The organism is Clostridium thailandense, assembly GCF_019207025.1.
GTDB lineage: Bacteria > Bacillota > Clostridia > Clostridiales > Clostridiaceae > Clostridium_AM > Clostridium_AM thailandense.
Genome location: NZ_JAEEGC010000044.1, coordinates 1 through 44,779, shown reverse-complemented (window position 1 = coordinate 44,779; position 44,779 = coordinate 1). Strand labels below are relative to the sequence as shown.

Here is a 44,779-nt window from a genome sequence, read left to right as displayed (position 1 = left end):
AAGTTTCTCATAATTCTCCACTTTTCCCTGACTCTACTGGAGATTCACGAATACAACGACAGAGTATTTTTTAGAGGACAATTGACAATTGACATAGGACAGTGAAGGTGAGTTTTCTTCCTTACGTCAGAAAACTAATTTATTTTTTTAGGCTTGTTTTGCTAATGCAAAGTATCGCTTATTTATATACTCAGGGAGTAGTTCTGCGAAACAAGAGAGCAGGAGTTTCTTTTAAATTAAAGATTTTTCGTAGTGCAGCGGAGAAAAATTCTCCTTCACTGTCCTCTGTCAATTGTTCTCTGTCCTCTAAAGAACATTTACTTATGTTAATTGTTACTAATAAGTATTTTTTATAACTTAACTGTCGGTCATAGACATCTATAATTACAGTAAATGCTTATCCTGTAAAATTAGCAAGCAGGAAAAAATTATAGGCAAAGAATCTTCAAGTTTATTTAAGTCAATTCCGCTTAAGGATGTTATCTTTTTTAATCGGTAAACAAACGTACTTCTATGAATATGTAGTTTCTCTGAACATCTGTTTAAACTTCTATTATATGTTAAATAATAATATAACGTTTCTACCAAATTTGAATGATGGGTCTTATCATATTCCCACAATACCTTAATCTCCCATTGAACATAGTACTCCAAATCATATTTTGATGAAAATTCATTACAAATATGCTGTACCATACATCTCCAATAGTACTGCAAAGGTACTTTGTTTGAAGCAAATTTAATTGCCTGACAAGCCTGTTCATACCTAATTCCAAGTTCTAAAAAATCATCGAACCAATTTGAGAGTCCGCACAGCATTTTACTTCGTATAAGAAAATTGTTTAACAGTTCTTCAGTCACTGTGTTTTTAAAAGAACTTTCATTAAAGATTACTATGAGGTTATTGTTATAAATAAATGATTTGCTTCCTGGAATGAGCCTCATTACACTTTTACAGTAAAATGGAATGTTTATTATAGCCTCAACATCACTTTTATAATCCATTACCCCAATACAAAACCGTTCATGCTGTTTCCAGCCATATAAAGAAAGTTTACATTCCAATACCTCATTTTCAATTTCTTTATTTTCTAATATATCTAAAATCCAAGCTTCATATATTGTTCCATATGTTATATCAAACATGGAGTCTCTTCCAATAATATTGCCGATACAATCCGATAGTTCACTAGCAAAATTTAGATATGCATCATTCATAGAAGTGTCAACTTCTAATATTCCGAGAATAGCAGCTTTGTAATCATTTACCCATATATTTGCTGTTAGCCCACGATAATTAAACATATCAATTTCATAAAACGTAGGTTTATGAAGCTTGTCTAAATAATTAAATTGCGGCGTATGCATAACTAATTTCATAATTTCAAAATCAACATACCTTTTTTCACTAATGCCATTCCAAAAAATATCATTTACTTTTGTCTCAATGTTTCTGCTGCACGCTAAAGTTGTCTGAGATGAATCCAAAATATATATGGGATTCTTAAATATTTTATAACTGACATCTAAAAGAGTCTGTAATGATTTGTTGCGTATAACAGCATCTAAAAGTTCACTTTTCCATTCAAAATATTCTTCAAAGATTTTTTCTATCTTTTTAAAGATTTCTGTTAAGGAACTCTTACATGAAATCCATATGAAGCTTTCTACATTATTTGTAAATGATATTTTCTCATTATTGTATACTATTGCACAGAACACTGGCATTTTCTTTCGATTCATTACATCATAATTACATAAATATAAGTAATTTTGCAGATATTCTTCTTCATCTTTATCTAAGAATATCACACCCTTTAAAGCAATTTCATTATTACTTTGAAGCTTTACAGAATATCCTTCGTTTTCTAATTTACATGCAATATAGGATAAAGTTATCATTTTATCCCTCCATTAACCATATTATGAGTACAGTATATATCCAATAATTAGACATTACAAGAATATTAATTGCTATTATAGACATCCACGGCCGAAAGTAGACTTACACTCCGGTATATGTTTCTAAGCTTCAGCACGATAAAAACTCTTTATCAATCTAAAACTTGGTATTTTGAAAATCTAAGAACATATGATAAACTCGTACCTCAAACATATCAGAAGTCCTAAGATTTTCTAAAATACCTCGCTAAGATTGATTAAAAAGTTTTTATATGTGCCTTCAACTAATGAAACTAAATATGGAGAGCAGCCTGGAATGCCTGGTTAACAGCTGTACCGATTGTACCAACTTTCTTACAGTCACCAACTATATAAACATTTGTTTCAGGAGCACAGTGACGAAGTTCTTCTACCGTATCTGTTTTTGGACGCATTCCCATAGCAAGCAGTATGGTATCTGCTTCATACAAAGCAACCTTTCCAGTTTCAAGGTTATCACAGATAATCTTATCATCACAGATTTCTTTAAGACGATTGAAATATCTTACAGGAATTCCTTTGGCCTTAAGTATATTCTGGAATTCCTTCGCACTTGTTCCTGAACTTTCTATCAACTTGGAGAAACTCTTTTCTGAACTTTCCATTTCAATAATGCTTACATCTTTTCCCTCATCATAGAATTCAATTGCAGCTTCAATCCCAACAGCACCGGCACCTATAATAACAATTTTATCCCCAACAAGACTTTTGTCAGCTTCAGCGTCTGGAGCCCAGTGTACATGCTTCTTATGAATTCCCGGAATACTGGAAGGAATGATAGGGTCCGAACCAACAGCAATGATAATTGCATCGTAATTCTCAGCATCAAGCATATCCTGTGTTGCTTCTGTATCAAATAAAATTTTTGCACCTGCAGCTTTGCACTGTGCCGCTGTATGTTTTAGCCATTTTAAGTAATCCTGGCAATCAACTTTAAAAGGAGGTATTGCAGCACCTTGTACATTACCACCAAGTGAACTGGATTTTTCATAAAGAGTTACCTTGTGTCCACGGTCAAGTAATGTCTGCATTGCCTGGATTCCAGCAGGGCCTCCTCCTATCACGGCAACTTTCTTCTTAACAAGGGCCTTTGGAACAACACCATCTCTAAGCTCACTTGTCATTCCTGAAATAGGGTTAACGGCACAATAAATTGGTTTTGGAATAAAAAGATGTCTTACACAAGTATCGCAGCGCAAACATGGACGTCTATCTTCAGGTCGGTTCTCTGCATACTTTCTAACCATATCAGGGTCTGCCATTAACGGACGACACATAGCAACAAAGTCAGCCCACCCATTAGCAATGATTTCTTCAGCATGTTCAATACTTGTAATAGAACCTACTGTAGTTACAAGAAGATCAGGATAAGCCTTCTTTATATCCCTTGCAAAATGAACATTAAAGCATCGATCCATCATAAAATTCTGGCACCAGTTACGGTAATATTTCATATTGAAGTCACTGTGAAGTCCTGCAGAAACGTGAAGAATGTCAATATGATCCTTCAATAATCCGATAAGTTCCAGTGTTTCTTCAAAATGCATACCTTCTTCTGCAATTTCATCAGCAGAAATACGAAATTCAATAACGAAGTCCTCCCCAACCTTTCTACGAATAGCATCACATACTTCAATAGCAAAACGTGCCCTATTCTCAGTTGAACCGCCGTATTCATCTGTTCTGTGATTGTAAAGGGGACTTGTAAACTGTGAAATAAGATTACCATGTCCACCATGAACAAGACAGATATCCATTCCAGCTCTTTTCATCCGTGCAGCAGCATCCGCATATTTTTCAACAGTTTCTGCTATTTTTTCATGAGTCATTTCAATTGCAGGAATGGGATCTCTTCCAAGAGCTGCAGCACGTGTAGACTCACTGGAAGAAATGTTTGGTGATGAACTGTAAGGAGGGTGTCCTACAGTTTCAAAAGCCGTATTTTCACCATTATGATTGATTTCAAAAGAAGCATGGCAGCTGTACTGTTTGCCCATATCAGCATATAAGGTTAACGGAAAAATACATCTGTCATCGCTGAGATCAAGCTGAAAAGCTTCATCTTTACATTCTGTAATATCAATAGAGCAGTTGCCTACATACAATGTACATACGCCACCACGCGCAAACATACGAAACCAGTCTACAAATTCCGGCGTAACCAGACCATCAGTACTGGCAAGATTAGGAGACGGTGGTGCAAGAACGATACGGTTTTTAAAGTCTATTCCTCTAATTTTAATAGGTGAGAATACATGAGTAAATTTTGATCTCATTTTATTCATCCTTTCTACTTAAAAATTTACGTCTCCGAGGATCCTACAAAAACTTGTCTAAGCTTAATTTAATCTATATGCTTCTGAAAAGGCTGTGGAGATTGCATTTGCAATTCTGCCAACTTGTGCAGTGTCCCCAATCTTAATTACCTTACCAAAATTGGCTTTTAACTCTTCTGCTAGGGTTTGGTCAGCATGCACTCCTAAAGAAAGTACTACATACTCAACCAAAAGTTTTTCTTTCTCCCCATCTTTCTTTTCTAATATAACTGCTTCATCAGTAATTTCTACTAATTTATGAGATGGACTAAAGCTAGTGTTCATTTTTTCTAATCTACCTTGAATATCAGTTAGGTTTTGCCAGCTTGCATCAGGTCCAATTGTATCTGCCATTTCAATAACATTTACATTGTTATTCATTGTACCTAATAGTTCAGCAGTCTCCAAACCTGTCATACCAGAACCAATGACTGCTACTTTTTTATTTGAAATTTTTACTTTACCAGATAAAATATCGGAACTTGTACAAACATTTTTACCTTCTACACCAGGAATAGCTTTTGGCACTATAGACTTAGAACCAGTAGCTACAAACACTGCATATGGATTTAATTCTTTAATAGCTTCTACTGATGCTGGTGTATTTAAATGAACTTCCACACCTAATTTTTTTAGTTGAACCTCGAAATATTCAATAAGCCAATTAATTTTTTCTTTGTGCGGAGGCTTATTTGCTAAACATAATTGTCCTCCAAGCTCTGAACCTTCTTCAAATAATACTACCTTAAATTTGCGCTCAGCAAGAACCCGTGCAGCTTCCAACCCTGATGGTCCACCGCCTACAACAGCTACCACACGACCATTTCCGTCTTGTCTGGCATTATTATAAAACCATTCACGAGCATTTCTTGCATTAATTGCACAAGCAAATGGTTCACCGTTCATACCATTAACCACCATAGAATCCATGCAATTCAAACAGGAAATGCACCTGCGAATTTCATCTACCCTGCCTTCAGCAGTTTTATTTACCCAGTCAGGATCAGCTAGTAATCCTCTAGCAATTGTTACACAATCCACTTTTCCTTCTGAAATAATTTTTTCGGCAAAATCAGGATTACGGATAGTGCCTACGCCAAATACAGGAACATTAACCTCCTTTTTAACAGCTTCAGCTAAATATATTTTCCAACCTTCTGGATAAGAAATAGGTTCCCAAGCTTTATTCATTGTTTCATAAATTCCAGCAGATACATTTATAGCATCTAATCCAAAAGGAACAAGGTACTTACATATTTCTACTGCTTCTTCTAATTGTAAGCCTTCTTCTTTAATTGGAAATACAGAATCTTTTAAAAATTCATCTGCAGAAATTCTCATAATTACTGGATACTCTCGCCCCACTCGCTCTCTAATCCCCTGAATAATTTCTTTAATAATACGAGCTCTATTTTCAGTGTTTCCTCCGTATTCATCAGTTCGTTTGTTTGTAAATGGTGATAGAAATTGATTTAACATATATCCATGTGCTGCGTGAAGTTCAACACCATCAATACCTGCTTTGTAGCATCTTTCTGCTGCATTTATAAAATCTTGTACAAGATTTTTCACTTCTTCATTTGTCATTTCACGACAATCTGCTTGAGTTAACATACTTTTAATACCACTTGGAGATATTGTAGCCTTCCCTCCAATCATTTCACATACAGTTTGACGCCCTGGATGGTGTAATTGAACAAAGATAGCACCATTATAATAATGTATTGAATTGGCAAGTTTCCTGAGCCCAGGAATACAGTCATCTGTAGCTGCAGAAGATTGACGAGGCATCATAATTCCAGTATCATTGTTTACTCTAGTAACCTCATTAATAATAAGACCTACTCCACCTTTAGCTCGTTCAGCATAATATGCGCACTCACATTCAGAGATTGTTGCATTTTCATTTGCTGTTCCTGACCCCATAGCTCCCATTACTACACGATTTCGTATTTTTAAACTTCCAATATTAATTGGAGACAATAAATTTTCATAACCCATAAATAAAAGCCCTCCTAATATGTTTTATTGATATGTGTCATAGATTTTCGCAAGTAATTCTGGAATCATTTCATCTGTTACAGCAACACCACCAAAATTACGTAAAGGTTCATTACGTACATAATCTGTACAATTTAAAATCTCTTCTCTTGTAATTCCCAGTTCTTTACAAGAAGGAACCTCTATAGATTTCATAAATTTACGAAGACCATCTGCAACGGTTTTGCCAATTACAACTGGATCCTCACTATTAATTTCAATGTCCATAATTTTACCTACTTTTTTAATCTTTTCAGGAAATTTTGAAGCTGTTAGTTCTATTACAACAGGTGTTACTAAGGCACAGCCTATACCATGTGGAATATGAAAATGAGCTCCAAAAGAATGGGCAATAGCATGGCCAACATGAACTGTAGAATCATTGAAGGATTTACCTGCAAAATTGCTTGCTAAAGCTAAATTATCTCTAGCTTCATAATTATTTGGATCTTTGTATGCAACAGGAAGCCATTTAACACTTCTTTCGATTGCATCATAAGCAAGTAAATCTGAGTGTGGATTTGGCTGCATACTTGTCAAGGACTCAATACAATGTGAAAAAGCATCCATACCTGTATAGGCTGTAATTTCCTTTGGTAAGCTTAACGTAAGTTCTGGGTCCAAAATTGAAAAAGATGGCACAGCAAAGCATCCAACTTTCTCATGCTTTTTAGTATCTGTGATGACAGCTACAAATGTACTTTCTGAACCAGTACCTGGTGTAGTTGGTATTAAAACAAATCTCACTGGTGGATTTTTCATAGGTGCATGATGAATCATATCACTAATTGAAATTTCGTTGGCAGCAAAACAAGCTATTCCCTTTGCTGTATCTAATACACTTCCGCCGCCTATACCAATGATACCATCCACCTGCTCTTTTTTTGCCATATTGCCGCCAGCTTCTACTGTGTAATCAGGTGCATCCATCTCTACACCGTTAAATATAACTGTTTCTATATTTGCTTTTTTTAAACTATCAATTGCCTTTTGAGAATGTCCTAATGCTTCAACTTGTTTGTCTGTTACAATCATTACTTTTTTAAAACCTAACTCTTTTGCAGTTTCTCCTGTTGAATTAATTGCACCAGCACCGTAAGCTACTGTGCATAGCTGTCCATATCTTCCTATCATAACTATCCCCTCCGATTAATCATTGTTTCTTTTTACCAATCTTAACAAGATTATAGCACCTAATATCTTCAATATCTTCGTCAAGCTTTTAGAAATTTCAATACAGCATTTGTAATCTTTTACAAAGCCAAATTAAATATTACTTATCCATATAATTGTCAACAATATTAACTTCTGCTATGATTAAATTAATAAGATAGTTAATATTTCAACAAAGAAGGGATAGTTATGGCTGTACAATTTTCTGAACTTACTGCTGATATGCAGATTAAAATAGCAAGCTTTACGAATAAGTTGTTAGAGCTTTGCCAAAAAGGGACAACTATTCAACAGCTTTTAGATGTAGGCTATGAAACTTTAGGTAATCCTTTACTACTAGTAGATATTTCTCTTTGCTTTATGGCTCATGCTGGAGGAAATACAATAAAAAATGAACCTTTGTGGGAATGGACTCTTTCAAAGGGTTATGTAACTGAACAATATGTCAATTCAATTATGGAAAACAATGTTGACGAAGATAACGGACAAACCGAAGATTCAAATTTAATTTTATGGGAATACGGACTATTAAATCATAGGCAGTTGGTAGGCAACGTTTTAAAAAACAGACAATCTATAGCATATTTAAAAATTTTAGAATATAATAAACCAATCACAGAGTATGATGAACATATATTGATCACTCTCTGCAAATTTCTTTCTTTAACAATTAAGAATTCCAATGAAAATTTTTCATCCATAAATCCTTTAGTAGATTCATTTATTACGGCCTTAATAAATCAAAAATTATATGATCATGATGCAATTAACGAACGAGCAAGAGCCTTTAATCTAAAACTTTATGATAATTTATATGTTATTACCATTGAGTTAAATAATACGAATAAAAATCAAGATAGAATATATTATTTGAAAAGAAAAATGCAAAATTATTTTAACAGAGACACAATAATTATTTATGATAAGTATATTGTGGTTTTATTTGATGTAAAAAGTGAGAATATATTTAATGCAAATGAATTGTCCTTATTTAATAAGCTATTAGAAAAATATAATTGTAGGGCAGGTATTAGTAAGACTTTTCATAATTTATATGACTTATCTGAGTATTACAAGCAAACTATCACCAGCTTATCAATTGGAAAACAGTTACATAGTTCACAACGAATTTTAAATTATGATGACTATATAGTTACACATATGATTTTAAGTTTTGGAGATAAAGCACATCTTAACCTTCTTATTCATCCAATTGTAAAGTTCTTAATTCGTATTGATAAAGAAAAGAATAGTGATTTTTTTGAAACATTATGTGCTTATTTAAAGCATAATCAAGATGTTACTCTAACTTCAAAAGCCCTCCACATCCATTATAATACTTTAAAATATAGAATTAATCGCATTACAGAATTAACAAACATTGACTTTGATGACAGTGAGCTGTTATTTGAAATACAATTATCAGAAAAAGTTTTAAAATTAATAAAACAAATAGGTAACGAAAAAATGTAGTAGTTTATTTTCTAACACAAAAATTGCTGGCAAAATATATTTGCCAGCAATATAAGCATTACTAAAAGGGTACATATTTTTCGAGGAAGAGTTTAAATTAATTTTTATATAATTAAGTGATTATCTATTAGTTACAATTATAGTCCTTTTCTTCAGGTCATTCTCAGATGGCTTGTAGTTAGAATTGTTTCCATCTGCATCTTTAATAGTTCTTAAAGATACTGTACTTTTAGCTCTTACAGCAATTTCAGCGGAATTCTTTAATGCGTTATCATAGTCTTTGTTTGTTGGATCAAAGTTGAATATTAAAGTATTTCCTTTTATCTCTGCTGAATCAGCTTTAATATCTGTTCCATTAGAGCCAGTGAATGCAAAGTCATCGGACTTAATCCCACTATTTACATCAAGTGGTGTATCAAAGGTTATATATACTTTTGTTCCATTTACATCTTTTTCTGCTGTCCAAAAATCTACAGAAGTATCGTCTGTACAAGTAGTCCTTGGTGCAGCTTCATAATCATAAATAGTATTTTGATTATTTCCTGTTTTATCATCTAAATTCGCTATGGATGTTCCAGTTTCATCAGTTGTTTGAGCAGCAGCTTTTATTCCAAGTAATGCTGATTGTCCTTGCGATTTTATTAGATCTATCTTTTTCGTGTTTGCATCATTATTAGTCTTTCCATTAGCAAAAGTTATGATAGGGGCAGCTTGTTTATCCGCAGCACTAGCTAACTCTCCATCTTTATAGGTAAGTGTTATTTTATCCCCTGAGATACTTGCACTACTTGGTGTTACTCCGCCTAGTGTGAAATCACTTGCCTGAATTGTGTCTATCGCTTTGTCAAACTGGACATCAACCTTCAAATCATCTCCAGCATAGTAAACTTTAACAGTGTTAACTTTAACCTTTGCTCCAACTTGCATTTCACCAATTATCCCTGTATATGCCACACTATCTAATTCATTTCCAGCTTCGTCTTTGACATTAGAAACTATTAAAGCAGTTACATCATTTGAAGTTCCAGTAGTAGTTTTACCCGTAGTTTTTACATTATAGCTTGATGGGAACTCAACTATAGCGCTTTTATCATCTCCACCTGCTGTTATTGAAGTATCTTCTGGTAGAGACTTAGTTTCTCCTTCTCCGTTTATAAACTTGTAGTTTCCTCTATTTGTAAGGGCGCTTGAGTCCATAGCCTCGTTAAAGTATACAACTACTTTATCTTTTTCACTTGAAGTACTTCTTATCTTTGCATAAGTTCCTGTTACTTTTGGAGCTATGCCATCACTACCATTTAAAGTAGTAGTATATTCATCCATTGTATTTGCTTTAGTTGCAGTATCAATAATATTCTTTATTGTCAATATATACCTAGAAGAATTTAATCTCCAGTCATCGTTTGAATCATCTGAATTATATTTATTTAACTTGATGTCAAAAGTATTGCCGTTATCACTGCTAGTTGTACCAGAACTATTAACTATAGCTTTAATATGACTGGTTATATCTATACCCTTGCTATCTAGTAGTTTGTAGTTTGATTTACTTGTAGCATAACTATAATCTACAACTTTACTATATTCTATGCGGATAGTTTCGCTATCTATTATATTAACACTATTAACAGTAGGTTTAGCATTGTCTACAGCGTTAGTGAAAGCTATTCTAGTATCCTCTGCAACCTTGTTTCCATAAGCATCTTTAACATTGTCACTTATATAAACTACATTTGAACCATTATTAAATAGATTTTCAGGCACATAAAATATTTTTACTAGATCAAAGAATGGCTCTGCATTAAAAGCAATAATTCCTGGGACCTCACTTAACTTTTTACCATTTAGTTCGTAATTTGATAGATCTGGTGCAGATTTCATATCCATTGATTTATCAAATAAAATAAAAATTTGTCCGCCTTCAGGGTGCGTTATTGACTTAACTACTGGTTCAGTATTATTTGTATCTACTTTAAAATCCATGCTTGATTCTTTAAATATAAATCCAGCTGCGTCATTCAACAATCCATTATTATCTCCGTCTAAAACCTTTAATGTATGATTTCCAGTTGGTATTGGTGTATTAAGGTAGAAAGATACTCTATTTCCCCAAATTCCGACTGGTTCATATGAAGAATCTTGCACTGTCATACCATCATTAAATGCAGTATAGGCTTCATCAATCCCATAGTCATCCAAATTTTTTCCATCAAGTTTAACTTTATTCTTTAATTCTTTTAGACTTTTAAAGTTAATAGCTTCTGAAAATTCTACTCTTAACTCGTTATTTCCATCCATAACTATATTTTTTAATGTAGGAACTGCAGTATCCGATAATGTTAAATCTTTACTAAGTCCTTCAACTGTTTTAGTTTTATCTGTATTTAAAATAGTGTTTCTAACTGTAAAAGTCAACTTATCATATTGCTTTCTTGGATGAGCAAGTGTTATATAAGAATTGTATGGATCTGCATAGTAAACACAGGCTGCATTTATATCTTTGGGAATATTACTCAATCCGCTGCAAGGAATTAATTTAGTTCCATTTATTTCATAGTTCGTTACGTCTACAGCTGAATTATGATCGACTGCTGTGTTAAATTCAACTTTTATCTGATTAAGGTTAATCATCTCTATAGATTTAATCGTAGCTTCTTCAGTAGGTGCAACCTGATCACTATTAGCTACTGCTGAATTTAGCGCATCTTCTGTTTCTTTAGATACAACTCCTGTTCCTCCAATAATATTTATGCCTGTTGTTTTAGCTGATTTTCCTTTAATATAGTCTAAGGACTTTCTTGTTGCTTCTGATGACGTTGTATCTAACAATACTAATGGTGCTGCTGCTTTTCCAGCTAAGGCTGCCGCTACTAAAGCATCTGCATAACCTTGCCCACTTGCATTAGCAACAAAAATCTGCCCATCTTTTAACTCTGATCCGAATTTTTCTAGTACATTCCTGTTTGTTTCGAATCTATCAATACCACCATCTACTCTTTCTACTGCATCTAGTTTATTGTACATAGTGTCGTTTATAACGTTTTTTGTTCCTAATATTGTTACCTTTGAATTGTTAGATTTTATAAATTCAATCACTGATTTCATTGACTCATCATCATTATTGCCTAACAATAGTATTTCTTCTTTAGCTGCTGCTATTGGTGCTGCAGATAAAGCATCAGAAAATCCTTCTCCACCTGCTAGCATTAGGGTATCTGCCTTTACTCCAAGCTTGACCAGTTGTTTTGCAACAGCCACATTAGTTTCATATCTGTTAGCTCCTTGCAATTCGATTAAGTTATAATTACTGTTCTTTAGTTCATCTCTTATCCATTGACTTATAGAAGCTTTCCCACCTACAACGTATACATTTTTGACTTTTAATGCTATCATAGCTGATTTTGTATCTGAATTTAATGTTTCAGCTGTTGTTAAAAGTATTGGTGCATTTAATTTTTTAGCTAATACAGATGCACTTACAGCATCTGCATATCCTTCACCAGAAACTAATATTACACTATCACTAGTGTTCCAATTAGTTATAGCAACTTTAGCTGCAGTTGCATATCTATCCGTCTCTCCCATTCTTATAACTTTACTCTGTTCAGCATGAACTGTATTTAATGCTAATGTACTTAATGCTAAAGGTATAAATAATAGACTCGCTAATCCCTTTTTACTTCTTTTGTTCATAACTATACACCTACCTGTGAATTTTGTGTCTTAGATGATTTTAAGTTAATCAATGTTTGAATAATAGAATAAGCCACAAGACATACAGCACCTAATACGAAAGGAAATCTCATAGATGTTATATTTAACATACGCTCAATAAAAGCAAAGAAGAAACTTGAAATGAAACCGCCTATACTCATAAATGCAATTGCTATAGAAATTGCTAGGGGTTGTGCTGATGGAGTAACTGGCATGCCAACATACATCAATATAGCTGTCATAATAAACCCAAAGCCCATTCCGACCATAGTTGATGAAACTGTGAATATAAAAACGCTGTTACCAAAGATCAATAATATATATCCTAAAGCATTTAGAATCATTCCTATGACGATAGTGTATTTTGTAGCAATGTGATATACCCGTCCAAATACTGCACCTGCCACCATTCCACCTACAGTAAACATAGTAAGCACTACTCCTGCACTAGCAGCAGTTCCTAAATTATTGGCAAGTATTAAGGATGACATACCTGTTAACATTGGGTATAATAACATTTCGTAAACCAAGAAAATTGTAGACCATACATATACCATACCAGGCATTTTCACTTTCTCCCCAACAACCTTTTCAACTTTTGCAGGCTCTGGCAATAAAAAGATAACTATTAGGAGGGGTATGACACAAAAAAGGTGAGCTAAGAAGGTATACTTCCAACCAATGGTACATAAAAACCCTCCAAGCAATTGGAATACAATACCGCCCATATTTTGAACAATGCCATTATAACCCATAAGATTTTCTATTTCTTTTCCTTCAAAAATATTCATAATAAGTGCCGCTGGAATTGGAGATCCCAAGCCACATCCAGCTCCCATCACTATTCTCATAAAAAGAATTCCGGAAAAGCTACTCATGAAGTAAGGTGCAGTACCACCAATTGTAACAAGAATTACACTAATAATTGCAAGTCCTCTAAATGTCATAACGTTTCCCGCTAATTTTCCTCCTATAATGGAAAATGGAACCGTAGCTAAAGCTGGCAGTGTAGCCACTAATACCACAATACTAAAATCTATTTGCGGGAAAGCCTGCCCTATACTTGCAAGTGCTGGTGAGGTTGTTCCTATTATCATTGCAATAAATGAGAATGAAAATATTGCAAGTATTGCTAATGACTTATTTTTACTCATCGTTCTATACCCCTTTCGCTCTTTCATTTAATTAAATTTTTATAAATTTCAAATGATCTAAAGGATAAATTAATAAACAGAACTTATGCATGTAAAATTAAGCTATTGGGCTAAAATTTTAAAATTTTTGATTTTTCAAGTAATCGTTATTGTCAAGTTCGACAACATATTTGCCTCTTTACATTTATTAGCTTTATATGATAAATTAGTAATAGAATTAAAATTATCAAACTTAACTTTAATAAATTTTTCTAAAAAATATTTTATTACATGTATTTTTTAATTGCCTTCCTATTGGATTTAAACCTAATAGAAAAATGGTAATTAAGTTTTAGTTGGGCAAAATAACTTTAGAAGAATACTGAGTGTGGAAGCTAGGTATTCCTCAAGTAACCCAAATTTATGCGTAACTTTTATCATATCTATTGCTTGCTAAACTTTAGTATGATAAGTTTCGCATTTTTCTTTTACATTATGAATTCATGCATAAGCCCCGTTTATAAATACCTTCCGTAGTCATTTTATTATCAATAAATATTATATCAACTAATGAAAGGTATCTTAATTTTTTATTTTCCTAAAGTTGCTAAAATAACAGCCTCTATATTCTCACGTTTTGCATTAGGTGGAACACTGCAGCCTGAATTCATAATGAAACCAGTATCACCGAATATTTCAATAATCTCCTTAGCATAGTTATAGCATTCTTCAGGTGTTCCTACTGATGTAAGTGCTGGTGGAACATTACCTGTAATACACATTTTATCTCCAAGTATCTCTTTCATCTTTACATTGCTAGTTATGTGATCGGGATCCCATATGCATTGAGCTTTTGGAAATTCTCTAAAGTAAGGAAGGAATCCTTCCCAATTACCATCCATATGAAACCAAGTCTTTACATTATTTGCCTGCATTGCAGGTACTACCTTTTGGTAATATGTGAAATAGAATTTTTCAAAAACCTTTGCGGATATAAAATCACAGCCTGCACGAGTTCCTCCTATGAATCCGTATACCCCTGGCATTGCTTTCATTGCCTTAACTGTATTCTCTACTTCTTCCTGTTCCATAACATCTAAAGCAGCTCTAACCTTATCTGGCATACGGTGTAAATCCCTAAAGAATTTTGGTAATTTACGTGCACCACTTAGAGTCTCAAAAGGTGGCATAGGCAGCAATCCTCCAGCCATTCCAACACTTGTTTTTCCAAGAGCAGCAACTTTCTTACCTACCTTACCCATATATTCCGGATCTGGTTTAGGCAATTTTTCTGGATCGAATCCAATTCTTTTAAAAAGCTCTTGCTTAAGCACATTCCAACCCTTATTTATAATAATGTCATAATCATCTTCTGTCATAGGTCCCTGCTCATCGATTTGCCAAAGCGCATCTTTAGCTAATTCACGTCCTGGAACCTTCATTTTTGCAAACCACATAGAAGCAAAGTTTTGCTGCATAAAATCCATTGGTACCCCAGTAGCTGCAGGAGGTGAATCCATTTCATTAAGTACAGGTAACTCGGCAGCTTTTATAAGATATTCATCTACTAATTCTTGCCTATCCCACCAATCAGATATTGTCATTGTAGGATCTATAAATTTAAAATACATCTGTCCAGAAAGCATAATTGGAATTCTATCTGGTTTCTCCATATTAAGTGCAGCCATCATTCTTTTATCACGTACTGTAGTCACTTCTTGTGGAGTCATATTATTTCACCTCCGCAAACTTTTTGCAGTAATCTACAGTACTTTGTGCATTTTTAGCTACTACATCTGCTTTTACATATTTGCCAGTAGCTTCATCAACAGGACCTCCTCCAATGAGAACCTTTACATTGTTTCTAAGTCCTTCATTTTCAATTGCCTGTATACATTCTTTCACGTTGTCGAAGCACGTAGTCAAAAGACATGATATACCAACCACTTTAGGCTTATACTGTTTGATTGCTTCAATAAATTTTGCTGTAGGAACGTCAACGCCTAAGTCTATGACTTCAAAGCCATTACTTCTCATTACAGTAGTTACAATATTTTTCCCTATATCGTGGATATCGTCATATATAGTTCCTAAAACAAATACTCCATATTTAGATTCTCCAGCTTCTCCCATTCCCCCAAGTAATTGTGAAGCTTCATTAAATACTTCCGCAGACATAATTAATTCAGATAAGAAATACTCTTTTTCCTCAAATCTCTTTCCTACGATTCCCATACCATCCTGCAAACTCTGTATAATATCCAGTGTAGGTACTCCCTGATCTAACAAGACTTTAACCTCTGAAAGTACAACATCCTCGTCAAGATTAGCCATTGCTTCAACTAATTTTTTACTCATGATAATTCCCCCTCTTAATCTAAATAATTTTTATTATTAATTTTTTAATAATATAAAATTGTTTCTGTTCCAATATCAGTATATTACGAATATTCCAATTATAAAACTTACACACTGTTGAATTTCGCTATATTTATTTACGCACAATGTAGTTAATATAATACATATTATGATTTATTTGCCATAGACAGTTTCTAACATAGCTCTTACATTTTCAGGCTTAGCATTTGCAGGAAGCATACAACCTGCAGCCATAATAAATCCTATAGGTCCTACTTCAGTCATTAATCTCATGCAATAATCATGTACTTCCTCCGATGTACCTAATGTCAATAATGAAGGTGATACATCACCCATTATGCACATATGACCATCCAAAACTTTTTTTGCTTTGAAAATATCTGTTGTACTATCTGGTGAAAAAATACATTTAGCCTTTGGAAGTTCAAGAAAATAATCCAGAAAACGATTCCATGACATATCTAAATGGAGATATGCAAAAGATCCTTCCTCGACTATAACATCAACAATTTTTTTAAAGTACGGCCAAAAGAGACGATCAAATAATTTTGTAGATAAAAAATCTCCTGCAGCACGCGCTCCTCCTACAAATACTGTAAGCGGCTTAGTAGCACGTATTTGCTGTCTTAAACCTTCTATAGTCTCTTCTAAAATCACATCAAAAGCTGCCTGTAATTTGTCAGGCATTTTATGCAGATCTCTCATGAACTTGGATATTGATCGAGCTCCACTTATGGTATCAAAAGGCGGCAAAGCTAATGCTGGTGTTAAAATTACATATCCCGCATCTGTAATTTTTTTGTTTATTTTAGGAGCTAATGGCATGAAATATTCAATATCCTTAGCAAGATTTCCTAATCTATTTTTAATAAAATCTCTTGAAAAATAATTCCAGCCTTTGTCTATAATAGTATCATAATCTTCTACTGTCATTAGTCCCTTTTCATCAAGCTGCCAAAGCATATCATCAGGAAGTTCTCTTCCTGGAAGCTTAGTTGGTGAGAGATATACAGTACCCATCAAAGCTGGGTAATCTGCACCGCCTTGGATACAATCTATATCTCCAAGCGACTGTACTCCTTTTAAAACAAGGTCATTCCCATACTCTACATCCTTTATTAAATCAGATAATTTTCCACCTGCGTGTCTAACACAAAAAGCAGCAGAATTCATCGAAATAGGTGGTCTATCATTCTTTTCTAAGGTTATTGCAGCCTTTATCCTGTTTAAATGTTCATTGTACAATTCCTGTCCAGTCTTCATAATAACACATCCTCCTTTTTATAATTCCATTGCAGCATCAAAGCCAGTTCTTGTTGCATTCCACAAAGTTCCACCTTTTGTATTACAATCTCCAATAGCATAAGTTTCTTCTACTAGGTCTCTAAATAATTCAACTTGTTCTTTATCAGCCCTCACCCCTAAAGATAGAATTACAGTATCACATGGAATAATTTTCTTATTTCCATTCTTATCTTCTATAACAGCTCCTTCCATTGTTACATCGGATAACTTAACTTCACAAATAAAGGTGACACCTGCTTTTTTAAGCAACTCCTTCAGTCCAATCATGCTAATTTGTATACCATCAGCACCTATCTTTTCTTCTGGAATTATATCTATAACTTTAACTTTCTTGCCCTCTTCTGCTAAGGAAAGAGCAGCTTCTAAGCCAGTAAACCCAGCTCCTACAATTACAACATCTTCACCTACTGGTATCTTCCTTAATTCTACATCTCCAACCCAAACAACTTTATCTGTACCACTTAAAGTAAACTTAGGAATGATAGGTTTTGCCCCAACTCCAATTAGAACGACATCAGGATTTTCTCCAAGTATATTTTCAGGAGTTGCTAATTTATTAAGCTTGACTTCTATTTTAGGGTCACTCATAACGGTTCTTACTGACCAATCAAGGTAATCTTTTAAATCCTTTTTAAATAATGCAGTGGTAGCCATTCTTAACGCTCCACCTAATTCACTGTTTTTCTCATAAATGACTACAGTATGACCTTTCTTTGAGGCTATTCTAGCAGCCTCAAGACTTGATGGTCCTCCACCAATTATGACTACTTTCTTACTGTGTCTAGCCCATGCAATCTCAGGAAATTGAGTTTCCCTACCTATTAATGGATTAACGGCACATCTTAATCGTATGAATTGTGTATGTGTTCTATTAATACAAGTGTTACAACGTACACATGGTCTCGTCTGATCACTTTTGCCTTTATAAGCATTACTTACGCAGTTTGTATCTGCTAAAATATTCCTTATCATGGCTACTACATCTACAGCGCCACTTGAAATGGCTTTTTCTGCAGTTTCTAAATCAAAGCTTCCAACTACGGATACTGGAATATTCAATTCTTTTTTAAACCTTTTAGCTGCCTCTAAATTCATTGCACGTGGAAAATATGTCGGTTGAAATATATATGGTAATAATACTTTTTCTTCAAGTAATCCTCTTGATACATGAATAATATCGATTTTGTCTTGAATTTTCTTTGCATATTCTAAAGTTTCTTCTATCTCAGAATTACCTTCTAATAATTCTTCTGCACTTATTCGATATTCAATTGCTATTCTATTTCCTACCTTTGCACGTATTGCTTCTAGTAGTTCTTGTCCAAATCTACATCTATTTTTAAAAGACCCACCATATTCATCAGTTCTATGATTATGTTTTTTTGAAAAAAACATAGCTGGAACGTTTCCATGTCCGCCATGAATCATAATCATATCAAAGCCAGCAATCATACATCTCTCAGCAGCATTTGCGAATAACTCTATTATATGTTTAATTAATTTCTTACTACTTCCCGTCGCCACAACTTCAGGCGGCGTAAGCATATATTGTCCCGATATTAATTCTATACTTGCTAATGCTCCATATCTATGAATTACTTCTACAATATCAGCTAAATCAGATATATATAGTGAATTTCCAACATTAGTAACAGGTACTCCTGAACTTTGTTCATCTACTGATGAAACTCCCAGAGTAACAATTCCAGCTCCTGATTTAGATAATGATTTTAAATAAGCCAAAAATTCGGGAGTGTTTCCACCATCTCTTGAACATAAAAACGCTCCTGCTGGTGCGACTTCAATACGATTTTTAGCTATAACGTTTCCAATGTGTATGGGTTTAAAAATATCAGAATTTTTATCCATAATATTCCTCCTTTACTATGCTTTTATTGTACCATCTCCTTTTGTTTATTAAAAATACAATAAAACAATGCATCTATAAGATTAACTTATAGATGCTTCTTTAACAAATAACTCCACACAAGGATTTGTATTATCCCTTAAATAGGCTAAACAAAATTTAATAGGATGGGGTTCTCCTTCTATTTCCACAAAAGAAACTTTAGATCTATTTAGTTTCTTAACTATCTTAGGTACAATACTTATACCCATATTTAAATCTATCATCAGATTTAATATACTGCCATCTGGTACAGTCATAATAGATTTAGGAATGATGTTATGTTTACTGTAAAACTCGCAAAAATACTTGTAATTCTTTGTTTTTTCTTTATACTCTATCATTATATTATTTTCTCCAGCAAGCTCTTCTCTAGAAACAGCGGATTTACTTGCTAAATCGTTGTCAGAATTCATCATAGCACAAGCATCTTCTTCAAACATTATTTTGTAAGCAATACTTTTTAAATTCTCAATATCATAGGGCCATGTGAATACAACGTCGTAAATCTTATTTTCTAATTGTTTCCTTATTTCTTCGATGGATGCTTTTTTAAATTTAACATCAATTAATGGATACATTCCCTTAAATTTGTTTAATATCTGTGGCAAAAATAGTTCTTCTACGTCTCCGCACACTCCAATTGTTATCATCCCTTTAAATCCGTAGGCAATATTTTCAGCTTTCTTTACTGCATTTTTATATCTCTCTACTACACTTTTTATTTCTTCGTAAAATATTTTTCCAGCCTCAGTAAGTTCAACACTTCTACTACTTCTTTTAAACAATTGAAATCCAACTTCCTGTTCTAATGAAGTAATCTGCTGACTAATTGCTGGCTGTGCTAAATAACATTCTTGTGCTGCTTTAGTAAAATTTAAATGATTTGCTACACTTAAAAAATAAATAAGCTTATTTATTTGCATAATTACAATCATTTCCTTCCTAATTTCAACTTCAAAATGCTTTAAGCTTTCTAAATTTAATAACATTATACAACATATGGAAGCCACTAATTAGATACTTATAATATCAAATTAGTGGCTAAAAACTGTACTTACAATACAGTTCTAAAATTAGGAAAAGCTGCTTTTATTCTATAGGGTCGCACGGCCGAAAATTATATAGACAACCACGGCTGACATTTAACTTATAAAGAATATCTATTGGTAACAATTAACACAAATTAAATATTTTTAGATGACAGAGAAGGAGGATTTTTCTTCCACTACACTACGAAAAATCTTTAATTTAAAAGAAACTCCTGCTCTCTTGTTTCGCAGGGGTACTACCTGAGTATCTGAATAAGCGATGTTTTGTATTACTTTTATAATTTTAACTTTATAAACTTTTTAGGATATAAGAAGGGCTGTTACATTATTTAAACATCTACACCAGACACTTAACTTATACGCAGGTATATGTTTCCAAAGCTGAAAGCACATATAAAAACTTTTTGTCAGTCTTAGCGAAGCATTTTAGAAAATCTTCTTAGATTTTCAAAATGCTGAGCTTTAGATTGACAAAAAGTTTTTATCGTGCCGAAGCTTGGAAACATATGCCGGAGTATAAGTTAAGTGTCGGCCGTGTATGTCTATAATTGTAACAGCCCCATTCTCCTTATAACTATTTGCTTAAATTTGAAAGTAAATATTTTTCTGCTTCTGCACACCATAGTCCATTGTTTTTCTTTACTATCTCATCTAGTTTTGCAAAAACAGGATTTGTTTTTCCCTTTTCTTCAAAGTCTTCTATTGCTGTAAGCTCTAAGTCTATATTTGTATATATAAGCTTCTTTCCTCCTGGAATCTTTGGAAGCTTTAAAGTAGCTTCTGCTACACAATCAAGTCCTCCTATATGAGTTACCATAACTGATGGATTTATTAAATTAGACTCAGTCATTTTTAAGGATTCAATCATATCATCTGTATTTCCACCGCTTGTCCCAACAATATGAGTTGATGAATAGTGCACGTTGTAGAAGTTAAACTTTGCTGAGAAGCTTGTATCTGTCGGTCCTGCAAAGAAGTTCAAGCAGCCATCTCTTGCTAATATCTTGTCTGCTTGTTCTAATAATGGTTCTACCGGAGCATAAACATATACATCATCATAACCAGTATTTCCTGAAAGCTCTTTTAAGTATGCAGGAACATCTTCTATTTCCTTAGTATTTGCAAATATTAGCTCAACACCCTTTTGGTTTGACTCTGCAAATATAGCTTTTGCTCTTTCAATTCTTTTCTCATCTATATCTGTTACTACAAGCATTGATGGTTTTCTATCGCAGTTAAGTATATATTCTATTGCACCAAGTCCCATTGGTCCTGTTCCTGCAAGCAGAGCCATCTTTCCGCCTTCTTTAATTCCCATATTATATTCGTATTTTCCTGGCACTGTATGATAGTTAGCATGGAAGGCTCCTATTATACAAGACATTGGCTCCGCTAAGGATGCATCATAGTAGGATTCACCATCATAATGTAGAAGGCATCCAAGTTCCATAACTTCATGAGGTATTATAGTGTAAGTAGCATCTCCACCAAAGTAAGGATATGAATATCCAGGTGATGCCTGACTTCCTTTATAATTTAGAGCAGGCTGTATAGCAAATTTTTCGCCTTCTTTAAACTGATCTTTCCATTTGGAACCAACCTTTATTATATTACCTGCAAATTCATGTCCTATTATTACAGGATTAGTAGCTACATCATTAGGAACTCTTTTGTGATCTTCTCCCTGAATAGCAGCCTTATAAGAAGACATACATAAACTATCTGTAATAACTTGTACCAATATTTCATCATCTTTTATTTCTGGTAATTCAAATTCCTCTAATCTTAGATCATTTTTTCCATAAAGTCTTACTGCTTTAGTTTTCATTATAAATTCTCCTCTTTTCTCTAATAATTTATATATTCAAATTGCACTAAATTTTCTAAGTTCATAACAGTATCTATATCTGCTGCCTGTGTTCCTTCTGTCATAACACTAGCAGTTCCACAGGCTACTGCAAGTCTTACTGCTTTTTCAAAGTCATATCCTTTATCCATAGCAAGCGCAAGTGCTGCCACCATGGAGTCACCGGCACCAACTGTGCTTTTAACCTCTACCTTTATTCCTTTAGCTAAGACTACAAGTTCTTTTTTTACAAATAATGCTCCATCTTCTCCAAGAGAAACTACTACAATTTTTACACCTTGACTAAGCAGTTCCTTAGATAGTTTTACTGCTTTTTCTATGCTGTCAATTTTTTGTCCAAATAGTCCTTCAAGTTCGTGAATATTAGGTTTTACAAGATAAGGAGCCGCCTTTATACCTTGCTTAAATAATTCACCATCTGCATCTAAAATTGTCTTTATATTTTTCTCTTTAGCTTTTTCTATCCATGTTTTGTATATGCTTTTATCAACATTCTTAGGAATACTTCCTGATAAAACTACTATGGAATTTTCATCTGAACTTTCGTAGAACTTGTTCCATAGCTTATCAATGTTTTCATTAGATATCATAGGTCCAATTTCATTTATATCTGTATTAGTGTGACTTACTGGATCTACTACTTTTGTATTTATTCTTGTTTCTCCTTCTACAAATACAAAATCATTCTTTATTTTTATAGAGTCTAGATATTCCTTTATGAACTCTCCGTTTTTTCCTGCTAATATTCCAATTGCTCTACTCTTTCCACCTAAACTCTGTATAACCTTAGATACATTTATTCCTTTACCGCCTGCATCAACTCTGCTGCTTGAAATTCTATTTACACTGCCTATTCTAAAAGTATCTATTTCTATTGTCTTATCTACTGCAGGGTTTAAAGTAATTGTTGTAATCATAGTTTCACTCCAATCATTGCTAATTTTATTGAAAATATTAAGTCATTTGTGGTAGTGAATAATAAAAGCTACTATTCACTATCACTGTCCATAATAAGCTTTATTATTTCCTCTTTATCTTTTGAATCTATTAATTTCTGTACACTTTTTTCATCCTGACATGCTATAGCTATCTTAGACAATATAGCCATATGATCATCATTTTTTCCTGCAATTCCTATAACAAGATAAGCTGTATTACCTTCTCCAAAATCTACTCCTTCAGGATACTGAGCTATTACTATTCCTGAATTTTTGATATATTTTATATATTGATTCATTCCATGGGGTATTGCTACACCATTACCGATGTAGGTTGTAATATCGGCCTCTCTTTTTTTCATACCTTCTATATAATCTTTTTCTACATATCCATTTTGTACGAGTAGATTTCCAACTCTTTCTATAGCTTTAGTTTTTGTTTCAGTTTCTACATTTAGTGCGATATTTTCTTCATTTAATACTGTTAAATTCATTTAGATTTCCTCCTCATTCAATACTCTAATTATAGAGTTTCTTAAATCTTTAATATCTCCTAATCTCAAGGTTTCAGTGAAAGCTTTGCTTTCAATTAAAGCAATACTTATTTTTCCCATCTGTTCAAGAACATAGCTTTGCTCGTTCTTCCTTGCTAGTAACACTATAAAGGCATCTACATTTTCATCTTCAAATCCACTGCTTTTTAGTTTCATAGGATTTTTTAGTCTATATACCCCTAAAAGAGGAGCTTTTACAGTATCGGATCTTGTATGCAGCAAGGCTAAATGACAATCTGGAATAACTACGCTTCCTAATTCTTCTCTTTTAAATATTAGATGCTCAATTTCTTCTTTATCAATTATTAATTCCTTATCGTCCAAACTTCTAGCTATTGACTTAACTAAAGCTTCAAAGGAATCAGTATCAATAACCTCAAGTTGTAAATTTTTTAATATATCATTAATCACGTTATATTCGTCTATTATTGAGTTCTCATTTTTTTCTTCTCCAGGTAATGAGGTAATGTTATTCAGCACACTATTACCTGAAAGATGCAGCTTAATAAAATTATTAATTTTATCTATATCTTCGTTTTGCAGAAAGGGCGAAACAGTTATTATATTTTTCTTATTTGTAGTTCCATCAATACTAACTGTTGATAGAACCATATCGTAGTTAGTATCAACTTCTGTCCATTCCCTAATGGAAGATATAGTAACGGATTCTATTTGCGGTATTGCTTCTTTGATTTTATGTGACAATATCCGAGCAGTCCCTGTGCCGCTAGGACAAATTACCAGCGCAGACAATTTATTTTTATGAGCATTACTTCTTTCTATAGCTGCTCCTATATGCATAGTTATATAGCCTATTTCATCTTGAGACATAGTGATGTTATATTTTGAGAATACCAACCTGCAGGCATAGTCCACTGCTTTAAATAAATCTCCATAGTATTGTTTAATTTCATCCACTAGTGGATTTCTTGCCTGTATGCCCATGTTGATTCTATATAAAGCCGGATTAAAATGTTGTGTTAACCCTAAAATTAATTGCTCATCACATTCTATTTTTATATTTAGTTTCTTTGCCACCTCGTATACAACCTCAGAAGATAAGTCTTCTAGAGGAATGCCTAATTCTTTAAATTTTCCGTCAGTTTTATAAATATATTTATTTCCCATGAGTTGAATAGCCATGTAAGCTAATTCTCTGTCTGAAATGTCTATATTTACTGAAAGTAAATATTCCTTTATCTCTTGATTAAAAGAAAATTCATTAGATGATAAAACATCCTGTACTAAGTATGCTGGCAATTCTATTGAAGAACTAAGTTTAGTCTTTTTTAAGGACAACAAAACGTGAATAAAGGAAGTAAAATAAGCTATGTCATCCTTATTGGTTACTATTTTATTATTGATTGATTCAAGCAAATTTTTTGTAATTCCTATAAGTTCTTCACTAAAAATAGTTTTAAAAAAAGCATTTATAGCAGGGTCAGTCTTACTACCATATACAAAAGCGAGTAACTCATCAATTGGTTTATATTCGTAAATTAATTTAATAAATGAACTTCTCTTGTTCCATTCAGAACCTTCAACTATTATGCCCTGACCTCTTTTTCTGCTAAGTAAAAGGTTATGAGCATTTAGCCATTGCTCAATTTTATCCATATAAAGACTTATACTTCCCTCAACAACATTAAATTGATAGCTAAAGTAAGCAGATTTATATGGTTCATGCGCTACTAAAAGCTGTGCTGTTATGAGTAATATCCTCTGTTCCTGTGTTAACAACCACTGCAAAGGAATGCCTCCCAGCGATTTCTTTACATCTTTTAAAGCTTCTTCTTCGCCCTTTATATATAAATTTGAGCTCTCTTCGTAAATTAATAAATCTTTATCAGATAAAACCTTATTAATTGCCGATAAATCTCTTGATATTGTTCTGCTGCTTACATCAATTTGTTGGGAAAGGTCTTTGATGTTCAAAGACCCTTTCTCTATTATTGAATTTAAAATGAATTTCTGTCTGGCAGTTAAGTCCATCATAATTTTCACCGCCATTCGTTATTATTATTTTTTTAGAGTTTCAATGAATTTGTCATAAGTTGTATTATCAAGAAAATTCTTAACAGTTACAATTTTCGCATCAGGTGCTACCTGTTTTGCTCTTCCTACAAGGCCTTCCTGAGTAAACACTACTTCTGCTTCCTTCGGAATTTCATTAACTGCTGAATGCTTTACAACTATACTAAGTCCTGCATCCTTTATCTTTTTCTTAAGTATAGATTCCCCCATTGCAGATGAACCCATACCAGCATCACATGCAAATACTATTAAGTTCGGAATTTCTATAGATTTTTCCTCTATTTTTTCAACATTCTGAGTTTTTTGTCCTTTGCTTTCTGCTTTTAGATTTGAAACCAAATTCTTAGCGTCATCAAAGGAATCATCATCAACTTCCACATTACTTCTCTTAAGAAGAACTGATGCTATTAAGAATGAAACTACTGCACCAACCGCTATACCAGTTATAACCGGTAAGAAGCCACCTTTGGGACACATTGCAAGTTCTGCAAATATACTACCAGGGGAAGGTGGTGCTACAAGTCCAGCTTTAGTTACTACAAATGTTAAGTCAGCAGCCATTCCACCGCCTATTACAGCAAGTATTAGTATTGGCTTCATTAAAACATATGGGAAATATATTTCATGAATACCACCTAGGAAATGAATTATAGCAGCACCAGGTGCAGATTGTTTTGCATTTCCTTTACCATATAACATATAAGCTACTAGTAAACCCAAACCTGGACCTGGATCGGATTCAAGCAAGAAGAATATAGATTTTCCAGCTGTTTTTACTTGCTCAATACCTAGTGGAGAAAATACGCCATGATTTATTGCATTATTTAAGAATAATATCTTACCTGGTTCAACTAATATTGCTATAAAAGGTAATAATCCTTTCTGTGTTATAAATAGAGCTGCTCCCCCAATGGCAACAGATACACTGTTTACAACTGGGCCAATGAAGGATGATCCTAATAATGTAAGTAATCCACCTAAAATTCCTGCTGAAAAGTTGTTTACCAACATTTCAAATCCAGTTGGAACTTTTCCTTCAATCAGTTGATCAAATTTTTTAATTAGATATCCTCCGAGTGGTCCCATTATCATTGCACCAAGAAACATAGGTATTGAAGCTCCTATAATAACTCCCACAGTTGCTACCGCACCAACAACACTTCCTCTAACACCATAAACTAACTTACCACCAGTATAACCAATCAATATAGGTAACAAATAAGTGATCATAGGACCTACTAATTTAGCAAAAGCTTCATTAGGCCACCAACCAGTTGGAATAAATATTGCTGTTATAAGTCCCCAAGCTATAAATGCTCCGATATTAGGTAATACCATACCTGAAAGAAATCCACCAAACTTCTGCAACTTAGCTTTACTATTTCCACCTTTATTTAAGGTGCTATCTGATGAGTTTTTAGAAAGTTCCATTATTTTTTAACCCCCTCGGTTTGATTTGTCTTGATGACTATACTTTAAAAGAAAGTAAACGTTTTTTCAATATGCAGTACTTTAATGTTGGCAATGCAATTTCGTGACAAATCTGAAATATCCGGTCTGTATTTTTTGCAAGCTATAATACTTCAATTTTGACATTTTAACACCATGACAATATTGAAGTAGATGCATCTCCTTCTGTATTGACGAAAATCCATTAATGAAAATATAATTAGTTTGTAACTCATTAAAGAAAAACAGGAATAATCTATATTATTGGAGGTTAGTTTTAAGTATATACATTAACAAAGCGCCAGAATTTACGAGCTGGTTACTTACTTAAAGTATTAATTATGGAGTTGTGCATTATTATAGACAAATACAGCCAACACTTAACTTATACTCCGGGATATATTGGCATTCTTCCGGCACAATAAATACTTTTGATAAGTCTAAGGCTCAGTATTTTGAAAGTCTAAGAACCATTGATAAACTCGTACCTCAAACATATCAATAGCCCTAAGACTTTCTAAAATACTTCGCTAAGACTTATAACAAAAGTATTTAAGTGTGCCTTCCAGAATGTCAATATATCCCTGCGTACAATTTAAGTGTCTGGTTTAGGTATCTATATATAGAACTGCAACAGAAAGTAAATTTATACGCAGGGAGATGTTTCCAAAGCTGAAAGCACATATAAAAACTTTTTTGTCATTCTTAGCTCAGTATTTTAGAAAATCTTAGATGCTTTGATGTGTCTGAGGTACGAGTTTATCAAAGTGTCTTAGATTTTCAAAATACTGAGCTTTAGAATGATTAAAAGTTTTTATAGTGCCGAAGCTTGGGGACATCTCCCGGAGGATAAGTTTACTTTCGGCCGTAGTTACCTACATAGGTAGCTACGCTCGTAAATTGACGAGGATAGGGTTTATCGATTATTCGGCGGATGCCCTACGGTATAAGCACTACCGTTAACAATTGACAAAACTAAGAAGTAATTCTTAGTACAAAACAATTAGGTGCTAGTAAATCTGTTTTTCCTTTTTTTGAGTTAAATCTTAAATTTAGACGTGAAAAAGAAAGGAAGATTTTTATGTGCGGTATAGTAGGTTATGTTGGAAAGAAAGAGGCTTCACCTATTTTGGTTGAAGGTCTATCAAAACTAGAGTATAGAGGTTATGATTCAGCTGGTATAGCAGTTATTGATAAAGATGTTATAGAAATCTCCAAATGTAAGGGAAGGCTTGCAAACCTTAAGGACAAGTTAGATACTAGTCCAGTTAAGGGTAAAATAGGAATCGGCCATACAAGATGGGCAACTCACGGTGAACCATCTGATATAAATTCACATCCTCATACAAGTGAAAATGGTTCTATAAGCGTTGTTCATAATGGAATTATAGAAAATTATCTTCATTTGAGAGAATGGCTTTCTTCAAAAGGATACAAATTTTATTCTGAGACAGATACAGAGGTTATACCAAATCTAATCTGCCATTTTTATAATGGTGATTTATTGGATGCAGTTATGAAGGCCGTTTCAAAAATGGAAGGAAGCTATGCTCTGGGTGTTGTGTCCTGCGATGAACCTGATAAAATAGTTGCAGTAAGAAAAGACAGCCCTCTTGTAGTTGGAGTTGGCACTGATGAATTCTTTATAGCATCAGATGTTCCAGCCATTTTGAACAGAACTAGGGATGTTTATTATTTGAATGATAAGGAATTTGTAGTGCTAAATGATGCTGGTGTAAAAATTTATTCTCCCGAAGGTGATGAGATAAAAAAGGAACTTGTCACTGTAACTTGGGATGCAGATGCAGCTGAAAAAGGCGGCTATGAACATTTTATGATAAAGGAAATTCATGAACAACCAAAGGCAATTAGGGATACTATGACTTCTAGAATAATACCTGGACAGCCTATAACTCTTGATAATATAAAGATGACAAAAGCTGATATAGAGAATATTGATAGAATATACATAGTTGCTTGCGGAACTGCTTATCATGCTGGTGTTGTCGGAAAATACGTTATTGAAAAATTGGCTAAAATACCTGTAGAAATAGATATTGCTTCTGAATTCAGATACAGAGATCCTATTATAAATGAAAAAACCTTAATGATTGCTCTAAGCCAGTCTGGAGAGACTGCTGATACTTTAGCTGCTTTGAGAGAAGCTAAAACTAAGGGGGCAAGGGTTATAGCAATAACTAATGTGGTTGGAAGCTCAATTGCAAGAGAAGCAGATGATGTTATATATACTTGGGCAGGACTAGAAATAGCTGTTGCCTCTACAAAAGCATACACTACTCAATTAATTTTAATGTATGTAGTTGCTCTTTATTTTGCACAACATAAAAATACTTTAGGAGTGGATGAAATAGAAAAAATAAAGAATGAAATGCTTTCTCTTCCTGAAAAGGTTTCTGAAGTATTAAAACATAAAGAAGTACTGCAAAAATTCGCAGCAAATAATTACATGCATAAGGATATGTTCTTCCTTGGAAGAGGCCTTGATTACGCTGTTGCCATGGAAGGTTCTTTAAAGACTAAGGAAATATCTTATATTCATTCAGAAGCTTATGCTGGTGGAGAATTAAAACATGGTACTATCGCTTTAATAGAAAAAGGAACTGCTGTAATTGCTATTGCTACCCAAGAAAGCTTATATGGTAAAATGATAAGCAATGTTAAAGAGGTAACCACTAGAGGTGCTAATGTTCTTGGTTTTGCACTTGAAGGTAATACATCTATAGAAAGCACTGTAGACTCAGCTTTCTATTTGCCAAAAACTATAGATATATTATCACCTGTACTCTCAGTTATACCACTTCAACTTGTTGCTTATTATATGGCTATACAAAAAGGGTGCGATGTTGATAAGCCAAGGAATTTAGCTAAATCTGTAACTGTGGAATAGTTATATAGCAAACTATTCACAAATTGTAACTTTGCAATAAAGATTGATTTTTTTAAAAACAGATAATTATTTTTACGAAATTTAGTCATTTTAAAGGTAATATCTTAATCAATATTTTTTACAAACCAACACAAATTTTGTGAATTATAATAGCAAACGAAATAAGTTATGGCAACAAATGGAATAACCATTTGGTACAAAAACAAAAAAGTAGAAGAACCTTGATAACTCAGGGTTCTTTGCTACAGTAAAAATAGTCATTTGGTATATAAAATCTTTTGCATTGTTTGTTAGCAATTGTGGAATCAAAACTAGATCTTGATTATTTTTAGGTAAAATATCCTTTAATTCTCGTGTTTTAAGCCTGTCATTTTTAGTACAGCTTTAATTACCTTTCCGTTGTGAGAATCCTCAAAGGCTTTATTAATGTCTTCAAAATTATAGAATTTAATTAATTTATCAAATGGGAATTTACCTTCTTTATAGTACTGAATTAATTTAGGAATAAATAACTTTGGAACGGAATCTCCTTCTACAATGCCGATTAGGGATTTTGCTTCACCCATTAATTCTTCTTGTACATTAATAGTCATATCACCAGTTGCCCCTAACACTACTGCAGTACCTAAAAAACGAACACAAGCCAGGGCCTTCTTTACAAAATCACCAACACCCGTAGTATCAATTGCATAGTGGCAGCCACCATTTGTTATTTTTTTTATTTCACCAACTATATCGTCAGTTTCTTTTCTGTTTATAGTATGAGTTGCTCCAAGCTCCTTTGCAAGTTCTAAGCTAGTTGTATTTCCTCCTACTGCAATAATTTTTGAACAACTCGTAATTTTAGCTGCCATAATAGCACTCATTCCTACAGTTCCGCATCCAAACACAGCAATAGTAGATCCAAAGCTTGGTTTTAATCTATTTAATACAGCACCAGCACCAGTTTGTATACCACACCCTAAAGGTCCTACCAATGCAAGTTCTATATCATCGTCAACTTTTACTGCACTATTTTGATTTACTACTGCATAAGTTGCAAATGAGGATTGACCAAAGAAAGAAGATATTTCTTGTCCATTATAAGAAAGGCGCTTTGTGCCATCACTCATAACACCACCAAAATTAATATCGTTAAAGCTCTCACACGCATGTTGGTGTGCATTTAAACAATTTTCACAATATCCACAATATCCAAATGAGAACCCAACATGGTCACCTTTCTTAAACTCAGTAACAGCTCTACCAACCTCTTCTACAATACCGCAGCCTTCATGTCCAAATACTGCTGGTAGCGGTACTGGAATTACTTGCATTTTTGCGACTTCATCAGTATGGCACACACCACTAGCTACTATTTTTACAAGTATTTCATTATCCTTTGGTGCTGCTAATTCTACCTCTTCAATTTTAAAATCTTGTCCTTTTTCATGAACTACTGCCGCTTTTATTTTCATAAAAACACTCCCTTCTCTAAATGAATTTCTAAAGAATCAACTTATGTTTTTATTATTTTATTTTTGTGTGCTTAAATCTCTGTAGCTATATCAAATGCTGTATGATTTGCTGTGTGAATTGTCATTCCTTGTCCACTTACATCTCCAACCAAATATGATTCTAGAACCATAGAAGCTAGCTTCTGTGCTTCTTCCACATGAGGTTTTACACCTAAGGCAATAACGACTGTATCACATTCCAACCCAAACCGTTTCCACTGTCTATCGATTACTTCTACGCCCTTTTCTGTAATTTTTTCTACTTTTACATTACAAACTGTTTTAATCTTATTCTCTTTACATTTATCCATTAATTGAGATTTGGTGATAAAAAACATTTTGCCACCTAATTCTTCTTGTGATACCATATCGACAACTGTAACATCTTTTCCTTCCATAGCAAGACCTAATGCACATTCCATACCGCTAAGTCCACCACCGCATACAACTACCTTCTGACCAGTTTTCACTTTCTTAGTATCTACATCTGTAACAGTTACAACATTACTTCCATCAACTCCTGAAATGTTCGGTACTAACACACTAGAACCTAAAGCTACTACTAATGCATCTGGATTTACTTCCTCTATAACTTTAGGTGTAACCTCTGTATTTAAACGAATGTCCGCACCACAATTCATAGTTGTTCTAATATCCCAATCCAAATATCTTCTCAAATCTCCTTTAAAAGGTAATGCAGATGCTTCATGGAGAAGTCCTCCAAGTTGTCCGCTCTTTTCAAATAATATTACATCATGTCCTCTTTGAATTAAGGTTTGAGTTGCCATCATACCTGCTGGACCACCACCTACTACCATAACCTTTTTCTTTACATCTGCTTTCGGTATCGTTTTGTAGCGGGATTCTCGTCCAATTATTGGGTTTACACTACAACGAATTTGTTTTCCAAAAAAAATATTACCGCAGCCTTCAATACATCTTAAGCATGGGCGAATGGTATCTTCTTGACCTCTATATGCTTTTGTAACAATATTGTTGTCTGCCATGCAAGGGCGTGCCATGCCAACGATATCTGCTTTTCCTGATGCCAGAATCTCTTCAGCCTCAGCAATTGTTGTAATTGATCCAACAGTTGTAACTGGGATATCCAAAACTTTTTTTGCTACTTCTGCATACTGTACATTATGACAATGAGGCATATAATAAGGTGGAATCGTGAATTGCTGGTATCTAGTATCAACAATTAAACCTGCTGAAATATGGGCAATATCAATATCTTTCTGAGCTACTTTTAAGAATTCAAGTACCTCATCTAAACGCTGACCTCCCTCTATAATTTCATCACCACTGATTCGATATTCAATATTAATATTTCTACCACATTTTTCACGTATTGCTTTTATAACTTGCAAAGGGAAACGCATTCTGTTTTCTAAACTTCCACCATACCAGTCTGTTCTATGGTTTACTAATGGAGATAGAAATTGACCAATTAGATTTCCATGGGCACCATGAATCATTACCATATCAAATCCTGATTTCATCAAACGTTCTGTACAATCTGCAAACCTCCAGATAATCTTATCAATTTGTGGCTGTTTTAACTCTTCTATATAACGTACGCCTGTAGGTGTCGGGAAAGAAGATGGGCCAACTGCATTGCATCCTTCTTTTAGTAAATAAGGAGCGACTCCCCTTCCGGCATGGAGTATTTCTACAGATATTTTTGCTCCATAGCGATGTACCTCGTCTGCTAACAAGCTTAGACCTGCAATATCACTGTCTCTTGTAATAGAAAGCTCACCGTAGAAATCTGCACCTGTTTCTTCATCAACTGTTGTTGCACCAATTGTTACAATAGCTGCACCAGTTCTAGCCTGTCCACCCAAGAATTCAATTAGTTCAGGTGTTACTTCTCCTGTTCTAGAATTCGCATGACAAGAAACCATTGGAGTAAATTCAATACGATTTTTAATAGTCATATTTCCTATTTTTAAAGGTTGAAAAACGTGTGGAAATTTATTAAAGTTTGACATTTTACTATCTCCTTTCAATTTAAAAGCGTATAAATTCAAATTACATTTTACTTGCCAGTAGCCGCAGCAAGCATTGCTTTTATATTTTCAAGCTTTTCTTTTATCTTATAAATATCTGTTGTTCCATCAGGTTTCATTTGTGTAATTTGTTATCTTAAGCTCTCAATAGTATATTTTTGAATAACATCCAATACTGCCTCAACTTTATCTGGCATTCTATATAAATCTCTCATGAATTTTGCCATTGAACGTCCGCCACCTAAATCGATTACTTCAAAACCATTACTTCTCATTACAGTAGTTACAATTTTTATTTGATTAAATAAAATTTATGTCAATTTTTTTATGTTTACTTAATTGAATTTAGCTTGCTAGAAATCCTATAGAAGAAACTTTAATAAATCATATTCTTTTTGTTTATCAGTATTTTTGCTATTTACTTCACTAAAACTTACATCTATTATTTTGTTATTCTTAATTCCAACGACTCTTCCTGCAAAACCTTTCATCAATAGTTCTACAGCTTTAACACCCATTTTACTTGCTAATACTCTGTCAAAAGCAGATGGATTGCCTCCTCTTTGTATAAATCCTAAAACTGTATTTCTTATACTAATTTTTAGCCTTTCTTCTATATACTTTTGAAGTTTTTTTATATCGTACATTCTTTCAGTTATTATTATTACATTATCATTTTTTCCTTTACTTATGTTTTCATATAACCTATTACATATGGTATGAAACTCTAACTTTCTTTCAGGAGTAGATATTATTTCTCCTCCTCCAGCTAAAGCTGAATATAAAGCTAAATCGCCACAATACCTTCCCATTACCTCTACAATAGTAGTTTTTTCATGGGAAGAATCTGTATCTTTTATTTTACCTATACATTCCAAAACTGTATTTAAAGTTGTATCAAAACCTATACAATAGTCTGTGTAAGCCAAATCATTATCTATAGTTCCCGGTAATCCTATAACTTTTATCCCTAGCTTACTAAGATCTTCTGCACCTCGAAAAGAACCATCACCTCCAACTACTACTAAACTATCTATTTCAAAGTTTATTAATGTTTCTAAAGCTTTTCTTCTTCCATCCTCCTCCATAAATTCTAGACATCTAGCCGTTTTTAGTATAGTTCCTCCTTTTTCTGCAATACCATCTACATCAAAACTATCTAATTTCGTTAATTCTTCTTTTATTAAACCCTTATATCCGTGTTTTATACCAAAAACTTCCATGTCATTATAATTTGCCGATTTTACTACTGCTCTTATGGCAGCATTCATTCCTGGAGCATCTCCTCCACTTGTTAAAATTCCTATTTTCATATATTTCACCTGCTTAATATAACTTTTAATAGTCTTATGCATAATTCACAGGTCTTTATTTTATCAGCTTGATAGAACTGATTTTTTTTAACAACTTAAATGTATGTCATAGGGTTTCCTCACACTTTTGTCGAATTTTTATAAGTACCATCAACTAAAAAACTTAAAAAAGTAAGAACTCTCTATGTACTAACACCAAGAAATCTTTAATATAAGCATACTTATTCCTATGCCAAATATATGACTACAGAAGGGGGCTCGCACTATAGAGAAGAACCGCCGAAAGTTAACTTTCTGGTGTATTTCTTTATAGTGCGACAGCCCCCCCTCTGCAATCATAATAAATTGCCTTGAAAAATTAAAGCATCTCTTTCACTGTTTCAGCAATGCCATGTGAATCCAGATGATAATATTGGTAAATCTCAGTATCAGAGCCAATAACACTGAACTCATCAGGTAAACCAATTCGCTTAAATTTGCAATGTATCCCCGCTTCTGCTATCACTTCAGCTACTGCACCACCAAGACCACCATTAATGCTTTGATCTTCAACTGTCACAACTAACCCAGTTTCCTTTGCAGCCTTTAAAACTATATCTATATCAAAGGGTTTAATGGTATGCATATCTATAACTCTGGCATTAACACCTGTTTCTGCCAGCTCTTTAGCTGCCATAAGAGACCAATACACACTGTTGCCTGTGCCAATTAAAGTTAAATCATTACCTTCCTTTACTGTAATTGCTTTACCAATTTTAAACTCATAATTATCATCTCTATATACATCCGGTTCTGCACCTCTTGCAATACGTATAATCATAGGGCCTTTATAAGTCATAGATTCCCTCACCAATTTCATACACTGCCCTGCATCTGCTGGAACACAGATTGTTAAGTTTGGTACTGCTCTATAAAAGGATAAATCTGCAATGACATTATGAGTAGGGCCTCCACCAGAAGTAACTCCAGAATGAGTTCCAATTAATCTTACATTTACATCATTATAAGCAATATCTGTGTGTATTTGATCTGCTGCTCTCAAAGGAAGGAATGGTCCAAATACCTGTGAGAATACAATTTTACCTGAAAGAGCTAACCCCGCAGATATACCAACCTGATTAGCTTCCGCAATACCAATATTAAAGCAGCGTTCAGGATATTTTCTAATAAATTTCCCAGTAGATGTGGATTCTGCAACATTATCAGAATAAGTAAAGGCAAAGTCTAAGCCTTCATCTGCCATTTTCATTAATTCAACGCCATAAGCCTCTCTTGCTGATGACAACATCTGATTAAAATCGAAAGTTGTTTCAACTGCCATAATTTATCTCACCTTTCTATTCTTTTCTATTGATTTTAATGCTTCGTCCAACTGCTCCTTAGCAATTCCACCCCCATGCCATACTGCATTATTCTCCATAAAGGAAACGCCACAACCCTTAGTAGTATTTGAAATAATACATATTGGCTTTCTTCTAGTTTCTGGATCTGCTGGCGGAAGCGATTGAAGTGCACTGCAAACTTCATACATGTCATTACCTTGAATCTCTATAACATCCCAACCAAAAGCCTTTATTTTGTCTCCTAAAGGATCAATATTTATTACATCCCTAGTAAAGCCAGTCATCTGCAAGCGGTTTTTATCAACAATTGCTACAAGATTCCCCAGCTGATAATGTCCTGCTGCCATAAAGGCTTCCCAATTTGAACCTTCTTGAATTTCGCCGTCACCTATAATGCAGAAAGTTCTCCAGTAAGCTTTAGACATTCTTGCTCCTAGTGCCAAACCAGTAGCTATGGATAATCCGTGACCTAAGGAACCAGTTGATGCTTCAATAGCAGGAACATATTTTCTATTAGGGTGCATACCAAATTTAGCTGTATCTAAGGTTTCAAAATGTTCTATCATATATTCCATGGTATACATACCTAAATCTGAAAATATAGTGTACAAGGTTTCACCACAATGTCCTTTACTTAAAACCAATCTATCTCTTTTTTCCCATTTAGGATCTTTAGGATCATAGTTCATATACTTATAATATAGACCGACAGCCATATCAACAATAGATAGCTCTCCTCCAAGGTGTCCCATGCCTATCTCGTAGATAAATGAGCATAACTTCTTTCGGATTTCCACTGCCTTATCTTCTAATTGTTTAACATTTTCCATATCAACATTACAATACATAATTGGCATCTCCTTTTTCTATATATAATTATTAAAAATCATTACATTTAATAAGTATTTTAGTATATTTTCCACTAACTTGAGCAGCAAAGGCTTCTTCTGCTTCATCCATAGTGAAAACCTTTTGTATAAAAGGTTTTAAATTCATTCTAGGCATAATTTCAGCAGCCCTTGGAAATGCATATGGAGCCACATTTGTTCCAGACACTGTCAGTTCCTTGCTGTACAATTTATCATATAAATTTAGCGGCATTTCATAGTCCTTTGGAAACATTGCTATATAAAGAACAGTACCTCCTTTTGCAGCTATTTCAATAGCTGCAGCACCAGCCTTTGGCGACCCTGAAGCCTCAATCACAAGATCAAAACCCAACCCACCAGTTATTTTATTGGCTTCCTCACATACATCCTGTTCTACAGGGTCTATAATATAATCAGCACCAAATTCCTTGGCAAGTTCCTGCCTTTCTTTGATAGGTTCTATTAGCGTAAGTGATGTAGCTCCAAACATTTTCATTGCTTGAAGTGATAATAAGCCTATAGGTCCACCTCCTGAAATGGCAACTCTTTGTCCAATCTTCATATTTGTTTTGTCCACAATTCTAACTGCAATTGACACAGGCTCTAAAAGGCATGCTTCTTCTAAGCTTACATTCTGTGGCATTTTAAAAACCTGAGATTCATGCCATACTACATATTCGGAAAAACCTGGCTTGTTATCTGCATGTTCACAGAACTGCTCCTGACCATTTCGGCAATAATAGCATGTACCACAGAATCTCAAAAAGTTTCCTGCAACCTTATCCCCTACTTTTAATCCTTTTTTAGTAGCCTTTTTACCAATCTCCACAATAGTACCTGAAATCTCATGGCCTAAGCCAAAGGGAGGTTCAAGACCAAAAATTCCTTCTACTAAATGTGGATCAGAACCACATATAGAACAATAAGCCACCTTTATTTTAACATCCTCATCGCCCATTTCCTGCTCAGGCATATCTATAACTTGAACACGTCCTCTTTTATTTATATCAGGATCTTTTAAACTTCCTACCTTAACACATGCAATGGTTTTCATTATTTAAAGCCTCCTATTATTTTTTATAATGTTGTCTGGAATCCACCATCAACACTGATATACCATCCATTAATATAATCTGATGCACTGCTTGCTAAAAATATGGCAGTTCCCATTAAATCATTAAGCTCACCCCAACGACCACTTGGAATTCTATTTGTAATTTTGTTATAAAAATCTTTATCAGCACGTAAATCCTTATTAACATCCGTTGCTAAAAATCCAGGGCAAATAGCATTAGTTTGAATGTTATGATGACCAACTTCATTTGCAAATACCTTTGTTAAACCAAGAATAGCATGTTTACTTGCTGTATATGGTGGACATTTTTTATCAGCAGTAAAGGATAAAGCTGAACCGATATTTATAATCTTGCCAGAGTTTTGCTTAACCATTTCCTTAACTACCCTATGGCTTAGGTAGTATACAGAGTTTAAATCAATATCAATAAGTTTTTGCCAAGCTGAATCTGGATACTCTAAAAATTCGGCAAACATACTTCCGCCTGCATTATTCACCAGGATGTCAATTTTTCCATATTCTTTCAAGCAAGTGTCAACAACCTCCTCAATATAATCCTTTTTCGTTAAATCTCCTTGCAGAAACTTAACCTTTTGACCAGTCTCTTCTATGAGTTCCTTAATCTCAGATACATCATCGGTAAAGTGAGGTATAAAAAGATCCGCACCTGCTTTTGCGAAGGCAACAGCATAAGCCATGCCAAGACCTTGATTTGCACCTGTTACCATAGCCACCTTACCTTTAAGGGAAAATGCATTCATTGAAAAATCACTAAGTTTTTTTTCCATAATAATACCTTCCTATCTTTATAATGTTATTGATTGGTCTGAAATTTCCTCGACTAACTCAACACGAGAATTTTCTTTATCATTTTTGTGTCTTATATCTAGTTCAGCCATTATACTGGCTACTCTTTCTTCTGTTAAATTGTAGAATACCATAAATATGATTAATGTAACTACACAGACAACTGCTGGCAAAATTGACGTCATAATTAAAATTCCATTTAAAGCTTCTGGAGTTTGATGTACGTTAGCAACATAACCAACCTTAGCCAATATAAATGTAGGTACAAATCCACCAATAGCTAATGAAGCCTTTAAGCCAAGAGTAATAAGTGTATATACAACTGCTGCATATCTATTACCGGTATTGTATTCTGCATATTCAACTGAATCAGGAATAATTGACCATATGCTGCCCATTAATATACCATATCCAAATGAAGCTACTGATTTAAAAATCATCATTGCTGCTATTTGGGAAACAGGTATAATGTATAAAACTCCTGATCCGATGGCACCTAAAAGTAAACCAAGTGCAACAGTATTCTTTTTCTTAATACGTCTAAACATCATAGGTACAAAAGGAACTGCTATAACAGAAGGCAAAACGTTTAAAATTGAAAATAACGCAACTAAGTCTTTTCTATTTACGTTATAATTCATATAATAAATTCCTGAAGCTGATTGTATGGATGAAAATGCATAGACACCCATAAATAATAGGAATAATACAACACCTGGCTGATTATGTGTAATCTGTTCAACCCATCCTTTAAAACTAACTGGATCTAAATGGGATTTTACTCTGATACGTTCATGAAGAGTGGTATAGCTATAAATTAAAATAGAAGTAGTTATAATAGAAAGTAAGATAACTGTCATTTGGTAACCCTTTGCCACATTGTCTCCACCGAAAAATTGTGACAAAACAGGAATAAATACAGCAACTATAACACCACCAAACTGAGCAAACATCATTCTTATGGAATTTAATCTAGTCCTCTCCATAGGATCTGCTGTCATAACAGTAGTACAGGATACATATGGATTAATAATAAAAGTATATAATGTCATCAGCAAATTGTAGGTAAAATAAGCCCATATTAATTTACCAGTGTGTCCAAAATTAGGAACTGTATAAGTTAAAGCGCCTGCAATTCCAAAAGGGATAGCTCCATATAAAAGGTAGCTTTTATACTTACCTCGTTTTGGATTCAATCTTTCTGTAATAATTCCCATAGCAGGGTCCCATATCATGTCCCATGCTCTTGAAACAAGAAACATAACAGAAACTTCTACAGCAGTCAATCCATATACATCGGTATAGTAGAACATTAAAAACATTAAAATTGACTGAAAAACTAAATTCATACCACCATCTACAAGAGAATATCCAATTACCTCTTTGTTTCCAAGCTTATAAAAGCCAGGATTAACGCCGCTTTTTTCATATAAGTTTATTTCTTTTGGCACAATTCCATCAACTCCCTTTTCACTTCTTGTTACTAATTTTATATTATTTATTTTTAACTTACGTGTGTTTTTCTTATGAAAACGTGTACTTTTTTATATTAATTTAGTTATTTGTGATTTTTTAATTTATTCCTTTAAGCCTATATTTATTTCATATTTTTTCCAAATAATATTTACAAAATTTTATTATACATATACAATAAAACCATAATAACAAATCTCTGTAAGTAATTTAGATAGTTTGGAGGTATTATGTAAATGTTTTCAAAAGTTATCTTATATGCAGATGATAAGATTACTAATATGATATGTAACTTCTATAGGACAACCAACAGTGATTTTTCTATTTTTTATGTTGCTGATTCTTATGAAAACAGTGTTAAAAAAGCAGTAGAACTTAATGCTCAAGCTATAATTCTTGAACTCAAGCATCCTGTATATAAAGTTCATAATTTTTTCTACGATTTGGCAGTATCCAATATATATCCTATACTCATAATCTTCAATGTTGTTTCTGAAAATCAAATTGTTTATTCAATTACAAGCTATAAAGACAACTCTTATATTGATAAAATAAAAAGCTTTTTCACTGAAGCGTTAATTGAAAACTATACCTGCCATTTTAACTATATCGGCGAAGAAATCGATTATAATTTGGTAATGAACTTTAGAATAAGTAAATTAGAAAAAACTGAATATTTAAAAGATATTTTACGAGGAGTAATTAAACGAGAATTTTTATATTATAAAAGAAAAGTAAACCTAAATCTAAATGATCACGGTTATTATGTATATATTTGCAATCTTATGGAAATTGAATATTCAGATCACTATTTAAATAAAAATATTTATTATTTAAACGGAGAAGAGTTTATCAAAGAATGTGAAGAAGTACTTAATGAATATAGTGGTGGAGAAGTTTTTTATATTAATCCTAATATTTTATGTATAATTATTAATGATTTTAGTTGTACAAGTATTGCTGTGAAACAAAATAAACTTTTTGAACTCACAAGAAAATTAAATAACGTGACAAATTCTAAAACAGCCTTTAGATATATGAGCAGTTATATCAAAGATATTGAAAATATAAGAGATGCCTATGAAGGTTTCCATTGTTTAAAAACCTACAATTTTTTCTGTGCTGAAGCTAAGCTGCTCACTCAGGAATACATCAATTCAATAAAAAAAGAAATAGACTATACTTTAATAGACGAAACTCTAAAAGAAATAAAAGAACTTATAAATTATGATATCTTTAATTCTAAATTGAATAAATTTATACAGGAATTATTTTTGAATGTTGTAAAATTCACCCTTGATTATAATCTTTATTATTATTGTCATGCTTCCTTGTCCTCCACATTAGTTGACAAATATGGCAGTCTATATAAAAAGATTTTACCAGAAAGTTCCCCTTACAGAAAGGTATTCTCAACCTCTATAGAAGATAAATGTTGTGAGTTTATCCATTCTGTGGATCAGCTTAAAGCTGAACTTTCTAACAAATATATGATAAAAAATTCTATGGTTATTCAAGCATTAGATTTTATACATATTCACTATATGGAAGACATTACTGTGAACCTTATTTCCTCTAGTTTAAATATTAGCAACTCCTATTTAAGTCAAATATTTAAAAATGAAATTGGTATAAGCATTATAAAATATATTATTACTTACAGAATAGAAAAAGCTAAAGAGTTTTTTTCTTCAAGTGACGAACTAATTTACAGTATTGCAGAAAAAGTAGGCTTTTCTGATGAAAAACATTTTTCTAAAACCTTTAAAAAAATCACCGGACTGACTCCTATGCAGTATAAAAAACAAAATACAAAAGTTAAGTATGTCTAAAAACAAAAGACTAACACAACTTTACAAGTAATTTAAAACTACAAAAATACAACATACCAAATGGGGCTGTTTTAAAACTAAGTTAGTTTTATTGACTAAGGACTGTAAATTCAAATGCTCTAATCAAATTAATCTATCTTATTTTACGAGGTCAGGAAAAATAGGATTTGTAGATTGTCAAGCACTTTTCATTATAAATCAACAATTAGACAGGTATTTAAGCAAAATTTCAGGATTTGAATTGATTTCTAAAAGATTAAGCAAAAGAGATGCTGAACAAAAAGCTGCAATAGATAAATTTAGTGAGAAATCATATTTTAACAAAGTAGCTTAATGGAAATTAAAAATTTTTATTAAGCTACTTTTATAATTCATCCTACAAATAGCACCTTAGTAGAAAACCCTAATTTATTTCGTCGGAATCATGTTAATTACTGTACTAAAGAAGCTAATAAAGTGATTTTATTTACACAGCTCTTCTCCAGATACATGATATGCTTTTTTCTTTATAACTCTAAGCAGCAGTATTGAAACTACTAGACCAATTACTTCTATCACAAAAAGAAATATAAAAATATACTTATATCCTAACTGCCCTGGGTATTTGTCCAACCAGTTACCCATAAGGCTATATATAAATGCATCTGGGATATATCCAATAAGTGATGCAAAACCAGCTGCCGCTCCAGCTACAGAAATAGAAATTTTCACTTCATCTACTGTGGCAAAATAAATCCCCCTCATTCCATAGGCTACAAAGCCTAAAGCTAACATGTTCACTATTACAATTGGAAGGAGAGCTTTATTACCAGGGAGTACCATGAATATTACTAAACAAATAATCATTATAATATATCCTACAAACATTACCTTAGCAGAAGACCCTACTTTGTCAGCTATGAATCCAAAAGCAGCTCCTCCAGCCATTTGAAGCACGTAAGAACGAATTATCCCAAGTAAAGCTCCGATTGCTACCGAAGCACCATAAATAGTAGTTACATAAGGAGTTAGATAAGTTTGCCCACAATATACAGAATAAGTTGTAAATATTAATAATGCGATTAACCAAACCCTAGTATCTTTTACCACCAAGATTGTATCCTTCAGTACTGAACTTGACTTTTCTTCTTTCTTGGAGTCTTCCAATACAAACCAGGTAATTATACCTACTGCTATTGAAAGGCCAGCATACAAATTAATAACCCATGCCAATCCAAAAGTACTCTGACCCATTTTGGCAAATATACTTAGAATAGCTAGGCCAGCTAATGTTGATACTAATCCTCTGCCTCCTTCAAGAAGACCATATAATCTTCCCTGTTCTGAACTGTCCCCTAGCATTCTGACTGCTTTTATTAATGCAGCCCAATAGGTAAAAATAGTGACACATCCCCAAAATGCATGTAGTACTATACACATTCTGTAAGATGGGAATGTAGAAAAATAAAAGCCGCCTAAACCAGTAGCCACAAATGAAAAGGCTAGCATTTTTCTACAGGAAAAACGATCAGCAAGCCATCCCCCTGGAAAATAGCAAATCATTGCGACAATTCCATAGACACTTGATAGGTTTCCAAATTGCATGTTTGTTAGACCTAGAGCTTTTTGCATTGGAATATAGTAAGCAAATCTTAAAAATGGCAATTGATATATGATGCCACCGCCTAAACATAATATGCTTAACATAATCCATCTCTTGAAAGAATGTTTTTTACTATCCAATTTTATTCACCCTTTCTTTATATTAATATATCTAGCAAATTGCATACCATTTATTAAAACTCAAATTTTTTCTTTCTATATGCTTTTAAATATTTCATACAAGACTTATCTCTTGCAGCTAATGTTTCAGCAACAATAATATTTGCCATCATTTTTTTGTCTAATGGATTTATCATCAAACCATCAAGTCCTTTAGCTATTGCCATTACTGCAAATATACTATTCATATATTTTCTATCAGGTAAACCAAAGGAAATATTGGATAGCCCACACATGAAATGAACTTCTGGAAAAGTATTTATTATCTCCTCAACCGCATCAATAAACTCAATTCCAAAAGTATCATTAGTCCCAATAGACTGAACTAGTGGATCAAGAAAAATATTATCAGTTTTTACTCCATTTCTCACCAAATCATTTACCAACTTATCTGCAATTTCTACGCTTTCATTTCTTGTTTGAGGCATTCCTTTATCACTCATACATAAAACAACAACCTTTAAATATTTATAAGGCTTAAGAATTAAGCTAATGCCATAAATTTCTTAACCAATTCTACACATCCAGGGGCATCATCACTATATCCATCAGCACCAATCTTATCTGCATATTCTTGAGATACAGGTGCTCCCCCTACTAATACTTTTGTATTT

The 44,779-nt window shown here is 33.3% G+C and carries 30 protein-coding genes and 3 pseudogenes; 4 read left to right on the top strand and 29 right to left on the bottom strand.

Features of this window, described 5'->3' with window-relative positions:
- Positions 1-384: 384 nt before the first annotated feature.
- The 4 genes from I6U48_RS10880 to I6U48_RS10865 form a co-directional block, all read right to left on the bottom strand.
- Positions 385-1,902, bottom strand: coding sequence for a PucR family transcriptional regulator (locus I6U48_RS10880; RefSeq protein WP_218320486.1), 1,518 nt, complete (start codon positions 1,900-1,902; stop codon positions 385-387).
- A gap of 293 nt (positions 1,903-2,195) precedes the next feature.
- A complete protein-coding gene (locus tag I6U48_RS10875; RefSeq protein WP_218320485.1) occupies positions 2,196-4,217 on the bottom strand; it encodes an oxidoreductase in 2,022 nt (673 codons plus the stop codon).
- Between the two features lie 63 nt (positions 4,218-4,280).
- Positions 4,281-6,257 carry an oxidoreductase gene (locus I6U48_RS10870; protein ID WP_218320484.1) on the bottom strand — a complete coding sequence of 659 codons (1,977 nt, stop codon included), beginning with the start codon at positions 6,255-6,257 and terminating at the stop codon, positions 4,281-4,283.
- A gap of 24 nt (positions 6,258-6,281) precedes the next feature.
- Entirely contained in the window at positions 6,282-7,430 is a 1,149-nt protein-coding gene (locus tag I6U48_RS10865; protein WP_218320481.1) for an iron-containing alcohol dehydrogenase, read from the bottom strand.
- A gap of 228 nt (positions 7,431-7,658) precedes the next feature.
- On the opposite strand from I6U48_RS10865, the gene I6U48_RS10860 reads away from it, so the two are divergent.
- Positions 7,659-8,942 carry a PucR family transcriptional regulator gene (locus I6U48_RS10860; RefSeq protein WP_218320479.1) on the top strand — a complete coding sequence of 428 codons (1,284 nt, stop codon included), beginning with the start codon at positions 7,659-7,661 and terminating at the stop codon, positions 8,940-8,942.
- A 120-nt stretch (positions 8,943-9,062) separates the two neighbouring features.
- On the opposite strand, the gene I6U48_RS10855 is transcribed toward I6U48_RS10860, so the two are convergent.
- From I6U48_RS10855 to I6U48_RS10800, 12 genes are all read right to left on the bottom strand, one after another.
- Positions 9,063-12,635: a cell wall-binding repeat-containing protein gene (locus I6U48_RS10855; protein WP_218320478.1), complete on the bottom strand. Its 3,573-nt coding sequence runs from the start codon at positions 12,633-12,635 to the stop codon at positions 9,063-9,065.
- 2 nt (positions 12,636-12,637) lie between these two features.
- The gene (locus tag I6U48_RS10850; protein WP_218320477.1) at positions 12,638-13,810 is read right to left on the bottom strand and encodes an MFS transporter; all 1,173 of its coding nucleotides are present in this window, start codon (positions 13,808-13,810) and stop codon (positions 12,638-12,640) included.
- A 569-nt stretch (positions 13,811-14,379) separates the two neighbouring features.
- A complete protein-coding gene (locus I6U48_RS10845; RefSeq protein ID WP_218320476.1) occupies positions 14,380-15,519 on the bottom strand; it encodes a uroporphyrinogen decarboxylase family protein in 1,140 nt (379 codons plus the stop codon).
- A 1-nt stretch (position 15,520) separates the two neighbouring features.
- Entirely contained in the window at positions 15,521-16,147 is a 627-nt protein-coding gene (locus I6U48_RS10840) for a cobalamin B12-binding domain-containing protein (RefSeq protein WP_218320475.1), read from the bottom strand.
- Positions 16,148-16,321: 174 nt separating this feature from the next.
- The gene (locus I6U48_RS10835; RefSeq protein WP_218320467.1) at positions 16,322-17,431 is read right to left on the bottom strand and encodes a uroporphyrinogen decarboxylase family protein; all 1,110 of its coding nucleotides are present in this window, start codon (positions 17,429-17,431) and stop codon (positions 16,322-16,324) included.
- Positions 17,432-17,449: 18 nt separating this feature from the next.
- Positions 17,450-19,342 carry an oxidoreductase gene (locus tag I6U48_RS10830; protein WP_218320465.1) on the bottom strand — a complete coding sequence of 631 codons (1,893 nt, stop codon included), beginning with the start codon at positions 19,340-19,342 and terminating at the stop codon, positions 17,450-17,452.
- Positions 19,343-19,423: 81 nt separating this feature from the next.
- Positions 19,424-20,305 (bottom strand): LysR substrate-binding domain-containing protein, encoded by an 882-nt coding sequence (locus I6U48_RS10825; protein WP_218320463.1) that lies wholly within the window; start codon positions 20,303-20,305, stop codon positions 19,424-19,426.
- 700 nt (positions 20,306-21,005) lie between these two features.
- Positions 21,006-22,259, bottom strand: coding sequence for a zinc-binding dehydrogenase (locus I6U48_RS10820; protein ID WP_218320461.1), 1,254 nt, complete (start codon positions 22,257-22,259; stop codon positions 21,006-21,008).
- A gap of 20 nt (positions 22,260-22,279) precedes the next feature.
- Positions 22,280-23,215, bottom strand: a complete 936-nt coding sequence (gene pfkB / locus I6U48_RS10815; protein ID WP_218320455.1) for a 1-phosphofructokinase — start codon at positions 23,213-23,215, stop codon at positions 22,280-22,282.
- 71 nt (positions 23,216-23,286) lie between these two features.
- Positions 23,287-23,730 carry a PTS mannitol transporter subunit IIA gene (locus I6U48_RS10810; RefSeq protein ID WP_218320452.1) on the bottom strand — a complete coding sequence of 148 codons (444 nt, stop codon included), beginning with the start codon at positions 23,728-23,730 and terminating at the stop codon, positions 23,287-23,289.
- Positions 23,731-25,785 (bottom strand): BglG family transcription antiterminator, encoded by a 2,055-nt coding sequence (locus I6U48_RS10805; RefSeq protein WP_218320451.1) that lies wholly within the window; start codon positions 25,783-25,785, stop codon positions 23,731-23,733.
- A gap of 24 nt (positions 25,786-25,809) precedes the next feature.
- A complete protein-coding gene (locus tag I6U48_RS10800; RefSeq protein WP_218320450.1) occupies positions 25,810-27,255 on the bottom strand; it encodes a PTS mannitol transporter subunit IIBC in 1,446 nt (481 codons plus the stop codon).
- A gap of 1,099 nt (positions 27,256-28,354) precedes the next feature.
- On the opposite strand from I6U48_RS10800, the gene glmS reads away from it, so the two are divergent.
- The gene (gene glmS / locus I6U48_RS10795) at positions 28,355-30,181 is read left to right on the top strand and encodes a glutamine--fructose-6-phosphate transaminase (isomerizing) (RefSeq protein ID WP_218320448.1); all 1,827 of its coding nucleotides are present in this window, start codon (positions 28,355-28,357) and stop codon (positions 30,179-30,181) included.
- Between the two features lie 264 nt (positions 30,182-30,445).
- Here the strand turns inward: glmS and I6U48_RS30470 are convergent.
- From I6U48_RS30470 to I6U48_RS10750, 10 genes and pseudogenes are all read right to left on the bottom strand, one after another.
- A pseudogene (locus tag I6U48_RS30470) lies at positions 30,446-30,550 on the bottom strand (diguanylate cyclase); the annotation flags it as partial.
- A complete protein-coding gene (locus tag I6U48_RS10790) occupies positions 30,526-31,638 on the bottom strand; it encodes an NAD(P)-dependent alcohol dehydrogenase (protein ID WP_218320447.1) in 1,113 nt (370 codons plus the stop codon). The gene I6U48_RS10790 and the pseudogene I6U48_RS30470, both read right to left, overlap by 25 nt.
- A gap of 71 nt (positions 31,639-31,709) precedes the next feature.
- Positions 31,710-33,674 carry an oxidoreductase gene (locus tag I6U48_RS10785; RefSeq protein ID WP_218320446.1) on the bottom strand — a complete coding sequence of 655 codons (1,965 nt, stop codon included), beginning with the start codon at positions 33,672-33,674 and terminating at the stop codon, positions 31,710-31,712.
- Between the two features lie 149 nt (positions 33,675-33,823).
- The gene (locus I6U48_RS10780) at positions 33,824-33,967 is read right to left on the bottom strand and encodes a hypothetical protein (protein ID WP_246615291.1); all 144 of its coding nucleotides are present in this window, start codon (positions 33,965-33,967) and stop codon (positions 33,824-33,826) included.
- A gap of 87 nt (positions 33,968-34,054) precedes the next feature.
- Positions 34,055-35,005 carry a 6-phosphofructokinase gene (gene pfkA / locus I6U48_RS10775; protein ID WP_218320444.1) on the bottom strand — a complete coding sequence of 317 codons (951 nt, stop codon included), beginning with the start codon at positions 35,003-35,005 and terminating at the stop codon, positions 34,055-34,057.
- A 358-nt stretch (positions 35,006-35,363) separates the two neighbouring features.
- The gene (locus I6U48_RS10770) at positions 35,364-36,326 is read right to left on the bottom strand and encodes a transketolase family protein (RefSeq protein WP_218320438.1); all 963 of its coding nucleotides are present in this window, start codon (positions 36,324-36,326) and stop codon (positions 35,364-35,366) included.
- 3 nt (positions 36,327-36,329) lie between these two features.
- Positions 36,330-37,196, bottom strand: a complete 867-nt coding sequence (locus I6U48_RS10765; protein WP_218320435.1) for a transketolase — start codon at positions 37,194-37,196, stop codon at positions 36,330-36,332.
- A gap of 31 nt (positions 37,197-37,227) precedes the next feature.
- Complete coding sequence (locus I6U48_RS10760; RefSeq protein WP_218320434.1) at positions 37,228-38,271, bottom strand: zinc-dependent alcohol dehydrogenase; 1,044 nt, start codon at positions 38,269-38,271, stop codon at positions 37,228-37,230.
- A 23-nt stretch (positions 38,272-38,294) separates the two neighbouring features.
- Positions 38,295-39,080 carry an SDR family oxidoreductase gene (locus I6U48_RS10755; protein WP_218320433.1) on the bottom strand — a complete coding sequence of 262 codons (786 nt, stop codon included), beginning with the start codon at positions 39,078-39,080 and terminating at the stop codon, positions 38,295-38,297.
- Between the two features lie 18 nt (positions 39,081-39,098).
- The gene (locus I6U48_RS10750) at positions 39,099-40,550 is read right to left on the bottom strand and encodes an MFS transporter (RefSeq protein ID WP_218320432.1); all 1,452 of its coding nucleotides are present in this window, start codon (positions 40,548-40,550) and stop codon (positions 39,099-39,101) included.
- A 258-nt stretch (positions 40,551-40,808) separates the two neighbouring features.
- Here I6U48_RS10750 and I6U48_RS10745 point away from each other — a divergent pair, with 258 nt between their 5' ends.
- Together I6U48_RS10745 and I6U48_RS10740 are read left to right on the top strand one after the other, a co-directional pair.
- Complete coding sequence (locus I6U48_RS10745) at positions 40,809-42,404, top strand: helix-turn-helix domain-containing protein (RefSeq protein ID WP_218320428.1); 1,596 nt, start codon at positions 40,809-40,811, stop codon at positions 42,402-42,404.
- 91 nt (positions 42,405-42,495) lie between these two features.
- A complete protein-coding gene (locus I6U48_RS10740) occupies positions 42,496-42,738 on the top strand; it encodes a hypothetical protein (RefSeq protein WP_218320427.1) in 243 nt (80 codons plus the stop codon).
- Positions 42,739-42,866: 128 nt separating this feature from the next.
- Here I6U48_RS10740 and I6U48_RS10735 read toward each other — a convergent pair whose 3' ends face one another.
- From I6U48_RS10735 to I6U48_RS29620, 3 genes and pseudogenes are all read right to left on the bottom strand, one after another.
- Entirely contained in the window at positions 42,867-44,126 is a 1,260-nt protein-coding gene (locus I6U48_RS10735; protein ID WP_218320426.1) for an MFS transporter, read from the bottom strand.
- A gap of 53 nt (positions 44,127-44,179) precedes the next feature.
- A pseudogene (locus I6U48_RS10730) lies at positions 44,180-44,629 on the bottom strand (dihydropteroate synthase); the annotation flags it as partial.
- Positions 44,630-44,649: 20 nt separating this feature from the next.
- A pseudogene (locus I6U48_RS29620) lies at positions 44,650-44,779 on the bottom strand (cobalamin-binding protein); the annotation flags it as partial.

Coding starts and splice junctions, on each gene's coding strand:
- I6U48_RS10850 (WP_218320477.1), bottom strand. CDS start 13,810: ATGAGTAAAAATAAGTCATTAGCAATACTTGCAATATTTTCATTCTCA.
- I6U48_RS10875 (WP_218320485.1), bottom strand. CDS start 4,217: ATGAGATCAAAATTTACTCATGTATTCTCACCTATTAAAATTAGAGGA.
- I6U48_RS10870 (WP_218320484.1), bottom strand. CDS start 6,257: ATGGGTTATGAAAATTTATTGTCTCCAATTAATATTGGAAGTTTAAAA.
- pfkB (WP_218320455.1), bottom strand. CDS start 23,215: ATGATTACAACAATTACTTTAAACCCTGCAGTAGATAAGACAATAGAA.
- I6U48_RS10805 (WP_218320451.1), bottom strand. CDS start 25,785: ATGATGGACTTAACTGCCAGACAGAAATTCATTTTAAATTCAATAATA.
- I6U48_RS10825 (WP_218320463.1), bottom strand. CDS start 20,305: ATGCAAATAAATAAGCTTATTTATTTTTTAAGTGTAGCAAATCATTTA.
- I6U48_RS10800 (WP_218320450.1), bottom strand. CDS start 27,255: ATGGAACTTTCTAAAAACTCATCAGATAGCACCTTAAATAAAGGTGGA.
- I6U48_RS10785 (WP_218320446.1), bottom strand. CDS start 33,674: ATGTCAAACTTTAATAAATTTCCACACGTTTTTCAACCTTTAAAAATA.
- I6U48_RS10860 (WP_218320479.1), top strand. CDS start 7,659: ATGGCTGTACAATTTTCTGAACTTACTGCTGATATGCAGATTAAAATA.
- I6U48_RS10865 (WP_218320481.1), bottom strand. CDS start 7,430: ATGATAGGAAGATATGGACAGCTATGCACAGTAGCTTACGGTGCTGGT.
- I6U48_RS10765 (WP_218320435.1), bottom strand. CDS start 37,196: ATGTATTGTAATGTTGATATGGAAAATGTTAAACAATTAGAAGATAAG.
- I6U48_RS10830 (WP_218320465.1), bottom strand. CDS start 19,342: ATGGATAAAAATTCTGATATTTTTAAACCCATACACATTGGAAACGTT.
- I6U48_RS10880 (WP_218320486.1), bottom strand. CDS start 1,902: ATGATAACTTTATCCTATATTGCATGTAAATTAGAAAACGAAGGATAT.
- I6U48_RS10755 (WP_218320433.1), bottom strand. CDS start 39,080: ATGGAAAAAAAACTTAGTGATTTTTCAATGAATGCATTTTCCCTTAAA.
- I6U48_RS10820 (WP_218320461.1), bottom strand. CDS start 22,259: ATGAAAACTAAAGCAGTAAGACTTTATGGAAAAAATGATCTAAGATTA.
- I6U48_RS10835 (WP_218320467.1), bottom strand. CDS start 17,431: ATGAAGACTGGACAGGAATTGTACAATGAACATTTAAACAGGATAAAG.
- I6U48_RS10760 (WP_218320434.1), bottom strand. CDS start 38,271: ATGAAAACCATTGCATGTGTTAAGGTAGGAAGTTTAAAAGATCCTGAT.
- glmS (WP_218320448.1), top strand. CDS start 28,355: ATGTGCGGTATAGTAGGTTATGTTGGAAAGAAAGAGGCTTCACCTATT.
- I6U48_RS10745 (WP_218320428.1), top strand. CDS start 40,809: ATGTTTTCAAAAGTTATCTTATATGCAGATGATAAGATTACTAATATG.
- I6U48_RS10840 (WP_218320475.1), bottom strand. CDS start 16,147: ATGAGTAAAAAATTAGTTGAAGCAATGGCTAATCTTGACGAGGATGTT.
- I6U48_RS10780 (WP_246615291.1), bottom strand. CDS start 33,967: ATGAGAAGTAATGGTTTTGAAGTAATCGATTTAGGTGGCGGACGTTCA.
- I6U48_RS10855 (WP_218320478.1), bottom strand. CDS start 12,635: ATGAACAAAAGAAGTAAAAAGGGATTAGCGAGTCTATTATTTATACCT.
- I6U48_RS10810 (WP_218320452.1), bottom strand. CDS start 23,730: ATGAATTTAACAGTATTAAATGAAGAAAATATCGCACTAAATGTAGAA.
- I6U48_RS10770 (WP_218320438.1), bottom strand. CDS start 36,326: ATGGCAGTTGAAACAACTTTCGATTTTAATCAGATGTTGTCATCAGCA.
- I6U48_RS10790 (WP_218320447.1), bottom strand. CDS start 31,638: ATGAAAATAAAAGCGGCAGTAGTTCATGAAAAAGGACAAGATTTTAAA.
- I6U48_RS10845 (WP_218320476.1), bottom strand. CDS start 15,519: ATGACTCCACAAGAAGTGACTACAGTACGTGATAAAAGAATGATGGCT.
- pfkA (WP_218320444.1), bottom strand. CDS start 35,005: ATGAAAATAGGAATTTTAACAAGTGGAGGAGATGCTCCAGGAATGAAT.